We start from the raw sequence: 55743 nt of genomic DNA on the forward strand, positions 1-55743 counted from the left end.
GTGTTTTTCTTGCGGGCGGAGGCATTTGGCTGGCTCTGCTGGGTGGTTCCTGCTTTTACGTGGTGTGCGGCATCGCGCTGCTGGCCACGGCAGTGCTGCTGTGGCAGCGGCGGCGCGAGGCCCTGTGGCTTTACGCGGTACTGGTTGCGGCCACACTCGTGTGGTCTGTGGGGGAAGCCGGGTTTGATTTCTGGGCTTTGGCCCCGCGTGGTGATGTGTTGTTGCCGCTGGGCCTGTGGCTTGTGTTGCCTTTTGTTTCTTCTCGTCTGTTGCCGTCTTCCCGCTGGAACAGTGCGCCGTTGTTGGCCGGTGTTGTGGTTGGGGCAGGTGTGTATGGTTATGCTCTTACGCAAGATCCGCAGGATGTTGCCGGTGTGTTGCCCCGCGCGCGTGTGCAGGCTTCATCCTCCCCATTGCCGGGGGATAATGCGGTGGTGCCCGCAGCAGATTGGCCCGCTTATGGCCGCACGCAGGCGGGGGACAGATACTCCCCACTTGCGCAGATCAATGCCAGCAATGTGCATGATCTGAAGGTGGCATGGGTGTTCCGCCCCCATGATCTGAAGCGCGCGGATGATCCGCAAGAAATTACAGATGAAGCCACGCCCATAAAGGTGCGTGATACGTTGTATCTGTGCTCACCGCATCAAATCCTGTTTGCTATAGATGCCGCTACTGGGCATGAGCGCTGGCATTTTGACCCCAAAATTACCTACAACGCCTCTTATCAGCATATGACATGCCGCGGCGTGTCCTACGCAGAAACGCCCGTGGCGGAAGAACAGGCCCACGATGTGGCTGTGGCGGATGAGTGCGCGCACCGTATCTTCCTACCCACCAATGATGGTCGCCTGTTTGCCCTGAATGCTGATACCGGCGCCCTGTGCCGTGGTTTTGGGCATGATGGCGCACTGGATCTTAGAGCCCTTTTGGAAATTCACGGATGAGCGTTTCGGCGTAGCATGAGGCTTCCCATGGCGATGTGGATCATGGCCTCTGCGACGTCGATCCGCTGTTCGTAGTCCTTCACAAGGCGACGCCAGCGGATCATCCAACCGAAGGTCCGTTCCACAACCCACCGACGCGGCAGGATTTCAAACCCTTTTGCTGTCTCTGACCGCCGGATGATCTCGACTGTGAAGTCGAGAAAAGTGGCCTTATCCATCAACTGGAGGCGGTCATAGGCTCCATCGGCAAACAGGTGCTTCACCCAAGGCCAGCGTTTACGAATGGCATCAAGGATCATCTGTCCTCCTGCACTGTCCGAAATATCGGCTGTTGTCAGCTGGACCAGGAGAAGGCGGCCATCCGTATCAACTGCGATGTGACGTTTCCGACCGACGATCTTCTTGCCTGCGTCATAACCACGTGTCTTTGCGTGGGGTGCCTTGATACTCTGGCTATCAATGACACCACCCGATGGACTGGTTTCGCGTCCTGTCGCTTCACGATCGAGCATCAGACAGACATCATGAATGGTCTGGAACAGGAAACGGCGCATCAGCCTGCGGAACCACCAGTAAACCGTTTGCCATGGGCCAAAATGAACCGGAAGCATCTCCCAACCGCAGCCTGAGCGCACGAGATAGCGCAGAGCATTGATGATCTCACGGAAATCGGTTGTCCGTTTCCGACCACGCCGGTTCGCAGGGGGCATCAGAGGCGCTATGCGCTCCCATTCCTCATCTGTCAGATCAGACGGATAGCGTTTCGTCTTGCGTGTAATTCCGGCCATGCGGCCTCGTTGTGCTGGCGTCCACATCCTGCCTTTGAATCACGCTCAAAACCTCTTGAAAACCTATCATAGCGAATTTCCAAAAGGGCTCTTACATCTGGCATGCCCATGCGCACGCCGGGGTTTTATGAGCCCACATCTCCGCCGGTTATCACCTCCAAGGTGGCCATTATTTCTGGTGCGGTAACGGATAATTACTCCACGCACGAACCTTCAGGCGTTACGCGCGGGTATGATCTGTATAGCGGCAAGCTGGTATGGGTGTTTGATCCGGGCAACTCGAACCCGAACGAACTGCCCTCCGCCACACATCATTATGCAGCCAATTCTCCCAATTCATGGATCACGTCGGCCTATGATGCACGGCTGAACCAGATTTACATTCCCACAGGTGTGGCCACGCCGGATATCTGGGGCGGCCACCGCACGCCGGATCAGGAACGCTATGCCTCTGGCATTCTGGCGTTGGATGCAGATACCGGGCGCAAGGTGTGGTTTTACCAGACAGTGCATCATGATCTGTGGGATATGGATGTGCCATCTCAGCCCAGCCTTGTAGATATCAAGCAGGCTGATGGCTCCGTAGTGCCTGCGCTGTATGCGCCTGCCAAAACAGGCAACATCTTTGTGCTAGACCGGCGCAATGGCCATTTGCTGGTGCCCGCGCCAGAAATGCCCGTGCCACAGGGGCCTGCGCCGGGGGATCACCTTTCTCCCACTCAGCCGTTCTCCGCACTTACATTCCGCCCCAAAAACAACCTCACAGATGCGGATATGTGGGGCGCCACCATGTTTGACCAACTGGCTTGCCGCATTATGTTCAAACGCCTGCGGTATGAAGGGCCATTTACGCCGCCTTCCACGCAGGGCACGTTGGTATTCCCCGGTAATCTGGGCATGTTTGAATGGGGCGGCCTGGCGGTGGACCCTGTGCGTGAGGTGGCGTTTACCAACCCCATTGCCGTGCCGTTTGTTTCTCGCCTTGTGCCGCGTGGCCCGAACAATCCGGCAGAACCTCCGCAGAATGCTGGCCCTTCTGGCGGGGAGGCGGGTTTGCAACCACAATACGGCACACCGTTTGGGGTGGATTTGCACCCGTTCCTGTCTCCTATTGGTATTCCGTGTAAGCAGCCGGGCTGGGGCTATGTGGCGGGGCTGGATTTGCGCACCAACACGGTGTTGTGGAAGCACCGCAACGGCACCACGCGCGATAGTTCCCCTGTGCCGCTGGCCTTCCGTGTGGGTGTGCCTTCCTTGGGTGGGCCTATCATTACCGGTGGTGGTGTAGCGTTCCTGACATCCACGCTGGATATGTATATCCGCGCTTATGATGTCACGACAGGCCAGCAGCTCTGGCAGGACCGTCTGCCCGCAGGGGGGCAATCTACCCCCATGACGTATGAGCAAAACGGCCACCAATATGTGCTCTCGGTAGATGGTGGCCACGGTTCCTTTGGCACCAAGTTGGGGGATTACGTGGTGGCCTATGCCTTGCCGGATGCGCAGGTAAAACACTAACGCTACCCCAGTTTGGGCAGGCTTTGGCGGGCACACGTATCATGCGTGTGCCCGCTTTGCGTTTGGGGGGAGGCTTTGCATGAATCCTCTTGCCGCCGTGCGCAGGATGCGTGATCCTGCATCCATGTGGAACGAACCCTACCTTGAAACATGTTGCCGCGCCGCACTGCACAGGCTTTGCCTTGCGGGTGAAGTTGGCCGCCCAACGGGTATGAAGGATGACCCCTGCCTGACACGTCTGGCAGGCAAGGGCCTTGCGCGGCAGAACGGGCAGGGGCGTTTTTTTATTACCGATGAAGGCACCGCCCGCCACGCCAGCGAAGTGCTGAAGCAGGAAAAACGCCACACTAAAACGCCATGATACCGGCAGAGCGCATATGGCACGCGCTGGATACGCTGGCGCAGGAGCGAGGGCTTACGCCCTCTGGCTTGGCACGGGCGGCAGGGCTGGATGCGACCACTTTCAACCCCTCGCGCCGCTACACTGGCAATGGCGTGTGGCGCTGGCCTGCGCTGCCAAGCCTGCTGCGTGCGCTGGATGTGCTGCGTGTTTCCCTAGGGCAGTTTGAGGCTCATCTCTGGGGGCATGCACAACCAGAAGAGGCAGCACTTCAGGCGCCATGTTTTATGCGTAGCCTGCCGCTTTCATGGCTAGATCAGGAAGGTGTGCTGGACCGCGCAGGTCTGCCCGCCGGAGGGTTGTGGGAGCAGGAAGAAACATTTTTCAGCCTGCCGTCATCCTCGGCTTACATGTTGCAGGTGGATACGGAAGGCATGGAACCCACATTGCGGCTTGGGTGTTCCTTGGTGGTGCAACCTGCCTTGCACCCGCGTGGGGCAGACCGCGTGGTGCTGATACGCCCGGGCCAAGCCCCTGTTGTGGGCATTTTGCAAGAAAAACCCGTGCTGGCCATTCAGCCCTTTGGGCGCAGCGCCTTGCAGCCTGTGCCAACTGCCGCCGCTGGTGTATGGCTGCACCGTATTGTGCTGATATCGGGTTAAAAAAACAGGCTGCGGGCTGGTGCCAAATGCGGCAGTGTGCGCAATAGGGAAAAAATTTACCTGATAATGGCCCAAGCCCGTGCGGAAGCGGCTGACTTTTCTTTCCGTTTCGCTTAAAGGAGCAGCATGACCGATACACCCCTTTCGCTCATCCGCAATTTTTCCATCATCGCACATATCGATCATGGAAAATCCACTCTGGCTGACCGCCTGATTCAGGCGTGCGGTGCCCTAACCGCGCGTGAAATGACCAATCAGGTTCTGGACAACATGGATCTGGAGCGTGAGCGTGGCATTACCATTAAGGCGCAAACCGTCCGGCTGACTTATCCGGCCAAGGATGGCAACACCTATGTGCTGAACCTGATGGACACCCCCGGACACGTGGACTTCGCTTACGAAGTCAGCCGGTCTTTGGCGGCGTGTGAGGGATCTTTGCTGGTGGTGGATGCCTCTCAGGGGGTGGAAGCGCAAACACTGGCCAACGTGTATCAGGCTATTGATGCCAACCACGAAATTGTGCCCGTGCTCAACAAGGTAGATCTGCCCGCAGCAGAACCCGAGCGCGTAAAGGCCCAGATTGAAGAAGTTATTGGCATTCCGGCTGATGATGCAGTGGAAATTTCCGCCAAAACCGGCCTGAATATTGAAGGCGTGCTGGAAGCTGTTGTCACCCGCCTGCCACCCCCAACAGGTGATGCGGAAAAACCCCTGCAGGCTATGCTGATTGATAGCTGGTATGACCCGTATTTGGGTGTGATCGTGCTGGTGCGTATCAAGGAAGGGCGGCTCAAGCGCGGCATGAAGGTGCGCATGATGTCCTCCGGCGCTGTGCATCAGGTGGATCAGGTGGGTGTATTCGCCCCGCGCATGACCAGCGTTGAAAGCCTTGGACCGGGTGAAATGGGCTTTATCAACGCGGCTATCAAAACCGTGGCGGACTGTAATGTGGGTGACACCATTACGGATGATCGCCGCCCGGCAGAAAAGCCTTTGTCGGGGTTCAAACCCTCCATTCCCGTGGTGTGGTGTGGCTTGTACCCCGTTGTGGCAGATGACTTTGAAAAACTGCGCGATAGCCTTGCCAAGCTGCGCCTGAACGATGCCTCCTTCCACTATGAGGCCGAAACATCCGCAGCCCTTGGCTTTGGGTTCCGTTGCGGCTTTCTTGGTTTGCTGCACCTGGAAATCATTCAGGAACGCCTCTCGCGCGAGTTCGATCTGGATCTGATCGCAACCGCACCTTCCGTTGTGTACAAAATTACTCGCACCAATGGTGAGCGTGAGGAACTGCACAACCCGGCGGATATGCCCGATTCCTCTCTGATTGAAACCATTGAGGAACCGTGGATTAAAGCCACCATCATGGTGCCGGATGAATATCTGGGCGCGGTGCTAACGCTGTGCACAGAACGGCGCGGCGTGCAGGTGGATCTCACCTATGTGGGCAGCCGTGCCATGGCAGTGTATCGCCTACCGCTGAACGAAGTGGTGTTTGATTTCTATGACCGCCTGAAATCACTCACCCGTGGGTATGCCAGCTTTGATTACCAGATGGATGGGTATGAGGAGAGTGACCTTGTGCGTATTTCCATTCTGGTAAATCAGGAACCGGTGGATGCGCTCTCCTTCATTGCGCATCGCACGGCGGCGGAATCTCGTGGGCGTTCCATTTGCGCGCGGCTGAAGGACCTTATCCCCCGCCAGTTGTTCAAGATTGCCATTCAGGCGGCCATTGGCAGCAAGGTGATTGCGCGTGAAACCATTGGCGCACTTTCCAAGGATGTGACGGCCAAGTGTTATGGTGGTGATATCTCCCGTAAGCGCAAACTTCTGGAAAAGCAGAAGGAAGGTAAAAAGCGCATGCGGCAGTTTGGTAAGGTGGAAATTCCGCAAAGCGCCTTCCTGGCCGCGCTTAAAATGGAACACTGAAACGGGACCGGGCGGAACTTTCCAGCACATCGGGCGTAACAGGGCAGGGCCGTTGGAAACCGGACTTGCCTTGTCCTGTAAACGTCCGTATGCCGGAGGGGATTGTTTGGAGCATTCGGCGTTTTTATGAACAGCACAACACCCTTGGCTATTGGTGAACAGCAGCATGTCCAGTTTACCGAAGGGCTGGGGCTGGATTGCGGCGTTACCCTTGCCCCTGTTGATATTGCCTACCGCACCTATGGCACGCTTTCAGAAAAGCGGGATAACGCCATACTGATCTGCCACGCCTTTACGGGGGATCAGTACGTGGCGGAGGAGCACCCGCTTACGGGCAAGCCCGGTTGGTGGAGCCGTATGGTCGGGCCGGGAAAGCCCATTGATACCAACAGGTTTTTTGTTATCTGCTCCAACGTGCTGGGGGGCTGCATGGGCAGCACCGGCCCACGCTCCACCCGCACGGATGCAGAGGGTGATGGCACAGAGCTTTGGGGCACGGCGTTTCCGCCCATTACCATTCGAGATATGGTGCGCGCGCAGCACAAGCTTGTGCGGGCCTTGGGCATAGAAAAACTGTTTGCCGTTATTGGTGGCTCTATGGGCGGCATGCAGGTGCTGGAATGGACAGTCACTTACCCGCAGATGATGCTGGCAGCCATGCCCATTGCCACAGCACCCTTCCATTCTGCCCAGAATATTGCGTTTAACGAGGTTGGGCGGCAGGCTATTATTGCAGACCCGGACTGGCGCGGTGGCCGCTATTGGGCGGATGATGTTGTGCCTGCCCGTGGTTTGGCTGTGGCCCGTATGATGGGCCATATTACCTACCTTTCGGAAGAAGCCTTAACGCGCAAATTTGGCCGCCGTATGCGGCGCGGGCCTGTTGGCGGGCAGGGGCCAGAAGGCCCTGTTTCCATGTTCAGCGATATTTTTGAAGTGGAATCTTACCTGCGTTATCAGGGTTCCACCTTTGTGCGTCGGTTTGATGCTAACTCCTACCTGACCATTACCCGCGCGATGGATTGGTTTGATATTGCCGCAGACCATGATGGAGAACTCACACACGCTTTTGCCGGTACGCCGGTGCGGTTTTGTGTGGTGTCGTTCTCGTCCGACTGGTTGTTCCCCACATCGGCAGCCCGCACATTGGTGCGTGCGCTCAACCGGGCTGCGGCCAATGTCTCGTTTGTAGAAATCGAGACAGACAAAGGGCACGATGCTTTCTTGCTGGAAGAACCGGATTTTGACCGCACAGTGCGTGGCTTTTTGTGCGGTGTGGCCGAACATGCGGGGTTTGCCTGATGCGCCTTGACCAGCGGCTGATTGCCGAAATGATAGCCCCTGGCACCCGCGTGCTGGATATTGGCAGCGGAGATGGCGCACTTATTGACCATCTGTTCCGTTACCGTGGGTGTGATGCGCGTGGTATTGAGCTGAATATGGAGCTTGTTACCAAGTCCGTCGCGCATGGGCTGCCTGTGGTGCATGGTGATGCAGACCACGATCTGGCGCATTATCCGCACCATGCGTTTGATTACGTGGTGCTGCAACGCACCTTGCAGGCTGTGGCCCGCCCGCGGGAGGTGCTGCGGCAAATGCTGCGTATCGGGCGGCATGCCATTGTCTCATTCCCCAATTTTGGGCATTGGGAACTTCGGCTTAAGCTGCTGCTCAGCGGCCGCATGCCCATGACATCCGTCTGGCATACTCCGTGGTATGAAACCCCGAACATCCACCCCTGTACCATCCGCGATTTTTTGGAGCTGTGTAAGCAGGATGGCTACATTGTAGAGCAATGGATGGCCGTGGATGAGGAGGGGGAACGCGCCCCGTGGCGGCGCTCTATCCGGTTGGCTAACCTGTTTGGAGAGCAAGCACTTTTCCTGCTTCGGCGCCGTAATGGCTAGGGGTTGAAGGTTTGCCGCCAATAAGTTGCCTAAAAATTATGTTAGATTTATGCCTTTTTCGTGAAGAGCTTGCTGAATTTCCTAAATGGGAATATTTCAAAAATATCTTTAAGATATCAGCATAAACCTTTCAAAACAGGCAATGTTATAACGATTTTTTGCCCGATTTCTAAAAAATCCCCAACATTACACGAACATCATTTTAGGACTAATATGGTACGGAAGCCTTGCGGGGTTTGGGAAGTCCCCTTATATACACCTTTACAAGGTTTATGAGGAACGAACGCAGTTCAAAAACTTCCTTTGTAGATCTTGATGTGTTCAAAAATTTGTGGGTGCTCAGCTACAAGCTGGTGCAAAAATGTTCCGTGTGCGCCACAAAACATACAGTGCATAACTGAAAAGGGTGCGGTCTCTCGATCTCGTTTTCAGGCTGCACAAATAAGGTTGGCCCTGATGACCAAATTTTCCGATCTTGCTCTTGCTCCACCACTGCTGAAGGCATTGGCAGAGCAGGGTTATGATACACCCACTCCTATTCAGGAACGTTCCATCCCCTATCTGTTGCAGGGGCGTGATCTGCTGGGTTTAGCCCAGACAGGCACAGGCAAAACTGCATCTTTTGCGCTGCCTATTCTGGAACATCTGATTAAAACCCCCCGTGCAAACACGCCCAAACAGCCGCGCGTTCTGGTGCTGGCGCCTACGCGTGAGCTTGTGGCCCAGATTAGCGATAGCTTTAAGGCTTATGCGCGCCACATGAAGTTTACGCAGGCCGTTGTGTTTGGTGGTGTAGGGCAGGGCCGACAGGTTGAAGCCATGCGCCGTGGCGTAGATGTGCTGGTGGCTGCACCGGGCCGTCTGCTTGATCTGATGGGCCAAGGCTTTATTGATCTGTCCGGTCTGGAAATTCTGGTGCTGGATGAAGCCGACCGTATGCTGGACATGGGTTTTGTGCGCGATATCCGCCGCATTATGACCTTTGTGCCAGAACAGCGTCAGACGCTTCTGTTCTCTGCCACCATGCCGCGCAGCATTGAAGATCTGGCAGCATCTTTGCTGAATGATCCGGCGCGCGTTGAAGTGGCGCCGCCTTCCAGCACGGTGGATCGTATTCAGCAGGCTGTCATGTTTGTAAATGGCGCGGGCGATAAGCGCGATGCGCTGCTGAACATGGTAGAATCCCCCAAGGTTTCCCGCGCTGTTGTGTTCACGCTCATGAAGCATGAAGCCAACAAAGTTGCGGAATTCCTGAACAAGAACAACGTGGTGGCAGAGGCCATTCACGGCAACAAGTCTCAGGGTGCGCGTGAGCGGGCCATGAAGGGCTTCCGTTCTGGTTCCGTTAAAGTGCTGGTGGCAACGGATATTGCTGCTCGCGGTATTGATGTGGATGACGTAAGCCACGTGTTCAATTACGATCTGCCAAACGTGCCAGAAAGCTACGTGCACCGCATTGGTCGTACAGCACGTGCCGGGCGTGATGGCTGGGCTGTTTCCTTCTGCGATGCAGAACAGCGGGCTTGGCTGCGCGATATTGAACGCACCATTGGCAAAACCGTACCGGTGGTTCGGGATCATCCGTGGCATTCTGATGAGGCCGAAGCTTCCACCATGCGCCCGCCTGTTCTGGGTGGCGGTGGCCGGGGCCGTGGTGGCCCGCGCGGTGGTGGTGCTCCCGGTGGTGGCCGTGGTGGCCCGCGCCGTTCTGGTGGTGGTGCCCGCAGTGGTGGCCGTTCCGGTGCACCTGCTGGCCGCATGTAATATCTCAGGCTGATAGCTTGCAAAATAAGGCTGCTGCATCCTTTGGGTGCGGCAGCTTTTTTGTTTTGGGGCGTGCTATGGCTGCGGCCGTTCTTTGGTGGATGGCAGATGTAGTGAGACAGAAACAGGGCAGTGGTCAGAGAGGTTTTGCCCGGTTTTCTCGGCCAAAGGTATCACGCGTAAGGAATTGGGAATTTTCCATGCCCGTGCCGCGCCACCCAGAATAATGTGGTCTATAAAATAGCTGCCGCCTTGGCAGGGGCTTGCTGTGCCAGCGGTTACCAGATCCAGCGGAGCAATGCACAAAAGCGTAAGAAACAGTGGATCATGCACCGTAAGGTGACGGTTGAAATCCCCCATAATGGCGAAGGCTTCATGCTTTTGGGCACGAGCGGTCACCCAATCATCCAGCGCAGCAAATTGCTGCCAGAGTGTTGCGCAGGCGGGGCGGGAAGCATGGGGCAGATTATCCGGGCATCCGGCTTTAAGATGCACTACCAGAATACGTGGGGCCTGCCCGTTCTGGTGCACTGTAATATCCAACCCGCTGCGTAAGTGGTGGTGTGTGGCCGGGGCCGTTGCGTAGGCATCCAGCGCTGTAACATCTGGGTTTTGCTCAAACGGAATATCCGCACGCACAGCCAGCGCCGTATGTTGCAACACATGATCTTGGCTTATGGGAAGATGATAGCGCGCTAATGGAAAAAGCTGCCCGGCACTGGCGGGGCTTTCTATTTCCTGCAAGGCCACAATATCGCCCTGCAAATGGGCGGCATAGCTGGCAAGGCTGGAGATGTCGGTAGATGTGCGGTGTGGAATATCTGGCGGAGCCTGTGCGTAACCGGGGTGTGCCGGATCAAGCAGCCAATCTAAATTCCATGTGCTGAGTTTAAGAGTATCTGCTGCGGTTGCCGAAGTAAAAGTCAGGCAACACGCAGCCAGAACAAGTGCAGAAAAGAAGAACGAAGGGCCTTTAAGCGGATTTTTCTTCCATCTGTGTAATAACGGTTTTAATAGGCAGGCTTTTGCGTGTTTGTTCATCCAGCACCGTAATTTCACCGGAGCCGATATCATAAAACCACCCCTGCAGGAACAGCGTACCCTTTGCCAGCCCCGCGGCCACAGCAGGATGCGTACGCAAATGCGCCAACTGTAGCAGCACGTTTTGTTCCGCAACGCAGCGCACGGTGGCAGGGCCTACATCTTCCCCCGTAAAGGTGTGCAGGGTGGCCGCACGCGCGGCTTCTGCGTTGCGCAGCCATTTGCGCACGGTTGGCATTTTATCCAGCCCGTTTTTTTCTGGTTCCATCAGAGCCTTCATGGCACCGCAATCGGAATGGCCACACACAATAATGGTGGAAACTCCAAGGCCCAGAACGGCATATTCCACTGCGGAGGACACACCCCCCAGCATTTCACCATATGCTGGCACAAGGTTGCCAATGTTACGCAGAATAAACAGATCACCTGGCCCTGTCTGGGTAATCAGGTTAGGGTTAATGCGGCTATCTGCACATGCAATAAACAAAGCTTCCGGCGCTTGCCCTTTTGCCAAGCTAGCAAACAGTTCTTTCTTGGCAGGAAAAATTTCGGTGTTGAAGTGCTCAACGCCACGCAGCAGGGAAAGAAGGCTGCTTCTGGCTTCAGAACATGAGGGCATATAAAAAACTCCGGCAAATTACTATGTCGGTTCACCCTTAATAACAAAGGGCTTCAACAAAAGGTGACGGTCAAATAACGGCAAGACAACCTTAAGAGTTTTGCACGCAGATGAAAAAAAATGCCACCCTCTGTTGGAAGGTGGCATTTGCGTAGGGCGCTTTAGCTTAGCGGATCATCTTCATCAGGTTCGCTCATCTGGTCTGCCGGGTGGCGCACTGGTGGGGCATTGGTGCGCACGGGGCGGGGGTTTTCTGTTTGCCTGCGGGTAAAGTTACCTGCCAGAGCAGAAAGTTCCAGAAACTGGTCTGCCTGCCGGCGCAGATCATCTCCGATCAACGGTGGGGTGGAGCGCATGGAAGACACAACAGAAACCCGCGTGCCCTGCCGCTGCACAGCTTCTACCACACGGCGGAAATCGGAATCACCGCTGAACAGAATGGCGTGGTCGATATGCGGGGCCATTTCCAGCATGTCCACGGCAATTTCGATGTCCATATTGCCTTTTACGCGGCGCTTGCCGGTAGAATCGGTAAACTCCCGCGCGGGCTTGGTGACAAGAAAGTACCCATTATAGGAAAGCCAGTCCGTAAGGGGCTTAAGCGGAGAATAATCTTCAGTATCTAAAATGGCGGCATAGTAATAAGCGCGAATGATGTGTGTTTTGGCTGCAAAGAAATCCAACAGCTTTTTATAGTCCACATCAAAACCAAGACTACGGGATGTAGAGTACAGGCTGGAGCCATCAATGAAAAGGCAGGTCTTTTCGGTTTTCTGAAGGTTCATAGTTGGTTTCCTCTAAATACTTTGGGGTGTTGTTTTGGGCATTACTATTAAATGGTCTGAGGTCTTTTCAGATTTGATAGAAAGAATGGTAAGATCATCTGGTAACAGTATCCATCAAATGTGGCAGAATTAGCTGCTGGGGGACGGGTTTATAACGATGCCGGAAATTAATACCAGATCAGTGCTAATAGCGATAGGTGCGAATCTTCCGCATTTGCGATTGAGTGCCCGCCAAACGTGTGAGCAAGCCGTGCAGGCCCTGAAAAACCTACCCCAATTGGAGGTCGAGGCTGTTTCTCGCTGGTATGAAAGTGCGCCTGTGCCACCATCTGGGCAGCCTCCTTACGTCAATGGGGTTGTACGTTGCCGCACCACGCTGGAGCCTCTGGCTCTGCTTGATGTGCTTCAGGGGGTGGAAACGCGGTTGGGGCGCGTACGTTCCGTGCCAAATGCAGCGCGCACGCTTGATCTGGATATTATTTCAATAGACAATATGCAGCTCAATACGGATCGGCTTATATTGCCGCACCCCCGCGCAACCCAGCGCGCTTTTGTACTGCATCCGCTGCATGATGTTGCCCCGGAATGGAAAGACCCCACAACCGGTAAGGGGCTGGATACCCTGCTGGAAGGCGTTGCAGGGCAGGAAATACAGCCTGCAAAAGAATAAACTCTTCCGTAGGCGGAGCGGATGCGGTAATATACTCTTTCTGTTACTGTAAGCATCTATAAGCTGAAACTTGTCTGGAGGCTCTCCGCAATGGCCCGCGTCACCGTTGAAGACTGTGTGGAAAAGGTCCCGAACCGTTTTGAACTGGTGGTCTATGCCGCACAGCGTGCCCGCAATATCTCTCGCGGGGAAGAGCTGACAGTTGATCGGGATAACGATAAAAACCCCGTTGTCGCTCTGCGTGAAATTGCAGACGAAACCGTTTCTCTGCCCGCTCTGCGCAATGATCTGATCCGTTCTCAGGCCCGTGAACCCGAGCCCGAACCCGTGGAAGAAGAAGTGCAGGATCTGGTTCCGACCGAGCAGAACATCTTCGGCTTGCAGGAAGTTTCTGCAGAAGAAGAAGCCGCTGATGATGTGCGGGCTATTGAAGCTGCACTTACCGGTCGCGCACGTCGGTAATTCGGGTGGCGCATACGGGCGGCGATCATTCTCCTCCGGTTCCGGTTTCCGTTAAGGACTCGGGGGAGGGAATGATGCAGCCTGTTAAAACGGACGCTCCAGTGGAAGAAAGCACCGCTCCAGTTCCCGCCGCAGAAAATGGCGGGCGGAGCGAACTGAACTGCGAGCGTTTGGTCAATAGGGTGCTTACTTATGCACCCAAGGCGGATGTAGAAAGCATTCGCCGCGCTTTTGCCGTGGCCTACAAGGCGCACGAAAACCAAAAGCGCGATAATGGTGATCCGTACATAACCCATCCGCTAGCCGTGGCCATGATTCTGGCCCGCTTTCGGCTGGATGTGCAGTCTATCTGCACAGCTTTGCTGCACGACACCATAGAAGATACCGGCGTTACTTACGATACGCTCAAGGCGCAGTTCGGCCAGAATGTGGCTGATCTAGTAGATGGCGTTACCAAGCTTACACGGCTGGAGCTGCAATCAGACCGCACCAAGCAGGCGGAAAACTTCCGCAAGCTTGTGCTGGCTATGTCTAAGGACATTCGCGTTCTGCTGGTTAAGCTAGCAGACCGGCTTCACAACATGCGCACCCTGCATTTTGTGGAGCGACAGGACAGGCGGCAGCGTATTGCGCGTGAAACGCTGGATATCTATGCCCCGCTGGCCGAGCGCATTGGTATGGACCGCGTTAAGACAGAGTTGCAAAACCTGTCTTTTGCGCAGCTTGAGCCAGAAGCTGATGCCACTATCCGCACGCGCCTGAACTATCTGCGCGGGCAGGGTGCGGATGTTATTGAAGAAGTGCGGCGTGAATTGCTGCGCCTGTGTCATGAAGCCGGGCTGAAGAATGTTCAGGTTTCGGGGCGTGAGAAATCTCCTTATTCCATCTGGGAGAAAATGCAGCGCCGCAATGTGGCGTTTGAGCAGCTTTCAGACATCATGGCTTTCCGTGTGATCGTGGACACGCGTGAGGATTGCTACATGGCGCTGGGCGCCGTACATGCGGCCTACCCCATGATAGCCGGGCGTTTTAAGGATTATATCTCCACCCCCAAGGCCAACGGATACCAAAGCCTGCATACGGGGGTAACGCTCCGTTCCCCCCGTAACCAGAAGATTGAAGTGCAGATCCGCACACAGGATATGCACGATGTGGCAGAAAACGGTGTGGCCGCGCACTGGGCCTACAAGGAAGGCTCCGGCACGGAAGAAGGCGGCTATGGCGGCCTGCGTCGCCCACGCTGGGTGCAGGATTTGTTGGAAATTCTGGAAGCCTCATCCGCCCCGGATGAGTTTTTGGAAAACACCAAGCTTGAACTGTATCAGGATCAGGTTTTCTGCTTCACGCCCAAAGGCCAGCTTATTTCTCTGCCACGCGGGGCCACTCCGGTAGATTTTGCCTACGCCGTGCATAGCCATGTGGGTGATACCTGCGTGGGTGCAAAGATCAATGGTCGCCTGATGCCTTTGCGGCATGAGCTGGAAAACGGCGATCAGGTTGAAATCATGACGGCCCGTGGCGGCGCGCCTTCTCTTTCGTGGGAAAGGTTTGTTGTTACCGGCAAGGCGCGCGCGCGTATCCGCCGTTATGTGGCGCAGCAGCAGCGTCAAGTCTCGCTGGATGGCGGGCGTGCTGCACTGGCTAAAGCCTTCCGTCAGGAAGGTGTGGATGGGTCTGAAAAGATTCTGGAAACCACACTCAAGCCGCTTAAACAAAGCTCACTAACTGATCTGTATGTGGCCGTAGGTGCGGGTAATCTGCCCGCGCGGGATGTGGTGCATACAGCGTACCCCGAACTCAAGCGCGTGCAGCGTGTGCCGCGTATGCTTTCTGGCCTGCCGGGTGTGCTGGGTACGGCAGGGCCACGTGCGCGTGGGGCAGGTGGTGGTTCTGGCCGCCGGTCTTCCAACGCCGCCGTCCCACTGGTGGGGTTGGGTGCCGGTGTGGCCGTGCATTATGCCGCCTGCTGCCACCCCTTGCCGGGGGACAGAATTGTGGGCGTGGTGGCCACAGGCCGAGGTGTAACCATTCACACTCGTACCTGCCAGACGCTGGAAAGTTTTTCCGCAACGCCAGAACGCTTTTTGGATGTGGATTGGGATTACGATGCCATGGCCCGTTCTGGCGGGGCTGGGCAGATGCGGGTTGGCCGAATCAGTATTGTGGCGGAAAACGAGGCTGCCGTGCTGGCCAATATTACCAACTCCATTTCCAAATCTGATGCGGCAATGGTGAACCTTAAAATCGTGCATCGCCAGCTTGATTTCACGGAAATTCTTGTGGATGTAGAAGTGCGAGATCTGCGCCATCTCTCCTCGGTTATTGCCAGCCTGCGTGCTGCTCCCGGCATTACACAGGCAGACAGGGTGAAATCATGACACTGATTTCCGCCGGGGTGGATCTGTGCGATATGCGCCGGATTGCTCAGGCCCTAGAACGGTTTGGAGATCGCTTTACGCAGCGGGTGTTTACACAGCAGGAACGCGCAAAGGCAGAAAGCAGATCCGGCCAGGCGCGTATTGGGGCCTATGCCAAACGCTGGGCCGCGAAAGAGGCCTGTGCAAAGGCATTGGGCACAGGCTTTGCGCAAGGGGTGGCGCATAGCCAGATAGGCGTGCATAACCTGCCATCCGGCCAGCCAACATTGGTGCTTACCGGGGTGGCTGCGCAAAAACTGGAACAGCTTATGCCCCCCGGCACTGTGCCGCATATTGTGCTGAGCATGACGGATGAGCCCCCATACGCGCTGGCGCAGGTGCTGATATCAGCCCGCAAGGCATGAACACCTGCCTTGACATCCAGCGTCCTGCACGGCTTGATCCGCCGGATTTTTCTTTTTTACTGAACCGCAGGAACGGGCGAGACAGCGCATGAGCACACCGGAACATCCTCCCACCACCGGGGCAAGTCAGCCCGAAAAGGGCGGAAATACCGTGCTGGACTCCCTGCGCACCATCATAACGGTGGTGCTGGTGGTAACTGTGGTGCGCACCTTCCTGTTTGAATCTTTTGTGATCCCTTCAGGCTCCATGATCCCAACCTTGCAGGTAGGGGATTACATCTGGGTGTCCAAATTCAGCTATGGGTATTCCAAATATTCCTTCCCGTTCTCACCGAACCTGTTTGAAGGGCGTGTTTTTGGGGCAGAACCGCATCGGGGCGATGTGGCTGTTTTTCGCTACACCAAAGATACATCGGTTGATTACATCAAGCGCATTGTGGGCCTGCCGGGAGACCACATTCAGGTCACCAATGGTCATCTTATTCTGAACGGGCAGGAAGTGCCGTGCCTGAACCCCCATAACTACACCACGCGGGATGAAACGCAGGTGGATATGGAAGGTGAAGCCTGCACCGAACAACTGCCCGGTAGCGCTAATGGCATGGTGGTTAAGCACGATATTCTTAAGCTGACGGATGAAGGCCCGCAGAACAACACGCCCGAATATGTTGTGCCACCGGGTTACTTCTTTGCTATGGGTGATAATCGGGATGATAGCGCCGATAGCCGCTTTATGGGCGATGGCCCCAAGGATCTGGGCTTTGTGCCTATGGAAAATTTGGTAGGCCGGGCGCAGCGTATCTTCTTCTCAGTTCAGTCTTCCCACCCGTTCTGGCAGGTCTGGTACTGGCCAGTTGAAATCCGCTGGGCGCGTATTCTGCGGGGCGTATCGTGAGAAAACCAAGCAATATTTCAGATGCCGCACGCTTCCGGCTGGAAGAACTGGAAGTGCGCCTAGGTTATCGCTTTGTCAATCCTGATTTGTTGCAGGAGGCGCTGACACATCGTTCCGCCGCGCATCAAAAGGCAGGTGGGCGCAAGCGGCAGAAAGCCAAGGGCGCAGGCTCTAACGAGCGGCTGGAATTTATAGGGGACCGCGTTCTGGGCCTGCTGATGGCCGAATGGTTGCTAGAGCGCTTCCCGAACGAGCAGGAAGGTGCGCTGGGGTCTCGGCTGGCGCATCTGGTCTCTCGCGTGTTCTTGGCGGAAATTGCGGATAAGCTCGATCTGCCGCAGTCTCTTACCGTTGCCGCGCATGAAGCCCGCGCAGGTGTGCAAACTGCCGCCAATGTGGTGGCGGATGCGCTGGAAGCCGTGCTTGGTGCGGTTTTTCTGGATGGCGGGCTGGAACCTGCACGCCAGATGGTGCGGGATTGGTGGAAATCTGCACTGGATGCACAGGCCCATCCACCCAAGGATCCCAAAACCGCGTTGCAGGAATGGGTGCTTGGCCGCGGGCAAAGCTTGCCAGTGTACGAAACAATAGGGGCAGATGGCCCCTCTCACGCACCGCTGTTTGTGGTGCGCGTTACAGCGGGTGGCCTGTTTGGTGAAGGCCGGGCAGGCAGCAAACGTGCTGCGGAAAGTGCCGCCGCCGCTGATTTACTAGAAAAACTGGAGGGGTAGCCCAGCATGGCTGACGATACCACGCGCTGCGGTTTTGCTGCCCTTGTGGGGGCACCAAACGCAGGCAAATCAACACTTCTTAACCGTATGGCTGGTGCCAAGCTGTCCATTGTTTCTCCCAAGGCGCAAACCACGCGCTTTCGGGTTCTGGGCATTCTTATGCGCGGGCACAGCCAGATTCTGTTGGTGGATACACCGGGAATTTTCCGCCCCCGCCGTAAGCTGGACCGCGCCATGGTGGCAGCAGCGTGGACGGGTGCCGAAGATGCAGACATCACGCTGCTGCTGGTAGATGCCCGCAGCGGGCTAACAGAAGCCGTGCAGACCATTATTGAGCGTCTGGCAGAAACCAAGCGCAAGGTCTGGCTGGTGCTGAACAAGACCGATCTTGTGCCCGCCACCGCCCTGTTGCCGCTTACGGCGTCTATTACGGAAAAGCTGCCGGTTGAGCACGTGTTTATGGTGAGCGCACGCACTGGCAATGGTGTGGAAGACCTGCTGGACAAGCTGGCCGCAAGCCTGCCCGAAGGCCCGTATCTGTACCCCGAAGATGATCTGACAGACCTGCCAGACCGGCTTTTGGCTGCCGAACTGGTGCGTGAGCAGATTTTTATGCAAACGCATGAGGAAGTGCCCTACAGCGCCACGGTGGAAACAGAAAGCTATAAGGAACGGCCTGATGGATCTGTGCGCATAGATGCCACCATCTATGTGTCCCGCGCGGGGCACAAGGCCATCCTGATTGGCAATGGTGGCCAGAAAATCCGCCAGATTGGGGAGCGCGCGCGTAAGCAGCTTTCCAGCCTGCTGGAACGCCCCTGCCACCTGTTTCTGAACGTAAAGGAACGCGGTGGATGGGATGAAGAGCGCGCCCGCCTGCGCGCCATTGGTCTGGACGACGTGCCATAAACTACCGCATGGGCGCTTGTGGCCGTGGCCCATGAAGGATAAGAGGGGGCGATCTCGCCGTATCTGCATACGGTGTGGGATCTGTGTGGGACTTTCTGCAAGATCGAGGGCCAATGACTGCTTCTGTAGGCGAAAAGCCAAGCCGTAAACGCGTGTTGCTCAAGGTGTCGGGGGAAGCCTTGATGGGGAATGGCGCCTTCGGAGTGGATCAGCAGACGGTAGAACGCATTGCCCATGATATTGGCGAAGTGGTGCGTTCCGGCACGGAAGTGTGCCTTGTTGTGGGGGGTGGCAACATCTTCCGCGGGCTGGCGGCAGCCGCCAAGGGCATGGACCGTGCGCAGGGTGATTACGCCGGTATGCTGGCAACTGTTATTAACGCGCTGCTGCTGCAAAATGCGCTGGAGCGCGAGCAGATTGCAACACGGGTGATGTCCGCCATCCATATGTCTTCCATTGCGGAGCCATATATCCGCCGCCGCGCTGTGCGGCACATGGAAAAAGGGCGTGTGGTTATTTTTGCTGCGGGCACGGGCAACCCGTTCTTTACCACGGATACAGCCGCTGCCCTGCGCGCTGCGGAAATGGAATGCGACATGCTGCTGAAAGGCACGCAGGTAGATGGCGTTTATTCCGCAGACCCCAAAAAAGATCCCTCCGCCAAGCGCTATGAAGAACTGACATACATGGACGTGCTGGCCAACCAGCTAAACGTGATGGATGCCGCCGCCATTAGCCTTGCGCGTGAAAACCGTCTGCCTATCATTGTTTTCAATATTGGCGCGGAAGGGGCCTTCCCGCGTGTCATGCGCAATGAAGGGCCTTTCACACGGATTATCGAAGCCGCCTGAAAAGCGCCGCATCACTCTGGTAAGCACAAGCCGCCAGAATGACCGACAAACTGAACGGGGCATGTAAGGCCATGCCCTGCTGTAGGATGCAACGGGAGAAAACACCGTGTCTGACTTGAATGCTCTGCTGGATGACCTGAAGCGCCGTATGGATGGCGCGCTGGATAGCCTGCGCCGTGATTTTTCTGGCCTGCGCTCTGGCCGCGCAAGCCCGGCTTTGCTGGAACCTGTGCGGGTGGAAGCCTATGGCGGTGAAGTGCCGCTAACACAGGTTGGTTCCATTGCTGTGCCAGAAGCACGTATGATTACCGTACAGGTGTGGGACCGCGCCTTGGCTGGTGCCGTAGAACGCGCCATCCGTGATTCCGGCCTTGGCCTGAACCCGGCGGGGGAAGGCCAGACCATTCGTGTGCCCATTCCGCAGCTTACGGAAGAACGCCGTAACGAGCTGGCAAAAGCTGCTGCCCGTTATGCAGAGGGCGGTAAGGTAGCCGTGCGTGGCGTGCGCCGTGATGGCATGGACAAAGCCAAGGGTTTTGAAAAGAAAGGTGAAATCAGCCAGGACGACGTAAAAACCTGGTCTGACGCCATTCAGAAACTGACAGACCAGTATGTGAAAAAAATTGATGATATGCTGGCTGATAAAGATAAGGAAATCAAACAGGTCTGAGGCAGTATTGGTGCTTCTTCGGATGTGTTTGTGCACGTTAATGGGGTGGAACCCTGCCTGTTATGTCCACGCGGCTCGCTGATAAAAAACCGGCAATTCCAACCCATGTTGCTGTCATCATGGATGGAAACGGGCGCTGGGCGCGCGAACGCGGTCTGCCGCGCCTTGCCGGGCACAGGGCAGGGGCGGAAGCCGTGGCCCGTTGTGTGCGTGCAGCCATGCAGCGTGGCGTGGCGTATTTAACGCTGTATGCGTTTTCATCAGAAAACTGGGCACGCGGGCAGGAGGAGGTTTCAGACCTTACCGGCCTTTTGCGGTATTACCTGCGCCACAAGGTGCGGGAACTGCATAAGGAAGGCGTGCGCCTGCGCTTTATTGGTGATCTCGCCCGCTTTGATGACAGCTTGCGAGAGGAACTCGCGCAGGCCGAATCCTTAACGCGTGGCAATAGCAAGCTTACGCTTATTCTGGCGCTCTCTTACGGTGGGCGGTTGGATATTGTGCAGGCCGCGCAGCGTTTGGCGCAGGAGGTCAAGGATGGCCGCATTGCGCCAGAACAGATTACAGAAAGCGTATTCACCAACTTTTTGTGGACCAGCGGCGTGCCAGACCCCGATGTGGTGGTGCGTACCAGTGGTGAATGTCGGCTTTCCAACTTTCTGCTGTGGCAGAGCGCGTATGCTGAACTGGTGTTTTTAAACGTGTTCTGGCCCGATTTTAACGAACGACATTTTGCGATGGTGCTAGACCAGTACGCCCAACGAGAACGGCGTTTTGGCGCGCGCCCTCAAGGCCCGGCATGAGCGCGAACACGCAGGATACTTCGGCTTGGCGTGATTTGCGCCCGCGGCTGATGTCTGCCGCTGTGCTGGTGGCTGTAGCCGGTACGTGCATTGGCTTGGGCGGCTTGGCGTATGATGCTCTTATTCTGGGCATGATGGGCGGTATGGCGGTAGAGGCCGCAGCCCTGTTTGGGCTTTCCGTTAAAAGCTGGCGCGGCGTGTTGTATCTGCTGTGGGCTGTATGTGCGGGGCTTTCTGCCGCTACCGGGCATTGGGCTTATTTTGGTGTTTTCTGCATTAGCTCCTTAGTGTTTGGTGCCCCGCTTTGCGCCATTATGTGCGTGATTATTCTGGCAGGCACGGCGCTGCTATGGTTGCGGCAGGCTAGCTTTTGGCCCGTTCTGTTTGTGATTGCCGTTGTGGTGGCCAGTGATAGTTCGGCCTACGTGGCAGGGCGTATTTTTGGTGGCCCCAAGCTGGCTCCGCGTATCTCTCCGGGTAAAACACGTTCCGGCGCTGTTGGCGGCTTGGTCGGCGCTGTGGCTACCGGCGGTATTGTTGCCACACTTTCCGGTTTAGGTGGCGTGGGTTCCGCACTGGTGTGGGGGGGTATCTTAGGTATTTCCGCCCAAACGGGGGATCTGGCCGAAAGCGCGATGAAGCGCGCCTTGGGTGTGAAGGATTCGGGCAAGCTGCTGCCGGGGCATGGTGGGCTACTGGATCGGTTTGATGGGCTGGTGGTGGCTGCGCCTGTGGCGGCACTGGTTTCTGTATGTGCGGGGGCATCCATGCCGTTTTGGGCAGCGGGCGCACGCACTATTTTAAGGGCTCTGGCAGGCCATCTGCCGAGGTAGGGCCAATAGGTGGTGTGGCCGCCTGTTGGGGTGGTTTGCCGCCGTTTGTATTTTCAGGTTTGGAAAGACGTTAAGCATGAGAACCGTAACCGTTCTGGGCAGCACAGGCAGCATTGGCTGTTCAACCGTAGATCTGCTGGAGCAGGCGCGAGACCAGTTTCGGGTGCGGGCGCTTGTGGGGGGCAAAAACGCTGCCAAACTGGCAGAGCAGGCCCGTAGCCTAAAGGCAGAACTGGCCGTTCTGGCTGATGAAGGCGCGTTTGAAGAGCTAAAAACCCTGCTGGCAGGCAGCGGCACGAAAGTTGCCTGTGGCCGTCAGGCGGTTATTGATGCCGCAGCCCTTCCGGCAGATTGGACAATGGCCGCCATTACTGGTGCTGCGGGGCTGGAGCCTACGCTGGCAGCGGTAAAGAACGGAAAAAGCATTGCGCTGGCCAACAAGGAAGCCTTGGTATGCGCAGGTGATGTAATGCTGCGTGCCGTAAAGGAAGCAGGTGCCACACTGCTGCCGGTGGATTCTGAGCACAACGCTGTTTTTCAGGCTATGGCCGACCGGCAGATTGATCAGGTTGAAAAAATTATTCTTACCGCATCGGGTGGACCGTTCCGCACCTCTACGCTGGAAGAAATGCGTGTGGTCACCCGTGCGCAGGCGCTTAAGCACCCAACGTGGAGCATGGGGGCTAAAATCAGCATCGATTCTGCCAGCATGTTCAATAAGGGGCTGGAAGTTATTGAGGCTGCCCGTATCTTTAATCTGCCAGAAGATAAGATTGATGTGCTGGTGCACCCGCAATCTGTTGTGCATGGCATGGTGCAGTACACAGATGGCAGCCTGATTGCCCAGATGGGTTCTGCCGATATGCGTATCCCCATTGCACACACGCTCACATGGCCCAAGCGTATGGCCACCACGTCTCCGCGTCTGGATCTGGCGGCTTTTGGTAAGCTGGAATTCTATGCACCGGATGAAGTGCGCTTTCCCGCACTGCGCCTTGCGCGTGAGGCGCTGCGCAAGGGGGGGGCGGCTTCTGCTATCCTTTCCGCTGCCAATGAAATTGCGGTTGATGCCTTCTTGCATGAACAGATCGGCTTTTTGGATATTTCCCGCATTGTGGAAGAGGTGATGGTAGCCCTTGGCGCACCGTCAGCAGATACGCTGGATGCCGTGCTGCATTGGGATGCCGAGGCACGCCGTGCCGCACAGCGCCTGATTCCCGCCCACGCGGCTTGAGAAAACGCAGCCCCCAGCCGATATCGGAAGAATGATGATACACGATTACCTGCGTACACTGCTTTCCTTCGTTTTCGTGCTGGGTGTGTTGGTGAGCTTTCACGAACTTGGCCACTATCTGGCGGCCAAGTGGCGCGGCGTGCATGTTGAGGTGTTTTCGCTCGGGTTTGGCCCGGCCCTGTTCCGCTGGCGCGATAAATCCGGCACGGAATGGCGTATCTGCCCCATTCCCTTGGGCGGTTACGTACGCCCCCACGGGTTTGAAGACCCCGAAGACGCCACGCCAGAGCAAAAAGCTGCGTGGATTAAAGGCCGCACCTTTCACGATAAATCGGTTTTTTCCCGCGCTATTGTTATTCTGGCGGGGCCGATTTTTAACTTCATTCTGGCCTTTGCGCTGTTTGCGCTGTTGTTTGCCACAACGGGCCAGCCGCATGTGCGCGATCAGATTGCAACCGTTATGCCAAATGGCGCGGCGGCTGTGGCTGGCGTGCAACAGGGCGATGTCATTCAGCGTATCGGCAGCCATGACGTAACGGGTGTGGAGGATATTCAGGCCTCCATTTCCACGCAGGCTGGCGCACAAACCACGCTCACCGTCAAACGCGGTGAACAGAGCGTGACGTTGCCTATCACCATCGGCAAGGCCCCGGATTCGACTCCTCAAAAGCCGCACGGCCAGCTTGGCATTATTTTTGCCACGGAAGTGGGTAAACCATTGCCATTTCCGCAGGCTGTGGTGGCGGGCGTAAAAGCAACATGGAACGCTAGCGTGCAAACGCTGGATGGCGTGTGGCAGATTCTAACCGGGCAGCATACAGCCAAAGATTTGGGCGGTCCGCTCAAGATTGCGCAACTTTCCGGGCAGGTGGCGCAGTATGGGTTTGCCAGCCTGTTGTCCTTTATGGCGCTGCTTTCTGTTAACCTTGGGCTGATTAATCTCTTCCCCGTGCCGCTTCTTGATGGTGGACGTCTGGTTTTTTATGCCATAGAGGCAATAAGAGGCCGCCCGGTTTCCAAGCGGGTGCAAGAGATCAGTTTTCAGGTTGGTTTTGCATTGCTTGCAGGCCTGTTCCTGTTCTCCACGTTCAATGACCTTTCAGGTTTTGGCCTGTTCAGGTGGATTGCTTCGCTTGTAGGATGAATGACGGCGGGAACAGGAAGGGAAGTGCTTGCGTGACAGGGGTGATTTCGGATACCTCCCGTTGCGGGCGGAATGAGAACGGAAGATGGGCTTTCGTACGAAAAGCGACCCGGATGGAAGGAAGCAGATCTTGACGGGTAAGCGTTCAGCCCTGTTCGTTTCTGTCTGTGTGCTACCTTTTGTGATGGTGGATGGCAGACAGGCATCCGCCGCATCAACAGAAGGTACAAATGCTGCCGCACCAGCGGCAGTGGTGGCGCCCTCCCGCGCGATACATGCGCGTACGCCGCGCCTTTCCGAATCCACATCATCTGTTGCGCCTACGGGCGGATATATTGAAGATATCCGGGTATCGGGTAACACCCGTATCGAAACCAACACCGTATTGTCCTACATGGTTGCACGTGTGGGGGACCCGTTCAGCCAGGATGATCTGGACCGTTCGCTTAAGACCCTTTACGCCACCGGGCTATTTAAGGATGTGACGCTGCGCCGTGATGGCAACATCCTGCTGGTGCGCCTGAAGGAAAACCCCATCGTCAACCGTATCGTGTTCGAGGGGAACCACGCGGCCAAGGATGAAGACCTGCGTAAGGTGCTGGCTCTGCGCCCGCGTGCGGTGTTCTCGGCCGAAACCACGGCGGATGACCGCCAGCGTATTCTGGAAGTGTATGCCCAGAAGGCTCGCTTTGCTGCGGTGGTGACGCCCCAGATTATCAAGCTGGCCCATAACCGTGTGGATGTGGTTTTCCAGATTAACGAAGGGCCGCAGACACTCATCAGCAAGATCGCGTTTGTGGGCAACAAGGCTTACAGCGAATCCAGTCTGGCGGGTGTTGTTTCCTCCAAGGAAACAGCTTGGTACCACTTCCTGTCCTCATCCGATGAGTACAACCCCGAACGCATTAAATACGATGCGGAATTGCTGCGCCGGTTTTACCTGCGCAACGGGTTTGTGGATTTTCAGATCAAGGACGTAAAAGGCGAGCTCTCGCCGGATCGGAAGTCCTTCTACGTCACCTTCACCATGGATGAAGGTGTGCGCTACCGTTTGGGCAAGGTGGATATCCGCTCCAGCCTGCGCCATGTGCCAGCTAAATCTCTGCGTAAGTATGTCGAGCTGTTCCCGCACCAGTGGTACGATGGTAAGGCCGTGCAGGATAACGCCACGGATATGGAGGAAATCCTTCAGGCCGAAGGGCATCCGTTCGCGCAGGTACGTCCTACCATTGCCCGTAATCCAGAAAAGCGGATTGTAAACCTGCTGTTTGATGTGAGCGAAGGCCCACGCCATTACGTTGAGCGTATTGACGTCAACGGCAACACTATCACGCAGGATAATGTGGTGCGCCGCCAGTTGCCGTTTGCTGAGGGTGACCCCTACACAACCAGCTACAAGAAATACGCCAAGGAAGCAGTGCAGGATCTGGGCTTCTTTAAAAGCGTGGATGTTTCCACGGCCCAAGGCTCTGCGCCTGATCGCACCAACGTTGCAGTTAACGTGGTGGAAAAACCCACAGGGGAGTTCTCGCTTGGTGGCGGTTACTCAACCGACGTGGGCGTGATCGGTAACGTCGGGCTGAAGCAGCATAACCTGCTGGGCACCGGGGTTGATGCCGGGTTCTCGGGCACGGTTTCGCAGTGGCAGAAACAGGCAGATATCTCTATCACCAACCCTGCATTCATGGGGCGCAACCTTGTTGCCGGTGCGGATATCTTCTTTGTTGAAAACAATTACCAGACCTATCAGAACTATTCTGAAGGACGTTACGGTATTACTCTGCGCATGGGGTATTCATACAACCGCTATCTGTCCCAGTCCTGGAACTATAGCCTGATCCGCCGTTGGGTGGGTGATACGTGGGATCAGTCCTCCTACTACGTGCTGGATCAGAAGGGTAAGTCTCTGCTCTCACAGCTTAGCACCACCCTTATGTATGATACGCGTGATAACCGCATGGCACCGCATAGTGGGTACTATGTGTCTGTTGGTGGTGACTTTGCCGGTATTGGCGGCGATGAAAAATACGTCCGCGGTAAGGTTAACGGCGCGTACTATGTGCCGTTGGATGATATTACCAACAGCCATAGCTGGACGTTTATGGTGCGCGGTGGTGCCGGGTACATGGCCGACTGGGGCAATGGCCGCCACGATATTATCGATAACTTCTATCTGGGTGGTAACAACCTGCGCGGCTTCTTGGATGGTGGTGCCGGGCCGCGTAGTGTGGGTATCCTGAACCATTCATCTGAAGATCTGTTGGGTGGGCGCTTTATGTATAACGCTTCCGCCCAGCTTAACTTCCCTATTCCGTTCCTGTCTGACATGGGTATTGGCGGGCGTGCGTTTGTGGATACAGGGAGTGTCGCTGGTTTGCGTGTGAAGCGCCTTTATACAAGCAAGGCGAATGATGGCAGCTATTACACGCCTGTCAGCGGTGATACATTGCGCCCACGTGTAAGTGCTGGTGCTGGTTTTTCATGGAAAAGTCCGTTTGGTCTGCTGAACATCGATCTGGGTGTGCCCGTTATGCGGAGCCATAATGACCGCACGCAGCTCCTTCGCTTTGGCTTCGGCCAGCAATTCTGAGGTAATAATGCGTTTTTCCACCAGAACTGCCCTGCTGGGGGCTGTTGTCCTGTCTTTCTCTTCGGCTTTTGTGCCATCTGCACAGGCGCAGAATGGGGGCGGGTGGTTTGTGCCCAAAACCCAGCAGCCTGCCGCACAGGCTCCAGCGCAGCATCCGGCTGCGGCCCGTCGTGCCCCGGCTCCGGTGCAGTTGCCCGCACCGCCGGCTGATAGCCAAGAAGCAGATCAGGCTCCGCCCGTACTGCCGCTGCCGCCTATTCCGTCTGCGCCAGAAGTTGCCAAGGAAGCGCCGCCGCCCACAACAGTTATTGGTGTGATCAGCGTTGGCGGCGTTATGCGTCAGTCTTCTGCTGTTATGCAGGTTGAACGTACTCTGGGTGGCCGTCGTGATGAACTGGCGCAGGACCTCCAGAAGGAACAGGCTGGCTGGCGTGATGAGCAGCAGAAGTTACAGGCGCAGGCCAAATCTCTGACATCCGAACAGATTCAGACGCGTGAACGCAGCCTTCAGGCCCGCGTGATGAAAGCCCAGCGCGATTTCCGTAACCGTAACCGCATCATTCAGGAAGCGGCGCAGGTTTCTCTGGGGCAGATCGAACGTGAACTGGTGCAGGTTATCCAGAAAGTGGCTGCAGCCCATGGCATGAACCTTGTTCTGCACAGCGAACAGGTGGCCCTGCATGTTGATGGGCAGGATATCACTAACGAAGTGGCCGTGCAGTTGAACAAGATTCTGCCATCCGTGTTCATTCCGGAAGCCAATGTTGACCCTGAAGAGCTGGCCAAATCTGGCAAGATGCCCACAACGGCAGATGCAGATCAGGGCCCACGCACAGGTCCGGCTCCAGTAGTGGCACCGGCAGCCGGGCAGCAGTAAGCGTGGCTGAGGGTACAACATTTTCCGGGCCGGCAGACCCACGCTTTTTCACTCGTGCGGGGCCGTTTGATGCGGCCGCGCTGGCTGAAACCGCAGGGGCGGAACTGGTGCTGCCTAAAGCAGGCACCCTGCCAGCAGAAGGCTTTGTGGGTATTGCGCCCTTACAGGCCGCAGGCCCGCGTGATGTCAGCTTTCTGGATAACCGCCGGTATGCTCCTTTGCTGGAGCAAACCAAGGCCGGGCTGGTTATTGTTGCGCCCGCTTTTGCAGATAAAGTGCCTGCAGGGTGTGCCGCATTGGTAACGGGTACGCCGTATCTGGCGTGGTCTCGCGTTGCGCGGTTGTTCCACCCACGGGTGCCAGCGCGTGCGGGCGTGCATCCTTCTGCATGTATTGATCCTACTGCCAGCATAGATTCCACGGCAGAAATTGGGCCGTTTGTGGTGGTTGGGGCTAAGGCGGAAATTGGGCCGGGCTGCATTATTGGTTCCCACGCAGTGGTGGGCGATGGTGTGCAGCTTGCGCAGGATTGCCGTATTGGCAGCCATGTTACGCTTTCTCATGCGGTGTTGGGTGAGCGGGTGATTATTCTGCCCGGTTCACGCATTGGGCAGGATGGATTTGGTTTTGCGGTTGGCCCGCAAGGGTTTGAAACCGTGCCTCAGCTTGGCCGCGTGGTGCTGGAAAACGATGTAGAAATTGGCGCCAACAGCACAATTGACCGTGGTTCGGTGAATGATACGGTTATTGGTGCAGGATCACGTCTCGACAATTTGGTGCAGATCGGCCACAACGCCCGTCTGGGGCGGTGTTGTATTGTGGTTTCACAGGCCGGGATATCTGGCTCCACCGTGCTGGAAGACTATGTAACTATTGCCGCGCAGGCTGGCCTTATCGGGCATATTCGCATTGGTGCAAAAGCGCGTATTGGCGCGCAATGTGGCGTAATGTCGGATATAGAAGGCGGCGCGGATGTAATTGGCAGCCCGGCTATGCCGTTCAGGGAGTTTTTCCGGAACGTAGCGGTATTGCGCAAGCTGGCAAAAAAGGCGTCTGGATCGACCAAGACCGGTTCGGACAAGGGATAAACTAAGGTCGGTGCTTGATACCGGCGCAAAGGGTGGTTTCGGGGACGTGGAGACGAAACAAGAATCGCAGCAGGACGCTCAGACGATCGATAAAATTGACGTCAACCGTATTATGCAGGCGATTCCGCACAGATATCCTTTTCTTCTGATCGACCGGATGGAAGATATCGTCCAGGGAGAAGAGGCAACAGGTATCAAGAATGTTTCGGTCAATGAACCATTCTTTCAAGGGCACTTTCCTGCACGCCCTGTTATGCCGGGTGTGTTGCTGGTTGAAGCTATGGCGCAAACCGCCGCAACTTTGGTTGTGCTGACACTGGGCAAGGATTTTGAGGGCAAGCTGGTCTATTTCATGACTATTGAAGGTGCAAAGTTCCGCCGCCCGGTAGAGCCGGGGGATCAGGTGCGCATTCATGTTGCCAAGGAACGCCACCGCTCCAATGTGTGGAAATTTCGCGGTGAAGCCCGCGTAGAAGGCACTGTGGTGGCGGAAGCCACATTCAGCGCCATGATTATGGGCTGAAAACCCGGCCTGTTCACATCATTCTGTTAAGGCAAGTCAGGTTTGCCCCTAAACTGCCCAGATTTTTTGCAAAAGGGTAAGGGTAGGGCAAATCTGCCCGGCCAACGGTGAACGGAAATAAGGAACTGAATTGGTGCACGCTGCAGAGGAAGCCAGATCAACCGTTGTCCACCCAACGGCTCTTGTTGCTCTCGGTGCGCGGCTTGGGCAGGGGGTGGTTATCGGCCCTTGGTGTTCTGTCGGGCCAGATGTCACGATTGAAGACGGGGTTGAGCTGATCTCTCATGTGGTGGTCGATGGCCACACGCGCTTGGGGGCGGGTTCACGCTATTTTCCGTTTTGCACCGTGGGCATGGCCCCGCAGGATCTAAAGTATAAAGGTGAGCCAACCCGGTGCGAGATCGGGGCAGACACAGTGGTGCGTGAACACGTTACCATCCATCGTGGCACGGCCACGGGTTCTGGCCTTACCAAGGTGGGCCAGAATGTGCTGATCATGGCCAACGCCCATGTGGCGCATGATTGCGTGCTGGGTGACCGCGTTATTATCGTGAATAACGTGGTGATGGGCGGCCATGTTACCATTGAGGATGATGCCCGTATTATGGGCTCTGCTGCCATTCATCAATTTGTCCGCATCGGGCATGCGGCCCTTGTAGGCGGTGTGGCTGGGGTGGAGGCCGATGTTATCCCTTACGGCAGTGTGCTGGGCAACCGTGCGCGGCTGATTGGCCTGCATTGGATCTGGCTGCGCCGGAATGGCGTGCAGTCTGATGAAATCCATCGGATGCGTAAGGCATTTCTCACGCTGTACCCTAAAAATGGCTGTGCGGAAGATCCTTTCTCTGTGCGTCTGGAACGTGTGCGTGCAGAATTTGGTGATAACCCACGTGTGCGCGAAATTCTGGACTTTATAGATGCTCCGAGCCGGCGCGGCCTTGTGCGTCCCGCACGGCAAGATTTGGAGCGCGCAGAAACCGAGGGCGCGTGAGCACACCCTCTGCTGTTGGTATTCTTGCAGGCGGAGGCCCTCTGCCGGGCAAAGTAGCAGAAGCGGCCACAGCCGCCGGGCGGCCTGTTTTTATTCTCGGGTTTGAAGGTTTTGCCGAACCCGATGTGATAGGCCCTTGGCCGCACGAATTTGTCCGGCTGGGTGCAGCCGGGCGTATGCTCTCCCTTTTACGGCAACATAATTGTTCGGATCTGGTTCTTATCGGGCCAATCCGTCGGCCTTCCTTGCGTAATCTGCGGCCAGATGCCGAAGGTGCGCGTATTCTGGCGCGCTTGGGCCGCGCCCTGTTTGCTGGGGATGATGGCCTGTTGGGTGCCCTTGTGCGTATTCTGGGTGAGGAAGGCTTTCACATTCGTGGGGCGCATGAATTTCTCACGCAGGATGTGGCACAACCCGGCGTGTTGGGGTGTGTGCAACCAGATGCGCAGGCACAAGCAGATATTCAGCGCGGCATAACTGTGGTGCAGGCACTGGGCCGGTTGGACATAGGGCAGGGCTGCGTGGTGCAGAATGGCGTGGTGCTCACGGTGGAAGCCATGGAAGGCACAGACCGTATGCTGGCCCGCGCAGGAGAATGCAGGCAGCCGGGTGAAGGTGGCGTTCTGGTAAAAATGCTTAAGCCGGGGCAGGAAAAACGGGCTGATATGCCTACAATAGGGCCGGTAACGGTGCAGAATGCCCATGCGGCAGGCTTGCGCGGTATTGCGTTTGAGGCCGCCCACACACTGCTGACAGACAGGCAGCGCTGTATAGAGGAAGCGGACAGGCTTGGCCTGTTTCTTCTGGCCTTTCACCCTGTTGAAGGTGCAGGAATAAGCACACAGTCTGCCTGATACTTCAAAATAAGGAGCAAACAGATGGCAAGTTTTCTGCACACCATGGTGCGGGTTCGCAATCTGGAGAAAAGTCTGGCGTTTTATAAGCTGCTGGGCATGCATGAACTCCGTCGGCGCGAGGTGCCAGAAGGGCGTTATACGCTGGTGTTTATTGGCTATGCAGATAATGCCGCCGGACAGGCTGAAATTGAGCTGACCTATAACTGGGGCGAAGATGATGGCTATGAACTGGGCACCGGGTTTGGCCATTTTGCCGTAGGCGTGCCTAATGTGGCGGAAATGGTTGCGCGCGTGCGGGCCGGTGGTGGCAAGGTAACGCGAGAAGCTGGGCCAGTAAAATTTGGCACCACCGTGATTGCCTTTGTTGAAGACCCCGATGGCTACAAGGTGGAGCTGATCGAACGCGCTGAATAAAAGCTGCTCAGCTTTGTGGGCGCTGCTTTAGCCGTGCAGTCAGGCGGTCTAGCGAATCATTGATGGTTTTTGCGGCTTTCTGCACGGCTGGGTCGGAGGATGTATCAAGCTGTTCTGCCGCCAGCATGGCGGGGGAAACAATACCCCGAATATCATGCCGCAATTTGGAATCCGCTGTAGGGGCAGATGCTTGAGGTGCAGCTACCGGACTAGGCACCGCTGCATGAGGCTGAAGCTTTATGCCTAACCATGCGCCCAAAGCGGCGGCGCAAATAATAGGCCCTAACGCTGCGGGAAAAGGCAGCCCCAGCACTCCGGCCAGCACAGCGCCCGCTACAGGTAAGCAAAAAATAACGGCTGCGGCACGGATAGGAAAGGGCATGTTGTTCATGTTTTTCTCCATCTTGCGGGGGATTCTGCCGCAAGGCTGCATTCACGACTCTACGGTATAGATTGACGGTTCCTTATCTGAACTCTATAAGCCGCAGCTTCAAGAGGCGTGGTCTTTCACAGGCCACCGGATAACCGTATTCAAATAGTAAGGGAGTGCCGCCATGAAGCGCACTTATCAACCGTCCCGGCTGGTTCGCAAGCGTCGTCACGGGTTCCGCGCGCGTATGGCAACCGTTGGTGGCCGCAAGATCATCGGCAACCGTCGTTCCAAGGGCCGTAAGCGCCTTTCCGCGTAAGAACTGTCCGGCAGTCCGGCTTGATGGACGGGCCTGCAGCGCAGGAGCAGCCAGCGGCGGAGTCTGCACGATCTCTGCGGCTTAAAAAGAGGAAGCAATTCCTCTTTCTGGCTTCTCGCGGGCGTAAAGCGCCTGTGCCGGGGCTTGTTTTGCAGCTTTTCCGGCGTCCGGATACGGATGTCGCGCGTGTAGGCTTTACGGTTACCAAAAAGGTCGGCAACTCCGTGGTGCGTAACCGCGTGCGCCGCAGGTTGCGCGAAGTTGTGCGTATTGTAGAAGCCGATATGCCGCTAAACGGTCTGGACCTTGTTCTTATAGGCCGTGGTGCCACCATAAATCGCCCATTTGCGGCGCTGGTGGCTGATTTCCGTAAAGCATTAGCGTTGTGCCAGCGGGATTCCTGATATCCTGCCTTGCATTCGTGCTCGTCCTGCGCTGGAACCTGTATGCCGTTTAAGACTCCGGGTTTTTTACGGGTGTTAAGTTTTCCAATTTGTATGTGCAGGGGGCCGCAAGGCCGGAGCTTATGGATCCAAAACGTCTAATACTGGCAACAGCGCTGTCAGCTCTGGTACTTATCGGGTATGACTATCTTTTCCCGCAGCATCAGCCCGTGCCACCGCCGCAGCAGGGTGTGCATGCTGTAGCGCCCCCGGTACCTGCTTCTTCTGGTGCGGTCGCTCCGGCTGAAAATACGCAGGCAGAAGCCGCGGCCCCGGTAAAGGATGGCCCGGAAACCCGTGTGGCCATTAACGCCCCCGCCGTACAGGGCACGCTCAACCTGCGTGGCGCACGGTTGGATGATCTGGTGCTTAAGCATTATCGGGAAACCATAAAGCCAGATAGCCCGGATGTGCGTGTTCTTAATTCCGCTTCCACTCATGCAGATTATGTAGATTTCGGTTGGCGTGCGCCGTCCGATGTTTCTGTGCGTCTACCTGATGCCAACACATTGTGGAAAGCCTCTGGCACCCAGATGGATGCCGAACATCCGCTAACCCTTTCTTGGGATAACGGGCAGGGCCTGACCTTTGATATCCGCTTGTCGGTAGATCAGAACTACATGTTCACCATCAGCCAGCAGGTGCATAACAGCACCGGGCAGGCTGTGGCGCTGTATCCTTTCTACCGCGTGAACCGTGGCTACACGCCGGAAGAAACCGGTGGCATGTTGGTACATGAAGGCCCGATCTCGGTTATTGATGGCCGCCTGAACGAAGGTTCCTACAAAACGGTACGCACCGGTGGCGTGCCGCCAGACAACATTGCATGGAGCCATCAGGGCACCGGCGGTTGGGCTGGTATTACAGACAAATACTGGCTTATGGCCGTGCTGCCAGACCAGAACGCCAACGTGATTGGCACCTATGGTTTTCAGGCAGCTCAAGGCGCGTATCAAGTTGGCTTTACAGCTACGGCACCTGTGCAGGTGGCTGCGGGGCAAACCGCTTCTACCGAGGCCCACGTGTTTGCGGGCGCCAAGGAAGTACGCCTGCTTGAGCAGTATGAAAAAGATCTGCACGCACCTATGTTCTGGAAAGCCGTGGATTTTGGCTGGCTTTCCTTCCTGACCCGTCCTGTGTTGTTTGTGCTGGATTGGCTGAACGAACATTTGGGCAGCTTTGGTCTGGCCTTGCTGACGTTCACCGTGATTGTGAAAGTGGCCTTCCTGCCGCTCACCATCAAGCAGATGCGTATGACATGGAAAACAGCGCGCCTGAAGCCGCAAGTAGACCTCATCCGCTCCCGCCTGAAGGATGACCCGATGGCCATGCAGCAGCAGATTATGGCGCTGTATCGGCAGGAAAACGTCAATCTGTTCGGGGGCTTTCTGCCGCTGCTTATTCAGGCCCCTGTGTTCTGGTGCTTGTATAAAGATCTGTATGTCACCATCGAAATGCGGCACGCACCGTTTGTGGGCTGGGTGAAAGATCTTTCTGCGCCAGACCCCACCAACCTGTTCAATCTGTTTGGCCTTGTGCCGTTTGATCCTACCCACATCACGCCTTTCTTGGCGCTGGGTGCTTGGCCGATCATGTATGGGGCCACACTGTTCCTGATGCAGAAGGTGAGTTCCAGCTCTGCCAACATGGACCCAGCACAGCAGAAAATGATGATGTTCATTCCGCTGCTGTTCACGTTCTTTATGGCGCGGCAGCCGGTCGGGCTGGTGATTTACTACTGCTGGAGCAACATCCTTACGGCTGTGCAGCAGGTTGTCATCATCTCCCGTTTGAAAGCGGCAGATGCCAAACCCCAACTGGTTAAGCCCAAATGACAGATGATGCCGCATCCTCTTTCCGAGAATTAAAGGATGAAGCCCGTATTGCCGCCGCCCTGGAAGAAGGGCGGCGGCTTTTTGCGGGTTCATGCGAATTTGTGTTTGGCGCGCAAAAGCTGGGGCAACTGCCGCCGCAAACTCTGCCGGAAATTGCTTTTGCCGGGCGCTCCAATGTGGGTAAGTCCAGCTTGGTGAACGCGCTTACAGGCCGCAAAACGCTAGCGCGCGCTTCTTCCGAACCGGGGCGCACCAAGCAGCTCAACTTCTTCAATCTGGCAGACCGGCTGATGCTGGTGGATATGCCGGGTTATGGCTACGCAAAGGCTGCCAAATCCGTAAAGGAAGACTGGCAGGATATGATGTTTGATTACCTGCGTGGTCGGCCCAGTTTGCAGCGTGTTGTGCTGCTGCTTGATGCGCGGGTGGAAATGAAAGCGCATGATCTGGAAGTAATGGACCTGCTGGATAAAGCAGCCGTCAGCTTTCAGGTGGTGCTCACCAAGTGCGATAGCGTTAAACCCGGCCCGCTGGCACGCAAGCAGGCAGAAGTTGAAGTGGAAATTCGCCGCCACCCTGCGGCTTTTCCCTACCTGTCTTTAACAAGCAGCCAGACAGGTGAAGGTATTGAGGGCTTGCGGGCGGAACTGGCAGAATTTGCCCTGCCCAAGGCGCCATGATCTGATTGATGATAAGCAGGAAGTGCAGAGCATGACAGAACCACGGGTTCCTTCTTCCCATTCCCATCATGATGCGGCGCAGGAAGCCGCCATTCTGGCCGGAGCCCTGCCGTATCTGCGCCGCTATGCGGGGGATACCATTGTGGTCAAGTATGGTGGCCACGCTATGGGTAATGCAGATCTGGCCAAAACCTTTGGGCGGGATATTGCGCTGCTTAAGCTGGTGGGTATCAACCCGGTTGTGGTGCATGGCGGTGGCCCGCAGATTAACCAGATGCTCAAGCGGCTGGAAATTCCTTCTACCTTTGTGGATGGCCTGCGCGTAACAGACGCCAATATGGTGGATGTTATCGAGATGGTTCTGGCTGGTTCCGTGAACAAGGAAGTGGCGGAACTTATCAGCCGTGAAGGCGCGCTGGCCGTTGGTATTTCTGGCAAGGACGGTAAAATGATTACCGCCCGCAAATTGCAGCGTAAAGTGCGGGATACGGAAAGCCAGATTGAACGCGTGCTGGATCTGGGCTTTGTGGGTGAACCCATAAAGGTGGACCCGCGCGTGATTTATGCGCTTTCTGGTTCTGGCCTTATTCCGGTTATTGCGCCGGTGGGTTTTGGGGAAGATGGCGCCACCTACAACATCAATGCCGATACGGCTGCCGGTGCTGTAGCTGGTGCGGTGCATGCCACCCGCCTGCTGATGTTAACAGACGTGCCCGGCGTGCTGGATGCCGATGGCAAGCTGATACCAGAACTTACAGCCGCGCAGGCCATGCAGGCTATTGAGGATGGTGTGATTACCGGCGGTATGATCCCCAAGGTGGAAACCTGCATTCAGGCCGTGCAGGCCGGTGCACGTGCCGCCGTGATTATTGATGGCCGTATGCCCCATGCCTGCCTGCTGGAACTGTTTACGGCATCTGGCTCCGGCACCATGATCCGGGCGGAATAACGCCGCGGTTGCTAGCCATTTTCCGGGGTGCCATGCGTTGACACGCCGCGTGTGTGTCCGCATGGTCGCTCTGTATTTTTTTGCCGGGGCTGTGGTGCAGGCCCGGTGTTTGTCCATCCTGTCTGACGGTGTGTTATGACCAACGAAACTTTGCGCGCGCATATTGAAGCCCTGTGGGAAAAGCGGGATCAGATTTCCTCCGCTACAACGGGAGAAGACCGCAAAACCATTGAAACGGCTCTGGAAGCTCTGGATTCTGGCGCGCTGCGTGTGGCCGAACCCAAGGAAGATGGCTGGCAGGTGAACGAATGGCTGAAAAAAGCTGTTCTGCTTTCCTTCCGCCTGAACGATAGCGTGGCCATTCCCGGTGGCGCAGCCGGTGCCCCGGCATATGATAAAGTGCCGCTTAAGTTTGCTGGCTGGGATCAGGCCCGTTTTGATAAGGCAGGCTTCCGCGTGGTGCCGGGCGCTGTTGTGCGTCGCTCCGCCTTTATTGCTCCCGGCGCTGTGCTGATGCCCAGCTTCGTAAACGTGGGTGCACGCGTAGATAGCGGCACTATGGTGGACACATGGGCCACTGTTGGTAGCTGTGCCCAGATTGGCAAAAACTGCCATATCAGTGGTGGTGCAGGTATTGGCGGCGTTCTGGAACCGCTGCAGGCTGCTCCGGTGATTATTGAAGACAACTGCTTTATTGGCGCACGTTCCGAAGTGGCAGAGGGCGTGATTGTGGAACGCGGCTCCGTGCTTTCCATGGGTGTGTTCCTTGGTGCTTCCACCAAGATTGTGGATCGTGCAACGGGTGAAATCTACATGGGCCGCGTGCCGGCTTATTCCGTTGTTGTGCCGGGCACCATGCCATCTTCCAAGCCGGTTGGGCCAGATGGTCGCCCCAATCCTGCTCTGGCTTGCGCTGTTATTGTGAAGCGGGTGGACGAACGCACACGTTCCAAAACCTCCATTAACGATCTGCTGCGTGACTGATCAGGCAGACTAAAAAGCGAAAAAGAGGCAGAAAAGCATGGCGGACGCAGCGCAGGTGAATATTCCGGCCAATCTGGCACTGACAGATCCGGTTGGAGTGGCGCAGGCGCTTATCCGTCTGCCTTCTGTCTCGCCAGATCCGGGCGCATCACAGCATCTGCTTGCAGCCATGCTGGAGCGCTTGGGGTTTGAGGTCACGCACCTTCCGTTTGGTGAAGGTGCTGAGCGCACGCCCAATTTCTTTGCTCGTCTGGGCACGGGTAGCCCCCATATCTGCTACGCTGGCCATACCGATGTGGTGCCGCCGGGGAATGAGGCCGATTGGTCTCATCCCCCATATGCGGCGGATATTGTGGATGGTGTGCTGTATGGCCGTGGCGCATGTGACATGAAGGGCGGCATTGCGGCTTTTGTGTCTGCCGTAGCACGGCATGTAGCCACTGGGCTGGGCAAAGGCTCTATCAGTTTTCTGATAACCGGGGATGAAGAGGGCCCCGCCACCTACGGCACGGTAAAGGTGCTGGAATGGATGGCGGAGCACAATCAAATCCCGGATTATTGTCTGGTAGGTGAGCCCACCAACCCCAAAGTATTGGGCGAGATGGTGAAGGTTGGCCGCCGTGGCAGCTTAAACGCGCATATTGTGGTGGAAGGCACGCAAGGCCATGTGGCCTATCCCCACCGGGCAGATAACCCGGTGCATCGCCTATTGGCGGTGCTGGCAGCTTTACGCGGTACACCGCTAGATAACGGCACCGAGTATTTTGAACCCTCCAGCCTTCAGGTCACCAGTGTGGATGTGGGCAACGGGGCTACAAACGTTATTCCCGCACGGGCCGAAGCACGGCTGAACATTCGGTTTAATGATTTGCATACAGGTGCTGCGCTGAAGGGCTGGGTAGAAACCATTTGCCGCCAGCATGCCCCGCGTTCGCGCGTGGAGATCAAGATCAGCGGTGAATCTTTTCTGACGTCCCCCACGCAGGAAACCACGGCTCTTGTAGAGGCCATCAAGCAGATTACGGGCCGCACGCCCAAGTTGGATACCGGGGGCGGCACATCGGATGCACGCTTTATCAGCCGGTATTGTGCGGTTTCTGAATTCGGGCTGGTAGGCGCGAGTATTCACAAAGTTGATGAACACACGGATGTTGCGGATCTGGAAATGCTGACACGGATCTATCAGACTTTTCTGGAAGGAGCGCAGGCATGATTCCCGATACCAGCAAGCCCGGTGTTATCCGGCGTACATTGCAGGGCATGTTGCTGCTGGCCAGCGGGCGCCGGGATGGCATGGCGTGTTTTGATGGCACGCTAGATGCCTTTGGCGCAGCGCTTGCGCCGCAGTTGGCGTTTCTGGTGGTAGGGCTGATGCAGGTCTTCCTCCAGACTGACAAGATCATGGCGCTTATCAAGGTTCTGCTTTCCTTGTGCGTTACTTTGCTGCCTGCTGTTGTGTCTCATTTTTACGCCCAGCGTTGGGGCCGTGGGGCGCTATGGCTGCGCTATATTACGGCAGCCACATGGTGCAACTGGGTGGTGGTGCTGATTTCTCTGGCTGCCACGCTACTGGCTGCACTGCTGTTTCCCGCCATTGCACAACAGCCGGGCTTTATGGCCGCATTGGTGATGACAGCCGCTGTGTATGAACTCTGGCTGCAATGGTTTGTGGCCCGCGTGGGCTTAAGCATCAGCGGTGGGCGTGCCTTTGTGCTGTATGCCTCTGTGCTGCTGGCTACGCTGGCGCTGTATGGTTTGGCTGCGCTGCTACCGCCCCATTACAAGGTGCTGACAGATCTGCTTCAGCCCATGATTGTGATGAACAATTCCTGAAGAAAGTTTTGTGCCAGACCCGTTTTAGTCAAACGGGTCTGGATCATACCCCACGCCGTTCAGGTAAAGCCCCTCTGGCGGGGCAGTAGGGCCTGCGGCGCAGCGGTTGCGGGCCTCTAGGGCTTGGGCAACACGCTCTGGCTGCCAAGCCCCAATTCCTACAAGTTTAAGCGTGCCCACCATGTTCCGCACCTGATGGTGCAAGAAGGAGCGGGCCTTGGCAAAAACAATCACCTCATCCCCGTGGCGAGAAACTTCTAGTTGGTCCAGCGTGCGCATAGGGCTATGGGCTTGGCAGGCCACGGCGCGGAAAGACGTGAAATCATGCGGACCGACCAGAATATTGGCGGCTTCCTGCATTTTTTCCACATCCAGCGTGCTTTTAACGTGCCACACCTGCCCGGCCAGCAAGGTAGGGCGTGAGCGACGGTTGAGAATACGATACTGGTATGAGCGCCATATGGCGGAAAAGCGTGCGCTCCAGTCTGTATCAACCTGCGCAGCATCCAGCACCACCACGTTATGTGGTTTAAGGTGATAGCTCAGCCCCTCCCGCACAGAATGGCGGGAGAAACGCACATCAGCAGGAAAATCCAGATGTGCCACCTGTGCCAGCGCATGCACGCCGGAATCCGTGCGTCCGGCGGTAATGCTGCTTACGGGGCGGTTGTTGGCCAGCCGTGCGGCAGCTTCTTCCAGCAAAGACTGCACGGAGAGGTCGGATTTTTGGCGCTGCCAGCCTACAAGGCCAGTGCCATCATATTCCAGTTTAACGGCCCAACGCTGAACGGGGGCAAGTTCTTCTTCCATCATGCGGGGTCTGGCTGCTCGGCCCCTAAAAGCGCGCCAGTGGCCAATGGCTGACCACGCAAAAAGGCATCGGCATCCATCATGCCCCGGCCGGGCTTTTGCAAGCGGGTAAGCCGCACAGCACCGCTGCCACAGGCAATGGTGAGGGCATCATCCAGCACTGTGCCGGGTTGGGCGGTGTGTTTGGTATCGGGCAGTGGGGTGGCAGCGCCAATTTTCAGCACCGTGTCATCGGGTAGGGTGGTAAAAGTGCCGGGCCACGGGGTGAGTGCACGAATCTGGCGGTCTATTTCCGTGGCAGTTTTGGCCCAGTCTATGCGTCCATCTTCACGCGTCAGGCGCGGGGCGTAGGTGACGCCTTCTTCTGGCTGCGGCGTGGGTGTGGGCATATCGGCCAGCACACGCAGCGCCATATCTGCCCCCAATGCGCTGAGGGCATCGTGCAGGCTGGTGGCCGTTGTGGTGGCGGTAATGGGCACGGCTTCACGCAGCAGCATGGGGCCTGTATCCAGCCCGGCTTCCATCTGCATAATGGTGACGCCGCTTTGGGTATCTCCGGCCAGAATGGCGCTCTGGATGGGGGAGGCACCGCGCCAGCGTGGTAGCAGGCTGGCATGAATATTCAGGCAGCCAAGGCGCGGGGCATCCAGCATGGCTTGGGGCAGAATAAGCCCATAGGCGGCCACAATGGCGGCATCGGCCCGGAGTGCTGCAAAATCTGCCCATTCGGGCTCATTTTTGCGCAGTGAGAGGGGGTGGCGCACCAGTAGCCCCAGTTTTTCCGCCGCCTGTTGCACGGGGGAAGCCTGAAGCTTTTTGCCGCGTCCTGCGGGGCGCGGGGGCTGACAGTACACAGCAACAATTTCGTGCCCCGCAGCATGGAGCGCACGCAGCGCCGGAACTGAAAAGTCCGGCGTGCCCATAAAGACAAGACGCATGGTTGGCGGCCCCTTAGGCTTATTTACGCTTTAGTTCCTTGGCCAGACGGCGCAGGATCATGTTGCGGCGCAGGGCGGAAAGGTGATCCACAAACAGCACGCCTTCCAGATGGTCTATTTCGTGCTGGATGCAGGTGGCCAGCAGGCCCTCGGCTTCGCGCTCCACCACATCACCATTCACGTTGTTCCAGCGTACGCGAATCTTTTCCGGGCGCACAACTTCCGCATACTGGTTGGGCAGGGAAAGGCAGCCTTCTTCCCGCACGGCCATATCTTCGGTTTCTGCAATCACTTCGGGGTTGATCATGACAATCGGGTCCCGCGCGTCTTTTTCTCCCAGATCAACCAGAATAAAGCGCTGGCTCAGGCCTACCTGCGGTGCCGCAAGCCCAATGCCGGGGGCCTGATACATGGCCGAGAACATGTTGGGCAGAATCTTGCGAATTTCTGCCACGTCCTCTGGCTTCACCAGCCGCGCCTTCTGGCGCAGCACGGGGTGCGGCGGCGTAAGGATATGAAGGGGTGCTGCGCCATCCGATGCAGCAGAAAAAGAGATGTCTGTATTGGCTGCGTGTGTCATACTGCGGGATGTAGCGTTCCGCCGCGCCTGATGCCAGAGAAAAACACAGGGAAAATCTGCCTCTGGCCTTAAAACCTGTTGCTTGTGCGCCACAGTGTGTTGTCCAATACCCCCATATGGCCGGATACAGGCATGGGGGCGGGGTTGCGTGTCAGCGGGCCTATCCCATATCGTGATAAGATCAGATGCCGTAACGGGTCTGATTTTTCTGTCTCGCTCAAGGAAGGAGGAGGCTTGGATGTCTGGAAGACTGTTTGGCTCACCCATGTTTTTAGGGTTTGATCATCTTGAGCAGATGCTCGAACGCGCCAGCAAGGGATCGGGCGATGGATATCCGCCCTATAACATTGAGCAAATTGCCCCCAATGGCTTGCGGATCACTTTGGCCGTAGCAGGCTTTAAAATGGATGACTTGCAGATTACGCAGGAAGATAATCAGCTTGTTATTCGTGGTCGGCAGATGGAAGACGGAGAAGAACGCGTTTTTCTGCACCGGGGCATTGCCTCTCGCCAGTTTCAGAAAGCTTTTGTGCTGGCGGAAGGGATAGAAATTGGCGGGGCGTGGCTAGATAACGGTCTGTTGCATATAGACCTGTTTCGCCCCCAGCCGGAGGTGCGTGTGAAACGCATTGAAATTGTGCAGGGTGGGCAAAAAAATGGCCGCGCGCCTGCTGCCGGTAGCGGCAGTGTGCTGAAAGCCCGCTCATCGCGCATGCTGCGCCCAGTGATGGACGTGGATGAAAGCTGACCCAATAAGGAGGACGCCATGAAAAGTTCCATCTACAACGGTAGCGCCCCCGTTATGCCGCATGCGGCTGAACGCCCAGCAAAAGTTCGCCAGCTTTCAGAAAGCCAGTTCCGCTCCCTTGGGCTGCGGGAAGTTGCCTATACGCGCCCTGCGCTGATGGAAGATGATGAAATTGGTTGCGCCATTTACGCGGCTGACGGGTCTTTGCTGGCCGTAGTGGAAGATATTGAAACCGCATGGGGCGCAATTGTGCAGAATGATATGATCCCCGCCAGCTTGCAGTAACGGCGGCGGCCCAAGGGCCATTCAGCTTTGCCAGACAGAAAAAGGATCGGCCAGTGCCGATCCTTTTTTATGCGCATAACGCTATTGGCTTAGCGTGGGTTGGTGTCAATCCAGCCGATATTGCCGTCATTTCGCCGATAAACCAGGCTTACCTGCTCATTGGCCGCATTGCGGAACAGCAGGAAAGAAATGCCTGCCAGATCAAGCCGCATAACGGCTTCACCAACACTTAGTAGGGGAATATCCGTGGGCTGTTCAGCAATAATGGCGGCAAAGGTTTCTGTATCTGTGCCTTCCGGCTGTGTGGCAAGCACGGGTTTTTCCGTGTTGGCGCCCGAGGGTAGCGGATCTTCATTAAGCGGTTGCAGCACATAGGTGCGGCCACTTTGTGCTGCGGCCTGCCTTTGTGCGCCACGTGCATGAGATGTTACCCGGCGGTTATATCGGCGCAGGCGTTTGGCAATGTGTTCAGCGGCATCATCAAATGCACCATTGGCATCTGCGGCTTCGCCTTCACCCCGCAATACAAGGCCACTGCCTGTGCGCACATTGATATCGCAGGTAAAGAACGAACGCGCCTTGCTGAAGGTCACCTGTGCTTGCAGGGCTTTGTCAAAATATCGTTCCGCTAGGTTGCCAAGGTGGGAATTGACCCTGTGCTTCAGAGCATCGGACAGATCAATTTGTTTACCTGAAACCTGAATATGCATAGAACGTCGTTCCTTGCTGCTAAGTGGCAGAATCTCCAGATCTGAATAAACACCGGTGCCATACCAGAACCGGGTTTTTTCAGGTTCAACTGGCTAGCCTTGTTACGTTACGCGAAGTGTCTGTAACGCTTCTTTCATATTTGGGCATGGGTGACGGTTGGTGTCCATGCCTTTGTTTCAAATATAATGCAGGGCTGGGCTTCTCGGTTGCATGGCTAGGTAAAAAGCACCTAGCAGGCTTGCCGTGGGCAAACAGGCGTGCCTAACAATAAACAATACAGCCAGAATGGTACGGGGCAGCCTGTCTGCCGGAACGATGTTTTTTCTGACAGGAGAGTATATTTTCCATGCTGCTGCGCTCTGCTTCGCCGGTTGAAATGCCTAAAATGCCACGTGGGCAGATGGTGCGCGTTAAGCTGGGCTGCATGGCTGGGCTTGGCCTGCTGTACGGTGCGTTTGTATGGCATCTGGCGCATGAAAAAATAGCCCCACGGCCCAATCCGGCAGCACGCATTTCTATCCGGTTTATCAAGGTGCCAATGGTGCTTCCGCCTGCGCCACCATCTGTTGAACCTGTGCTTGTGCAGCCTACGCCGGTTTTGTTCCCGCCTCCAAAACTGGTGCTGCGCCATGTGGGACATCACCGTTAAAATAGAGTTCCGCTACCTGTAGGGAGTTTGCCGCATGACAGGCCTAAGCGTTGCCAGCGTGCATGTTTACCCTGTTAAGGGGTTACGGGGGCTTTCTCCCGCCCAGGCCAGGCTATGGCCTTGGGGGCTGGAGGCAGATCGGCGGTGGATGATTACAGACCCGCAAGGCCGGTTTATCACCCAAAGAACCTGCCGAAATATGGCGCTAATAAACGCTTTGCCCACGCCAGAAGGGCTGGAACTGGGCAAGGCCAATATGCCCCTGTGTTCCGTGAAATTTCCAGATGCCAGCGCGCCCATGCGCTCTGTGACCGTATGGAAAGATACAGTGCAGGCGCGGGATGCGGGGGAAGAAGCCGCCCTGTGGCTGACCGAGGCTTTGGCGCAACCGTGCAAGTTGGTGTGGATGGATACACCCCAGAAAGCACGCCTGCGCCACTTGGATCAGGCAGACGTTCCGGTTTCTTTTGCCGATGGATACCCGCTGCTGGTGGCCACTACGGCATCTTTGGCGGATTTAAACGCACGTTTGCCGGTGGGGCAGGCTGTGCCTATGGCGCGGTTTCGGCCCAATATTGTAGTGCAGGATGCCGCACCGTGGGCCGAGGATAGCTGGCTACGCATACGTGTTGGCACGGCCATTTTGCGTATTCTGGCCCCATGCTCACGCTGTGTGGTGACAACGATTGATCAGACCACAGCAGAAGTACCCAACCCCAAGGAGCCTCTGGCCACGCTGGCATCATTCCACCGCACGTCCAAAGGGGTGATGTTTGCGCAAAACGCAATGGTGGAGCAGCCCGGCATAATAGAGGTAGGCGCGCCTGTAACTGTATTGGACTCCGGGCCATCCAACCTGTTGGCGCAGATGACCAAAGCCTAGAGTGAGAAGCTTTCACCCAGATACACGCGGCGCACATCTTCATGGGCCACAATTTCTTCCGGCACGCCCTGCATCAGCACCTGGCCACTATGCATGATATAGGCGCGGTCAATCACTTCCAGCGTTTCACGCACGTTATGGTCTGTAATCAGCACGCCAATGCCGCGATCTTTGAGGTGAGACACCAGATCACGAATTTCCCCCACCGCAATGGGGTCAATCCCGGCCAGTGGTTCATCCAGCAGAATGTAATGGGGCTGGCTGGCCAGTGCGCGGGCAATTTCCAAACGACGACGTTCCCCCCCTGAAAGAGCAAGGGAGGGTGAGCGGCGCAGATGGCCGATACCAAATTCGCTCAACAGGCCATCCAGCATGACCTGCCGCTGGTCTGGGTCTGATTCCACCACTTCCAAGGCGGCCAGAATGTTTTGCTCCACATTCAGGCCACGGAAAATACTGGCTTCCTGCGGTAGATACCCAATGCCAAGCCGGGCGCGCCGATACATAGGCAACTGCGTAATATCCGCACCATCCAGCGTGATGGAGCCGGTATCGGGCTGCACAAGGCCCACAATCATATAAAAGCTGGTGGTTTTACCCGCACCGTTTGGCCCCAGTAGGCCAACCGCTTCCCCCCGATGCACTTCGATGGAAACATTTTTCACCACCTCGCGCTTTTTGTAGCTTTTGCCAATGCCACGTGCGTACAGGCCGTGGCCGGGGCGACGCGGGGCATGAATGTCTGTAGGTTCCGGCCCAACGCCTACAACTTCTTCACGAACCGTTTCTTCCGACGTCCAGGTGACTTCCTGATTCATGCTTATTTCCTGTCCGACGTATCGCCGTTATTGGGCACAACCAACCCACTTACCCGGCTGCCGGGGCGTTCTGTCATGGTGGCTATGCCTGTGTGCATGTTGATAATGGCGGCAGCGCCCTGAATCTGGTTTGGCCCACGGGTGATATGGACATTGCCAACAATGCGGGCAATGCCGGTATCAGGCACATACACCCCGCGTTCCCCCGTTACGATTTCTGTTTGCGTATGCACCCATACATGGCCAAAAGCGTTTACCTTTTCCAGCTTGCCCGAACCACTGCTAAGCGGATCTGAACTGCTGCTGTTAGTGGTGTTGGCCTGCTGCTGTGGCTGGGCGTTCTGATCTGGCGGGGCGCTGTAGCCCACCAGCACATCAGCCCGGATCTGGCGCTGATCATTGGTGGTGACAGTGGCGTTGCCACGCCCGATGGAAATACGCTGCTGCGAATAATATTCCATCGAATCCCGCGCCGTCAGCACATCCTGCGGGGTGGTCAGCTTCATGGCCTTGCCGGTCATGACAAGCACGGCCTGATCCATGTCGTACACGGCTTTATCACCCCATGCCTGATCGGTTTGGGTGAAGATATGCACGTGGCCTATGGCTTCAAGTCGGAAAATTTCGTTAGCGCCGGAATCCTGATCATCCCCTCCGGCGGCTTTCTGGCCACCTGCATCTGCACTGCCATTGGTGGCGGGTGCTGGTGGCGGCTGATCTGTGCTGGCCGGAGGTGTGGCCGGTGTGGTGCCGTTGGCTGCCGGAGCCTGCACGCTTGCTGGTTTTGTACCATCTGCCCCAGCCGGAGCATTGCCATCTGGCATGCCGGGGGCAGGGGCTTTTTTGCGGTAATAGGCAATCAGCTTGTCTGCCGTAACCGTAACATCCCCACGGATGGCTTTTGCCTGATCGTAGGCGGTGACTTTTTTCTGGTTCTGGTCCCAGTCAAATCCACCGGCGGCGGTAACGGTAATCTGCCCCCCGTGGGACATATCAATGGCCTGCGCCAGCGCTGTGCCAGAAAGGGCCAGCAGGGCACATGGCAGTGCCGCCATAACAGCAGAGGCAACACGCAGGGCAGGGCGAGGGCGAGAAAAAAGGCGGCGCATATCAGGAAGCCTTGCCTTTGGGGGCTGAATCACTGTGGCGGTCATCATTTAGGATCAACTGGCCGGGGCCACGGAACTGGGCAATACCCTCATGCTGGGCCAGCAGATAACCCTTGGCATCAAGCGAGCCAAAAGGCCCTTCTGCCCGCACCCATGAATCGGAGGCAATAATGCCGCGTTTAACATCAATATCGGCTACGGGGCTGTGCATCATCAGGCCATCATCGCGGTACAGGGTCACTTCTCCGGTCAGGTCGAGAATCTGTGCGTGCTGCATGTAAACGCCTTTTTCCGATTCAACCCAAAGCCAGCTTCCGCCTTGTGTCAGCAGGTCTGCCTTGGGGCGGATCAGATCCATACGGTTGTCATTAACCTGATGCGCACTGTCCGCCGTAATCATGAACGGGCGGTTGTGTTCATCCACCCCACGATACGTGGCGCCTATCAGGTTGCCGCTTTCAATCTTAACCTTGGCCAGTTCCTTGATGGTGGTCTGGTTGGCACTTAGCAACCGGTCTACTTCTGGCCATACGGCAATAGTGACCAATAACAGCAGGGCTGTTGCAGGCAGCCCCCACTTGGCCCAGCGCAGCATAGTGCGGCGGCGTGCCAGCTTGGCGGCATCCGGTAGTTTGCGCAACTGGGCAGAAGGTGCAAGCCGTTCGCGCTGGCGACGCGTGGTTTCTTCCGACCGGGCAAAATCGGCTCGTTGCGGGCGTTTGTCTTCCGGGCTGGTCATCCAACCCCGGCTCGGATCAGGTCATGCACATGCACAACGCCTATGGGTTTGCGTTCATCATCCAACACAAACAGGGATGTAATGGGCCTTTTGCGCTCGTTCATCAGCCGCAGGGCTTCAGAAGCAAAAATTCCCGGCCCTATGGTTAGCGGTGAATCGTTCATGACATCTTTCGCCAGCGTGGTCGTCAGGTCGTGATCAAGCGCGCGGCGCAGGTCACCATCTGTGATCAGCCCCGCCAAGGTACCATTCTCGCCCAGAATGGCCACGCATCCTAGCGCCTTGTGCGTCATTTCCACAATAACGTCCCGCATGGGGGTATTGGGGGTGGCCAATGGCATAGCGTTATCTGTGCGCATCAGTTCCCGCACGGTGCGCAGGCGCGCGCCAAGGCGACCGCCGGGGTGGTAGGTGCCAAAATCCGTGGCGGTAAAACCGCGCTGGCGTAGCAGGGCCACGGCCAAGGCATCACCAAATGCAAGCTGAGTAAGGGTGCTGGTGGTGGGGGCCAGCCCCATGGGGCAGGATTCCGGCAAGGATGGCAGCGTAAGCGCCACTGTGGCCGCAGATGCCAAAGTGGAATGGGCCCGGCTGGTAACGGCCAGCAGCGGCAGGCCCGTGCGGCGGGCATGGGCGGCAATGTCTCCCAGTTCTGTTGTTTCCCCAGAATTGGAAAAAGCCAGAACGGCATCCCCTTTCTGCACCATTCCCAGATCACCGTGCGAGGCTTCTGCCGGGTGCACAAATATGGCGGGCGTGCCGGTGCTGGCCAGCGTGGCCTGCACCTTGCGGGCAATATGGCCGGATTTGCCAATGCCGGTTACAACCACACGGCCCGGCAGCGCCAGAATAATTTCTACCGCCTCTGCAAAGGCACCGCCCAACCCTACGGGGTTTTCCAGTGCTTCTGCCAGTGCATCCAGCCCTGCACGTTCCGTGCGCACAACGTCAGCCGCCTCTACGCCGGGGGAAGAGGAAGCCTGCGAGCTGATATGGGTGGACATGTTCATGCCGAGCCGATCCGGTTGATCAGAAAAAGGATGCGAGGGCGCGTGTTTACGCGCGGTGAGAGAAAATATCCGGGTCTTCATACCCAAGCAGGTCCAACCGGGCGCGGGCGGGCAGGAAGTCATAACAGGCCTGTGCCAGTTCACGCCGGCCTTCACGGTCCAGCAGGGCGGACATTTTATCCCACAATGCGTGCAGATACAGCACATCAGATGCAGCATAAGCCAACTGTTCGGGCTTAAGTTCCAGCGCACCCCAGTCTGATGTCTGCTGCTGTTTGCTCAGTTCCACGCCCAGCATATCCCGGCACAGGGCGGCAAGGCCGTGGCGGTCTGTAAAGGTGCGCACAAGGCGGGCGGCAATTTTGGTGCACACCACCGGGCTTACGGTAATGCCCAGCGCGTGCTGCAGAATTGCCACGTCAAACCGTGCAAAGTGCATGATTTTAGTAATGGACGGGTCTGCCATAACACGCTTGAGGTTGGGGCAATCATACCCTTTGCCCCCCAGGGAGGTGGGGATGATCTGCACCAGATGTGCTGTGCCATCACCGGCAGAAAGCTGCACAAGGCATAGTCTGTCCCGGTGCGGGTTCAGGCCCATTGTTTCCGTATCCACGGCCACGGACCCACTAAAGGTCACGTTGTCTGGAAGATCGTTCCGGTGCAGTGTAATGGCACCTTCGGATGGGGCAGAGGTCATAACCCGCTCCTGCGTGTTTTGTTGCTGTATGCTGTTGTGTTTCAGACCGATACAGCCGGCGTGATGGAATGTCCATTCCTGCACGCTGTGTATGGCGCTGTTATGGCGGCGGCGCACATTTATATGCGGGATAGGCGCAGGCAGGCGGAATGCGCTAGAAGGGCCTCATCTGTTACACCCTTAATAACCCGGAACTGTGTGTTTATGCGTCAACCTCGTCATGGCCGTCCTGCGCGGCGCCCTCGTGTTTCTTCTGCTGGTGGGCGGGAAGGCGCGCCTTCGGCTCCGGCGGGTACATGCTGGCTGTTTGGCACGCACGCAGTGGCTGCGGCACTTAATAATCCGCGCCGCGTGTATGAACGCCTGCTGGTAACGGAAGAAAATCATCCCGCGCTGGAAGAGGCCACACGCTCTGGCCGCGCTGTGCGCGTGGCGCCAGAACTTGTGCAGCGTCAGCGGTTGGATGATCTGCTGGGGCCGGATGCGGTGCATCAGGGCGTGGCACTGCTGGCACGTGTATTGCCGCCCATGCCGCTGGATGAAGCGCTAGAACGCCCCGGCCCGGTGCTGGTGCTGGATCAGGTAACAGACCCACGTAATATTGGGGCTATTCTGCGTTCAGCAGCAGCGTTTGGTGCTGCCTGCCTTGTGGTGCAGGACCGCAACGCGCCGGAAGAAACCGCAGTGCTGGCCAAGGCGGCATCTGGCGCGCTGGAAACCGTGCCCATGGTGCGCGAAGTCAACCTTTCCCGCGCGATCGAGCAATTGCAGAAAAGCGGGTGCTGGACAGTAGGGCTAGATGCAGGCGGCACCACGCTGGATGGCGCAAGTTTTGATGGCCGCCGCGTAGCCCTTGTGCTGGGCGCAGAAGGCAAGGGCCTGCGCCGTCTAACGCGGGAAAGCTGTGATGAAATTGCCGGGCTTTACATGCCCGGAGAAATGGAAAGCCTGAACGTATCCGTGGCTGCTGCTGTTGGGCTTTATGAACTGGTGCGCCGAGGCATGCCCAGCGCATACCAAAAAGCAGCGGCAAAAAAGCCCACGTAATATCCAATATCGGCCCCGCCCAGCCAGCGCGCCACGGGGCCGGTATACAGGCTGCTGGTTGAAAACAGCGCAATGGTCAGCACGGATGTGACGGCAAAAATAGTGGCCCCACGTGTCCAGCCCGGTGGAATGGGGTGCACTGTGCGGTCTCCAAAATACCAGTCTGCCAGCACAATGCCGATCCACGGGGCAATCCAGTACATGGTAACCAGCAGGTAATCTGTATAAAGCGTGGTGTAACGGCCTGCACCAGCCACAGCCAGCACATAGCCAAGGCTGGCTGTAAGAATGGCCGCGGCAATGCGGGGCACATGCAGCCCAGCGGAAATAAGGCTGTAGCTGGCGGTATTATCGTTAAACGAATTGCTGGTAATGGATGAAAGCGCAATAGCCCCAAGGGCCACGGCCCCAAGCGGCCCCATAGCCTGCTGGAGCGAGGCAATAACCGCCGTGGGTGAGGCCTCTGCCACAGATCCGGCAGAAATAAGCCCCAGAATCTGGAACGGAATGGCCGAACCCAAAAGCCCCGCCAAAGCCAGCAACACCACCTTTTTAGGGCTGGTATTGGCAGGCAAATACCGCGTGTAATCTGAGGAATACGAGGCCCAGGATAAATTGAAGCTGACCAACACACCAGTTGCCAGCAAAAAGGTGGAAAAACTGACAGCATGATGCGCTGCCAGCGGGGCCTGCCCTTTTAGCGCAAACACAATGCCAATAAGCGTGAACACCACCAGCAGCACTGTGCCCAGATATTTCTGCAAGGCCTGCACCACATGGTGCCCGTAAATGGAAGCCACCATCTGAATACTGGCCAGTATGCCCAAAGCTAGCCAGAACGGCATGGAAAGTCCTGCCAAAAGCAGCAGCGCCATAAGGGCGGTAGCGGCGGGCACGTTATTTACGGCATCCCACCCTACGCAATAAATCCAGTTCAGAAACGCCGGAGGGCGCAGGCCTTTTTGCCCTAAGGCCCGGCGAGATGCCTCCATTTGCGTAAGCCCGGTTTTGGGGCCAATGGCGGCCGCAAGGGCTACGGGCAGCGCGCCTATTACGTTACCAATAATAATAGCGGCCACGCCTGTCCGAAAATCCAGCCCCATGCCCGTAAGCAATGCCCCCGTTACCCAGCCGCCGGGGCCAAGATTGGGGGAAAAGTGGCTCCAGAACACCCGGTCTGTTGGCATGGTTTTTAGCGTTGCCGGAACGGGTTCTCTTACAGATGCGGCGGAAAGATCCTCCATCAGGCCACCGGTTTGAGGGGCTGAAGGGGGTTTTTGTATCATGGATAGCGTGTTCCTGCGGCGTGGGGCGTGGTTGGGGTTAGCGCTACAGTATCATGAAAGATCGGGTTCGGGCATGGAACCTGCGGCCCCTGAGGGCTGATTGTTGTAATAGAACTCTGCCAGTCGGATGGGCAGCAGATCCATAAAGCGGGAACCAGCAACCAGCCATAGCGGAAAGATAATGCGCCGTTCGTTCCGGCTTAGCCCGCGCAAAATACGGCGGCAAGCGCTGTTCACATCTGTCAGCCCCGGCATGGGGAAGGCGTTTTTGGCCACCATGGGGGTATCTAAAAACCCGCACACAACAGAGCTTAATAAAATACCTACCTTTTTGGCATCTCCCCCAGTAGCCACCATAAATCTGTCCACCGCCGCCTTGGCTGCGGAATAAGAGGGCGTGCCGGGGTAAGACACCACGCCCGCAACGGAAGAAATGGCGCAGATACGCCCACGCACGCCATCTGCCCCACGTGGCTGATGCTGCATCATATCCAGCGCGGGCAGCACGGTGTTGAGCACGCCCATCATGTCTGTTTCAAAAATACGATAAATTTGTGCCGCCGGTTCATACGGTGCGCCATCGGGCGTTTGCGGCTTGCGGGTGCCGCCCGTTATGCCTGCGCATGCCAAAACCAGATCCAGCCCATGTGTGCTGCGGATCCATGTATCCATTTCTGCACGGTCTGCCACATCACCTACATGCAAATGTACAGATGCCCCTCGGCTAATGCAGGCTTTGGCAGTTTCTTCCAGACGCTGTACGTTGCGCCCGCCCAGATACAGGGTGCGCCCGGGCCGGGCCAGCGTTTGGGCCAATGTTTGCCCAAGGCCGGAGGATGCGCCAGTAATCAGAACGGTATCATGCTTCATATTACAGATCGGCCTTTGCTTATGGTGGTTATGGCATAGCATGGCGGCTTCTGGCATGAAGGCGCAAGACGGATAGATAGAACACGCAGGGAAGGCAGCATGGCGCACAACGCACAGGGTAACCATAACGGAGCAGAACGGCGGCGCGGTGTGTGCCTGGTTATTTCTGCGCCATCTGGGGCGGGTAAGTCTACCATTGCCAATGCACTGCGTGCTTCCGAGTCCGCGCTCAAACACTCGGTTTCTGTGACCACCCGCCAACCAAGGCCGGGGGAAAAGGAAGGCGTGCATTACCACTTCCGCACCATGGAAGATTTTGAGCACATGGCCGCAAATGGGGAGCTGCTGGAATGGGCCACCGTGTTTGGCCGTGGTTACGGCACGCCCCGCGCCCCGGTAGAGGCCGCACTGGCTGCTGGGCACGATATGGTGTTCGACATAGACTGGCAGGGCCACCAGCAAATCCGCCATGCATTGCCTGATGATGTGGTGAGCCTGTTTGTGCTGCCGCCATCATTGGAAGAGCTGGAACGCCGCCTGCGTGGCCGAGCATCAGACCATCCGGATGAAATTGCCCGCCGCATGGCCGCCGCGCGGGATGAAATCTCGCATTGGCGGGAATTTGACCACGTTATTATCAATACAGAGCTAGACCGTGCCATTACAGAAGCCCGCTCTGTGCTAACGGCGGCACGTTTGCAAACCCGTCGGCGCACGGGGTTGTTGGATTTTGTTGCCAGCTTTGGAGCCTGAACGGCATGGATTTTTCTGCCATTACCGTGCTGTGCTTGGGTGATGTGATGCTGGACCGTTTTTTATACGGCAGCATGGATCGTATCTCGCCCGAAGCACCGGTGCCTGTGTTGTTGCTCGATTCCCGGCGCGAAATGCCCGGAGGGGCCGGTAATGTGGCCAGCAACATTATCTCACTTGGGGGGCGTGCCGTTCTGGTGGGGCTGAGCGGTCAGGATGAGGCCGGTGCCTGTTTGCGCGCCACATTGGCAGAAAAAAAACGGCTGGTGGATGCTACGGTGCAAAGTGCGGCCCGGCCCACAATTTGCAAAACACGCTTTATTGCCGCGCATCAGCAGGTGGTGCGGGTGGATGAAGAAAGCCACGCTCCAATTGCAGAACCCGAGCAAGAGGCCCTGTGCCGCCAGATTGATGCGCATATTGGGGCTTGTCAGGCAGTTGTGGTGTCTGATTACGGGAAAGGTGTGTGCACTCCGGCTGTGCTGGCACATTTGTTCCGCGTGGCGCGGCAAGCTGGCGTGCCTGCTTTTGTAGACCCAAAATCTACCGATTACACGCGCTACAAAGGCGCTACCTGCATTACCCCCAATGCCAAGGAACTGGCCGCAGCTTCCGGTATGCCAGTGGATACTGCAGCCCATGTAGAAGCCGCCGCCAGCAAGGTGATGGCACAGGCCGATGCACAAGCCATTCTGGCTACCAGATCGGAAAAAGGCATGATGCTGGTGCAGCGTGAGGGCAAGGTGCTGGCAGTGCCTGCCCGTGCGCGGGAAGTGTTTGATGTATCTGGCGCGGGAGATACCGTTATTGCCACCATGGCGCTGGCCGTTGGGGCGGGGATGTCCTTCGAACAAGGCATGCGCGTTGCCAATGCGGCGGCTGGCGTGGTGGTGGGCAAGCTGGGCACGGCCACGGCTGATATTCAGGAAGTTCTGCACGAGTTGGAAGAACAATCCGGCCCGGATGAAGTGCCGCACCTGCTGCCTTTGTCTGCCGCATGTGCGCAGGTGGCACGTTGGCAGGCACGCGGCCTGCGTGTTGGCTTTACCAATGGGTGTTTTGATATCATCCACCCCGGCCATATCAGCCTGTTGGCAGAAGCCCGCAGCGCGTGTGACAGATTGGTGGTGGCGCTGAACACAGATGCCAGCGTGCGCCGCATGAAAGGTGACACACGGCCTGTAAATTCACTGGAATCTCGGGCTGCTGTTATGGCGGCCATCCGTTACGTAGATGCTGTGGTGGCGTTTGATGAAGATACGCCGCGGGAGCTTATTTGTGCCCTAATGCCAGATGTGCTGGTGAAAGGGGCAGATTACCGGCCCGAACAGGTTGTGGGGGCGGATGTTGTGCAGGCCGCCGGGGGCAGGCTGGTGCTGGCCAATTTGCAGCAGGGGCATTCCACCACGTCTACAATCGGGCGGATTCGGAATACATGACGGTGCATAATCTGCCTGGCGCAGAAAACCTGCCACTTATTGCCGTGCGCAACCGCTTTGCGCGCTGGTTGTTTGATGATGCCTTGCCATTTTGGGCCAGCACAGGGTGCGATGGTACAGCCCAAAATCCGGCCGCTTTGGGGGCGCAGGAGTGCCTGACCTTACAGGGCACGCCAGCCTTGCCACCATTTAAGCGCGTAAGGGTGCAGGCGCGGCAGCTTTTTGTGTTTTCTTGGGCGGCGTTAAAAGGCTGGCACCCAGCGGCGCAACGGGCGGAAAGTATATTCAAGTTTTTGCTGCACGCTCATAGGCCAGATGGCGGCTGGGTTAAGCTGCTAGCGCGTGATGGCGCCGTGTTGGATGACAGTGCAGATTTGTATGATATCGCGTTCGTGCTGTTTGCTCTGGCATGGTATGGCCGTGTGGAACGCACAGGCCAAGCGGTAGAACTGGCGCGGCAAACGCTTGCGTGGCTGGGGCAGGCAATGGCCCTGCCCAATGGTGGGTTTATGAACACTCTGCCAGCCAATAATGCGTGGCGGCAGCAAAACCCCCATATGCACTTGCTGGAAGCTGTTCTTGCCCTGCATGAAACAACGGGCGATGCAGCAGATATGGCGCAAGCTCATGCGTTATATGCACTATTCAGCCAACGCTTTATGGATGAACGCACCGGCACGTTGGGCGAATATTTTGGGCCAGACTGGCAACCCGCAGCAGGGCCAGAAGGCCAGTGGTGTGAGCCGGGGCATCATTTTGAATGGGTTTGGTTGTTGCAGGCTTATGCGCGCCAAAGCGGGGTGGATACCGCAGCCCAAGCTGCGCGCTTATACCATTTTGCACATCTGTATGGCGTAGATACCCAAACGGCATTGGTGCGCGATGCCGTTGCACGGAATGGGCAGGTGCTTAAACCCACTTTTCGCTTATGGGTGCAAGGTGAGGCTCTGCGTGGCGCGCTGTGTCATGATCCGCAAGATAAAGCAGGCTGGGCCACGCGCATGGCCACCAATCTGCTTGATCGGTATTTTACGGACTGCCCCACAGGCACATGGGTAGATCAACTGGATGCACAGGGCATACCCGCTGCTTCACAAATACCAAGTAGCTCGCTTTATCATATCGTAACGGCGTATGATGCGCTGGATCAGGCTGCGCGGGCCTGCGTGCCATCTGCATAAAAAACGCTGTGCGGAAATGTGCCTGTAAGCAGGACGTGGCAGCGCGAATCTGATACAAGCGGTGTTGTGAGCATGACAACAACAGATACCCCCAACCAGAAGGACGAAAGCCTTCTGGCCCTTACCCTTCGGCAGCCCCCAGCCAAT

General features: G+C 56.8%; 59 protein-coding genes and 2 pseudogenes (2 of these 61 only partly in view). 45 read left to right on the plus strand and 16 right to left on the minus strand.

Annotated features, from left to right (window positions below; genetic code table 11):
- Positions 1 to 920, plus strand: a pseudogene (locus tag A4S02_RS01170) (membrane-bound PQQ-dependent dehydrogenase, glucose/quinate/shikimate family); its annotated part reaches 70 nt to the left of the window's first position; the annotation flags it as partial.
- Between the two features lie 17 nt (positions 921 to 937).
- On the opposite strand, the gene A4S02_RS01175 reads toward A4S02_RS01170, so the two are convergent.
- Positions 938 to 1762, minus strand: a complete 825-nt coding sequence (locus tag A4S02_RS01175) for an IS5-like element IS12528 family transposase (RefSeq protein WP_082246712.1) — start codon at positions 1760 to 1762, stop codon at positions 938 to 940.
- A gap of 63 nt (positions 1763 to 1825) precedes the next feature.
- Here A4S02_RS01175 and A4S02_RS01180 point away from each other — a divergent pair.
- The 7 genes and pseudogenes from A4S02_RS01180 to A4S02_RS01210 form a co-directional block, all read left to right on the plus strand.
- Positions 1826 to 3253, plus strand: a pseudogene (locus A4S02_RS01180) (outer membrane protein assembly factor BamB family protein); the annotation flags it as partial.
- 106 nt (positions 3254 to 3359) lie between these two features.
- A complete protein-coding gene (locus A4S02_RS01185; RefSeq protein ID WP_082246853.1) occupies positions 3360 to 3614 on the plus strand; it encodes a hypothetical protein in 255 nt (84 codons plus the stop codon).
- Positions 3611 to 4255 carry a S24/S26 family peptidase gene (locus A4S02_RS01190; protein WP_070322707.1) on the plus strand — a complete coding sequence of 215 codons (645 nt, stop codon included), beginning with the start codon at positions 3611 to 3613 and terminating at the stop codon, positions 4253 to 4255. Before A4S02_RS01185 ends, A4S02_RS01190 begins: the two co-directional genes overlap by 4 nt.
- Before the next feature lie 126 nt (positions 4256 to 4381).
- Positions 4382 to 6187 (plus strand): translation elongation factor 4, encoded by a 1806-nt coding sequence (gene lepA / locus A4S02_RS01195; RefSeq protein ID WP_070322708.1) that lies wholly within the window; start codon positions 4382 to 4384, stop codon positions 6185 to 6187.
- 126 nt (positions 6188 to 6313) lie between these two features.
- A complete protein-coding gene (metX, locus tag A4S02_RS01200; protein ID WP_070322709.1) occupies positions 6314 to 7489 on the plus strand; it encodes a homoserine O-acetyltransferase MetX in 1176 nt (391 codons plus the stop codon).
- The gene (gene metW, locus A4S02_RS01205; RefSeq protein ID WP_019089810.1) at positions 7489 to 8094 is read left to right on the plus strand and encodes a methionine biosynthesis protein MetW; all 606 of its coding nucleotides are present in this window, start codon (positions 7489 to 7491) and stop codon (positions 8092 to 8094) included. Before metX ends, metW begins: the two co-directional genes overlap by 1 nt.
- A 456-nt stretch (positions 8095 to 8550) precedes the next feature.
- A complete protein-coding gene (locus tag A4S02_RS01210) occupies positions 8551 to 9858 on the plus strand; it encodes a DEAD/DEAH box helicase (RefSeq protein ID WP_070322710.1) in 1308 nt (435 codons plus the stop codon).
- A 75-nt stretch (positions 9859 to 9933) separates the two neighbouring features.
- Here the strand turns inward: A4S02_RS01210 and A4S02_RS01215 are convergent, their stop codons facing one another.
- From A4S02_RS01215 to A4S02_RS01225, 3 genes are all read right to left on the minus strand, one after another.
- The gene (locus A4S02_RS01215; protein WP_082246716.1) at positions 9934 to 10899 is read right to left on the minus strand and encodes an exonuclease/endonuclease/phosphatase family protein; all 966 of its coding nucleotides are present in this window, start codon (positions 10897 to 10899) and stop codon (positions 9934 to 9936) included.
- Positions 10832 to 11518, minus strand: a complete 687-nt coding sequence (locus tag A4S02_RS01220; RefSeq protein WP_070322711.1) for a carbonic anhydrase — start codon at positions 11516 to 11518, stop codon at positions 10832 to 10834. The genes A4S02_RS01215 and A4S02_RS01220 overlap by 68 nt, the downstream gene beginning before the upstream one ends.
- A 161-nt stretch (positions 11519 to 11679) precedes the next feature.
- Positions 11680 to 12303, minus strand: a complete 624-nt coding sequence (locus tag A4S02_RS01225; RefSeq protein WP_006116363.1) for a LabA-like NYN domain-containing protein — start codon at positions 12301 to 12303, stop codon at positions 11680 to 11682.
- A gap of 157 nt (positions 12304 to 12460) precedes the next feature.
- Here A4S02_RS01225 and folK point away from each other — a divergent pair, with 157 nt between their 5' ends.
- The 20 genes from folK to gloA all read left to right on the plus strand — a co-directional run bounded on the left by folK (position 12461) and on the right by gloA (position 31627).
- On the plus strand, positions 12461 to 12973 hold the full coding sequence (folK, locus tag A4S02_RS01230; protein WP_019089806.1) for a 2-amino-4-hydroxy-6-hydroxymethyldihydropteridine diphosphokinase: 513 nt from the start codon (positions 12461 to 12463) through the stop codon (positions 12971 to 12973).
- Positions 12974 to 13063: 90 nt separating this feature from the next.
- Positions 13064 to 13435, plus strand: a complete 372-nt coding sequence (gene rpoZ / locus A4S02_RS01235; RefSeq protein ID WP_003622533.1) for a DNA-directed RNA polymerase subunit omega — start codon at positions 13064 to 13066, stop codon at positions 13433 to 13435.
- Between the two features lie 5 nt (positions 13436 to 13440).
- A complete protein-coding gene (locus A4S02_RS01240; RefSeq protein ID WP_208858899.1) occupies positions 13441 to 15813 on the plus strand; it encodes a RelA/SpoT family protein in 2373 nt (790 codons plus the stop codon).
- Positions 15810 to 16217: a holo-ACP synthase gene (acpS, locus tag A4S02_RS01245; RefSeq protein WP_019089804.1), complete on the plus strand. Its 408-nt coding sequence runs from the start codon at positions 15810 to 15812 to the stop codon at positions 16215 to 16217. The genes A4S02_RS01240 and acpS overlap by 4 nt, the downstream gene beginning before the upstream one ends.
- Before the next feature lie 88 nt (positions 16218 to 16305).
- Positions 16306 to 17112: a signal peptidase I gene (lepB, locus tag A4S02_RS01250; protein WP_019089803.1), complete on the plus strand. Its 807-nt coding sequence runs from the start codon at positions 16306 to 16308 to the stop codon at positions 17110 to 17112.
- Between the two features lie 14 nt (positions 17113 to 17126).
- Positions 17127 to 17843 (plus strand): ribonuclease III, encoded by a 717-nt coding sequence (rnc, locus tag A4S02_RS01255; protein ID WP_070324127.1) that lies wholly within the window; start codon positions 17127 to 17129, stop codon positions 17841 to 17843.
- A 6-nt stretch (positions 17844 to 17849) separates the two neighbouring features.
- On the plus strand, positions 17850 to 18752 hold the full coding sequence (gene era / locus A4S02_RS01260) for a GTPase Era (RefSeq protein WP_003622545.1): 903 nt from the start codon (positions 17850 to 17852) through the stop codon (positions 18750 to 18752).
- A gap of 113 nt (positions 18753 to 18865) precedes the next feature.
- Positions 18866 to 19603 (plus strand): UMP kinase, encoded by a 738-nt coding sequence (gene pyrH, locus A4S02_RS01265; RefSeq protein WP_003622547.1) that lies wholly within the window; start codon positions 18866 to 18868, stop codon positions 19601 to 19603.
- A gap of 148 nt (positions 19604 to 19751) precedes the next feature.
- Positions 19752 to 20273 carry a ribosome recycling factor gene (gene frr / locus A4S02_RS01270; RefSeq protein ID WP_044583078.1) on the plus strand — a complete coding sequence of 174 codons (522 nt, stop codon included), beginning with the start codon at positions 19752 to 19754 and terminating at the stop codon, positions 20271 to 20273.
- Between the two features lie 62 nt (positions 20274 to 20335).
- Positions 20336 to 21076 (plus strand): polyprenyl diphosphate synthase, encoded by a 741-nt coding sequence (gene uppS, locus A4S02_RS01275; protein WP_019089801.1) that lies wholly within the window; start codon positions 20336 to 20338, stop codon positions 21074 to 21076.
- On the plus strand, positions 21073 to 21909 hold the full coding sequence (locus A4S02_RS01280; RefSeq protein ID WP_070322712.1) for a phosphatidate cytidylyltransferase: 837 nt from the start codon (positions 21073 to 21075) through the stop codon (positions 21907 to 21909). Before uppS ends, A4S02_RS01280 begins: the two co-directional genes overlap by 4 nt.
- Positions 21910 to 21985: 76 nt before the next feature.
- Complete coding sequence (dxr, locus tag A4S02_RS01285) at positions 21986 to 23143, plus strand: 1-deoxy-D-xylulose-5-phosphate reductoisomerase (RefSeq protein WP_070322713.1); 1158 nt, start codon at positions 21986 to 21988, stop codon at positions 23141 to 23143.
- Between the two features lie 31 nt (positions 23144 to 23174).
- Positions 23175 to 24287: an RIP metalloprotease RseP gene (rseP, locus tag A4S02_RS01290; protein WP_082246717.1), complete on the plus strand. Its 1113-nt coding sequence runs from the start codon at positions 23175 to 23177 to the stop codon at positions 24285 to 24287.
- An 85-nt stretch (positions 24288 to 24372) separates the two neighbouring features.
- The gene (bamA, locus tag A4S02_RS01295; RefSeq protein ID WP_070322714.1) at positions 24373 to 26877 is read left to right on the plus strand and encodes an outer membrane protein assembly factor BamA; all 2505 of its coding nucleotides are present in this window, start codon (positions 24373 to 24375) and stop codon (positions 26875 to 26877) included.
- Positions 26878 to 26881: 4 nt separating this feature from the next.
- Positions 26882 to 27754, plus strand: a complete 873-nt coding sequence (locus tag A4S02_RS01300) for an OmpH family outer membrane protein (protein ID WP_070324129.1) — start codon at positions 26882 to 26884, stop codon at positions 27752 to 27754.
- Between the two features lie 2 nt (positions 27755 to 27756).
- Positions 27757 to 28842, plus strand: coding sequence for a UDP-3-O-(3-hydroxymyristoyl)glucosamine N-acyltransferase (gene lpxD, locus A4S02_RS01305; protein ID WP_019089796.1), 1086 nt, complete (start codon positions 27757 to 27759; stop codon positions 28840 to 28842).
- A gap of 112 nt (positions 28843 to 28954) precedes the next feature.
- The gene (gene fabZ / locus A4S02_RS01310) at positions 28955 to 29365 is read left to right on the plus strand and encodes a 3-hydroxyacyl-ACP dehydratase FabZ (protein ID WP_070324130.1); all 411 of its coding nucleotides are present in this window, start codon (positions 28955 to 28957) and stop codon (positions 29363 to 29365) included.
- Positions 29366 to 29498: 133 nt separating this feature from the next.
- The gene (lpxA, locus tag A4S02_RS01315) at positions 29499 to 30356 is read left to right on the plus strand and encodes an acyl-ACP--UDP-N-acetylglucosamine O-acyltransferase (protein WP_070322715.1); all 858 of its coding nucleotides are present in this window, start codon (positions 29499 to 29501) and stop codon (positions 30354 to 30356) included.
- A complete protein-coding gene (locus tag A4S02_RS01320) occupies positions 30353 to 31210 on the plus strand; it encodes an LpxI family protein (RefSeq protein WP_019089793.1) in 858 nt (285 codons plus the stop codon). Before lpxA ends, A4S02_RS01320 begins: the two co-directional genes overlap by 4 nt.
- A 24-nt stretch (positions 31211 to 31234) precedes the next feature.
- Complete coding sequence (gloA, locus tag A4S02_RS01325) at positions 31235 to 31627, plus strand: lactoylglutathione lyase (RefSeq protein ID WP_003622570.1); 393 nt, start codon at positions 31235 to 31237, stop codon at positions 31625 to 31627.
- 7 nt (positions 31628 to 31634) lie between these two features.
- Here the strand turns inward: gloA and A4S02_RS01330 are convergent, their stop codons facing one another.
- Entirely contained in the window at positions 31635 to 32060 is a 426-nt protein-coding gene (locus A4S02_RS01330) for a hypothetical protein (RefSeq protein WP_204251344.1), read from the minus strand.
- Between the two features lie 121 nt (positions 32061 to 32181).
- Between A4S02_RS01330 and rpmH the strand changes: the two genes are divergently transcribed.
- The 8 genes from rpmH (at position 32182) to A4S02_RS01370 (ending at position 39040) form a co-directional block, all read left to right on the plus strand.
- A complete protein-coding gene (rpmH, locus tag A4S02_RS01335; protein WP_003622574.1) occupies positions 32182 to 32316 on the plus strand; it encodes a 50S ribosomal protein L34 in 135 nt (44 codons plus the stop codon).
- 23 nt (positions 32317 to 32339) lie between these two features.
- The gene (gene rnpA / locus A4S02_RS01340) at positions 32340 to 32720 is read left to right on the plus strand and encodes a ribonuclease P protein component (RefSeq protein ID WP_070322716.1); all 381 of its coding nucleotides are present in this window, start codon (positions 32340 to 32342) and stop codon (positions 32718 to 32720) included.
- Between the two features lie 122 nt (positions 32721 to 32842).
- A complete protein-coding gene (yidC, locus tag A4S02_RS01345; RefSeq protein ID WP_070322717.1) occupies positions 32843 to 34594 on the plus strand; it encodes a membrane protein insertase YidC in 1752 nt (583 codons plus the stop codon).
- Positions 34591 to 35274 (plus strand): ribosome biogenesis GTP-binding protein YihA/YsxC, encoded by a 684-nt coding sequence (gene yihA / locus A4S02_RS01350; protein WP_070322718.1) that lies wholly within the window; start codon positions 34591 to 34593, stop codon positions 35272 to 35274. Before yidC ends, yihA begins: the two co-directional genes overlap by 4 nt.
- 31 nt (positions 35275 to 35305) lie before the next feature.
- Positions 35306 to 36223: an acetylglutamate kinase gene (gene argB / locus A4S02_RS01355; protein WP_012812628.1), complete on the plus strand. Its 918-nt coding sequence runs from the start codon at positions 35306 to 35308 to the stop codon at positions 36221 to 36223.
- A gap of 135 nt (positions 36224 to 36358) precedes the next feature.
- A complete protein-coding gene (dapD, locus tag A4S02_RS01360) occupies positions 36359 to 37207 on the plus strand; it encodes a 2,3,4,5-tetrahydropyridine-2,6-dicarboxylate N-succinyltransferase (RefSeq protein ID WP_070322719.1) in 849 nt (282 codons plus the stop codon).
- 37 nt (positions 37208 to 37244) lie between these two features.
- Entirely contained in the window at positions 37245 to 38420 is a 1176-nt protein-coding gene (dapE, locus tag A4S02_RS01365; protein WP_070322720.1) for a succinyl-diaminopimelate desuccinylase, read from the plus strand.
- On the plus strand, positions 38417 to 39040 hold the full coding sequence (locus tag A4S02_RS01370) for a hypothetical protein (RefSeq protein WP_019089788.1): 624 nt from the start codon (positions 38417 to 38419) through the stop codon (positions 39038 to 39040). The genes dapE and A4S02_RS01370 overlap by 4 nt, the downstream gene beginning before the upstream one ends.
- A 24-nt stretch (positions 39041 to 39064) precedes the next feature.
- Here the strand turns inward: A4S02_RS01370 and truA are convergent, their stop codons facing one another.
- The 3 genes from truA to def are packed head-to-tail and all read right to left on the minus strand — an operon-like array spanning position 39065 to position 41368.
- Positions 39065 to 39853: a tRNA pseudouridine(38-40) synthase TruA gene (gene truA / locus A4S02_RS01375; protein ID WP_070322721.1), complete on the minus strand. Its 789-nt coding sequence runs from the start codon at positions 39851 to 39853 to the stop codon at positions 39065 to 39067.
- Positions 39850 to 40788, minus strand: coding sequence for a methionyl-tRNA formyltransferase (fmt, locus tag A4S02_RS01380; RefSeq protein WP_070322722.1), 939 nt, complete (start codon positions 40786 to 40788; stop codon positions 39850 to 39852). The genes truA and fmt overlap by 4 nt, the downstream gene beginning before the upstream one ends.
- A 19-nt stretch (positions 40789 to 40807) precedes the next feature.
- Positions 40808 to 41368, minus strand: coding sequence for a peptide deformylase (def, locus tag A4S02_RS01385; protein WP_070324132.1), 561 nt, complete (start codon positions 41366 to 41368; stop codon positions 40808 to 40810).
- Between the two features lie 238 nt (positions 41369 to 41606).
- Between def and A4S02_RS01390 the strand changes: the two genes are divergently transcribed.
- Both A4S02_RS01390 and A4S02_RS01395 read left to right on the plus strand, forming a co-directional pair.
- Positions 41607 to 42116: an Hsp20 family protein gene (locus tag A4S02_RS01390; protein WP_019089785.1), complete on the plus strand. Its 510-nt coding sequence runs from the start codon at positions 41607 to 41609 to the stop codon at positions 42114 to 42116.
- 18 nt (positions 42117 to 42134) lie between these two features.
- Positions 42135 to 42401, plus strand: a complete 267-nt coding sequence (locus A4S02_RS01395; protein ID WP_070322723.1) for a hypothetical protein — start codon at positions 42135 to 42137, stop codon at positions 42399 to 42401.
- Between the two features lie 89 nt (positions 42402 to 42490).
- On the opposite strand, the gene hpf is transcribed toward A4S02_RS01395, so the two are convergent.
- On the minus strand, positions 42491 to 43111 hold the full coding sequence (hpf, locus tag A4S02_RS01400; protein WP_019089784.1) for a ribosome hibernation-promoting factor, HPF/YfiA family: 621 nt from the start codon (positions 43109 to 43111) through the stop codon (positions 42491 to 42493).
- 347 nt (positions 43112 to 43458) lie between these two features.
- Between hpf and A4S02_RS01405 the strand changes: the two genes are divergently transcribed.
- The gene (locus A4S02_RS01405; protein WP_070322724.1) at positions 43459 to 43761 is read left to right on the plus strand and encodes a hypothetical protein; all 303 of its coding nucleotides are present in this window, start codon (positions 43459 to 43461) and stop codon (positions 43759 to 43761) included.
- A 34-nt stretch (positions 43762 to 43795) separates the two neighbouring features.
- Complete coding sequence (locus A4S02_RS01410; protein ID WP_070322725.1) at positions 43796 to 44644, plus strand: MOSC domain-containing protein; 849 nt, start codon at positions 43796 to 43798, stop codon at positions 44642 to 44644.
- Here the strand turns inward: A4S02_RS01410 and lptB are convergent.
- From lptB to A4S02_RS01435, 5 genes are read right to left on the minus strand one after another with little or no spacing between them, the layout of a single operon-like run.
- Positions 44641 to 45462 carry an LPS export ABC transporter ATP-binding protein gene (gene lptB / locus A4S02_RS01415; RefSeq protein WP_019089781.1) on the minus strand — a complete coding sequence of 274 codons (822 nt, stop codon included), beginning with the start codon at positions 45460 to 45462 and terminating at the stop codon, positions 44641 to 44643. The genes A4S02_RS01410 and lptB overlap by 4 nt on opposite strands.
- Before the next feature lie 2 nt (positions 45463 to 45464).
- Complete coding sequence (locus tag A4S02_RS01420; protein ID WP_070322726.1) at positions 45465 to 46571, minus strand: LptA/OstA family protein; 1107 nt, start codon at positions 46569 to 46571, stop codon at positions 45465 to 45467.
- Between the two features lies 1 nt (position 46572).
- The gene (gene lptC, locus A4S02_RS01425; RefSeq protein ID WP_070322727.1) at positions 46573 to 47310 is read right to left on the minus strand and encodes an LPS export ABC transporter periplasmic protein LptC; all 738 of its coding nucleotides are present in this window, start codon (positions 47308 to 47310) and stop codon (positions 46573 to 46575) included.
- Complete coding sequence (locus tag A4S02_RS01430; protein WP_070322728.1) at positions 47307 to 48320, minus strand: KpsF/GutQ family sugar-phosphate isomerase; 1014 nt, start codon at positions 48318 to 48320, stop codon at positions 47307 to 47309. Before A4S02_RS01430 ends, lptC begins: the two co-directional genes overlap by 4 nt.
- Before the next feature lie 46 nt (positions 48321 to 48366).
- Positions 48367 to 49020, minus strand: a complete 654-nt coding sequence (locus A4S02_RS01435) for a ribonuclease D (RefSeq protein WP_019089777.1) — start codon at positions 49018 to 49020, stop codon at positions 48367 to 48369.
- Positions 49021 to 49224: 204 nt separating this feature from the next.
- On the opposite strand from A4S02_RS01435, the gene rlmB reads away from it, so the two are divergent.
- A complete protein-coding gene (rlmB, locus tag A4S02_RS01440; RefSeq protein ID WP_026019451.1) occupies positions 49225 to 50067 on the plus strand; it encodes a 23S rRNA (guanosine(2251)-2'-O)-methyltransferase RlmB in 843 nt (280 codons plus the stop codon).
- Here rlmB and A4S02_RS01445 read toward each other — a convergent pair.
- Complete coding sequence (locus A4S02_RS01445; protein ID WP_070322729.1) at positions 50001 to 51353, minus strand: purine-cytosine permease family protein; 1353 nt, start codon at positions 51351 to 51353, stop codon at positions 50001 to 50003. The two genes, rlmB and A4S02_RS01445, sit on opposite strands and share 67 nt — an antisense overlap.
- 51 nt (positions 51354 to 51404) lie before the next feature.
- Positions 51405 to 52223 carry an SDR family NAD(P)-dependent oxidoreductase gene (locus A4S02_RS01450; RefSeq protein ID WP_167542408.1) on the minus strand — a complete coding sequence of 273 codons (819 nt, stop codon included), beginning with the start codon at positions 52221 to 52223 and terminating at the stop codon, positions 51405 to 51407.
- Between the two features lie 99 nt (positions 52224 to 52322).
- Here A4S02_RS01450 and gmk point away from each other — a divergent pair, with 99 nt between their 5' ends.
- The 4 genes from gmk to A4S02_RS01470 form a co-directional block, all read left to right on the plus strand.
- Positions 52323 to 52976 (plus strand): guanylate kinase, encoded by a 654-nt coding sequence (gene gmk / locus A4S02_RS01455; protein WP_070322730.1) that lies wholly within the window; start codon positions 52323 to 52325, stop codon positions 52974 to 52976.
- Between the two features lie 5 nt (positions 52977 to 52981).
- Complete coding sequence (gene rfaE1, locus A4S02_RS01460) at positions 52982 to 54415, plus strand: D-glycero-beta-D-manno-heptose-7-phosphate kinase (RefSeq protein WP_070322731.1); 1434 nt, start codon at positions 52982 to 52984, stop codon at positions 54413 to 54415.
- Positions 54412 to 55596: an AGE family epimerase/isomerase gene (locus tag A4S02_RS01465; protein WP_070322732.1), complete on the plus strand. Its 1185-nt coding sequence runs from the start codon at positions 54412 to 54414 to the stop codon at positions 55594 to 55596. The genes rfaE1 and A4S02_RS01465 overlap by 4 nt, the downstream gene beginning before the upstream one ends.
- Before the next feature lie 72 nt (positions 55597 to 55668).
- On the plus strand, positions 55669 to 55743 hold the start of the coding sequence (locus tag A4S02_RS01470) for a replicative DNA helicase (RefSeq protein ID WP_070324134.1). 1428 nt of this gene lie beyond the right edge of the window; the window shows 75 of its 1503 coding nt (coding positions 1–75); the start codon lies at positions 55669 to 55671; the stop codon falls past the right edge of the window.

Source organism: Acetobacter ascendens (assembly GCF_001766235.1).
GTDB lineage: Bacteria > Pseudomonadota > Alphaproteobacteria > Acetobacterales > Acetobacteraceae > Acetobacter > Acetobacter ascendens.

Excerpts from the sequence above, each read along its gene's own strand:
- gmk (WP_070322730.1), top strand. The coding sequence starts at position 52,323 with ATGGCGCACAACGCACAGGGTAACCATAACGGAGCAGAACGGCGGCGC.
- pyrH (WP_003622547.1), top strand. The coding sequence starts at position 18,866 with ATGACTGCTTCTGTAGGCGAAAAGCCAAGCCGTAAACGCGTGTTGCTC.
- A4S02_RS01225 (WP_006116363.1), bottom strand. The coding sequence starts at position 12,303 with ATGAACCTTCAGAAAACCGAAAAGACCTGCCTTTTCATTGATGGCTCC.
- A4S02_RS01215 (WP_082246716.1), bottom strand. The coding sequence starts at position 10,899 with ATGAACAAACACGCAAAAGCCTGCCTATTAAAACCGTTATTACACAGA.
- rpoZ (WP_003622533.1), top strand. The coding sequence starts at position 13,064 with ATGGCCCGCGTCACCGTTGAAGACTGTGTGGAAAAGGTCCCGAACCGT.
- dapD (WP_070322719.1), top strand. The coding sequence starts at position 36,359 with ATGACCAACGAAACTTTGCGCGCGCATATTGAAGCCCTGTGGGAAAAG.
- folK (WP_019089806.1), top strand. The coding sequence starts at position 12,461 with ATGCCGGAAATTAATACCAGATCAGTGCTAATAGCGATAGGTGCGAAT.
- A4S02_RS01435 (WP_019089777.1), bottom strand. The coding sequence starts at position 49,020 with ATGACCTCTGCCCCATCCGAAGGTGCCATTACACTGCACCGGAACGAT.
- lepB (WP_019089803.1), top strand. The coding sequence starts at position 16,306 with ATGAGCACACCGGAACATCCTCCCACCACCGGGGCAAGTCAGCCCGAA.
- yihA (WP_070322718.1), top strand. The coding sequence starts at position 34,591 with ATGACAGATGATGCCGCATCCTCTTTCCGAGAATTAAAGGATGAAGCC.
- A4S02_RS01210 (WP_070322710.1), top strand. The coding sequence starts at position 8,551 with ATGACCAAATTTTCCGATCTTGCTCTTGCTCCACCACTGCTGAAGGCA.
- gloA (WP_003622570.1), top strand. The coding sequence starts at position 31,235 with ATGGCAAGTTTTCTGCACACCATGGTGCGGGTTCGCAATCTGGAGAAA.
- rfaE1 (WP_070322731.1), top strand. The coding sequence starts at position 52,982 with ATGGATTTTTCTGCCATTACCGTGCTGTGCTTGGGTGATGTGATGCTG.
- A4S02_RS01390 (WP_019089785.1), top strand. The coding sequence starts at position 41,607 with ATGTCTGGAAGACTGTTTGGCTCACCCATGTTTTTAGGGTTTGATCAT.
- uppS (WP_019089801.1), top strand. The coding sequence starts at position 20,336 with ATGTCCACGCGGCTCGCTGATAAAAAACCGGCAATTCCAACCCATGTT.
- frr (WP_044583078.1), top strand. The coding sequence starts at position 19,752 with ATGGATGGCGCGCTGGATAGCCTGCGCCGTGATTTTTCTGGCCTGCGC.
- dapE (WP_070322720.1), top strand. The coding sequence starts at position 37,245 with ATGGCGGACGCAGCGCAGGTGAATATTCCGGCCAATCTGGCACTGACA.
- era (WP_003622545.1), top strand. The coding sequence starts at position 17,850 with ATGGCTGACGATACCACGCGCTGCGGTTTTGCTGCCCTTGTGGGGGCA.
- A4S02_RS01370 (WP_019089788.1), top strand. The coding sequence starts at position 38,417 with ATGATTCCCGATACCAGCAAGCCCGGTGTTATCCGGCGTACATTGCAG.
- A4S02_RS01395 (WP_070322723.1), top strand. The coding sequence starts at position 42,135 with ATGAAAAGTTCCATCTACAACGGTAGCGCCCCCGTTATGCCGCATGCG.
- acpS (WP_019089804.1), top strand. The coding sequence starts at position 15,810 with ATGACACTGATTTCCGCCGGGGTGGATCTGTGCGATATGCGCCGGATT.
- lptC (WP_070322727.1), bottom strand. The coding sequence starts at position 47,310 with ATGACCAGCCCGGAAGACAAACGCCCGCAACGAGCCGATTTTGCCCGG.
- def (WP_070324132.1), bottom strand. The coding sequence starts at position 41,368 with ATGACACACGCAGCCAATACAGACATCTCTTTTTCTGCTGCATCGGAT.
- argB (WP_012812628.1), top strand. The coding sequence starts at position 35,306 with ATGACAGAACCACGGGTTCCTTCTTCCCATTCCCATCATGATGCGGCG.
- rlmB (WP_026019451.1), top strand. The coding sequence starts at position 49,225 with ATGCGTCAACCTCGTCATGGCCGTCCTGCGCGGCGCCCTCGTGTTTCT.
- A4S02_RS01190 (WP_070322707.1), top strand. The coding sequence starts at position 3,611 with ATGATACCGGCAGAGCGCATATGGCACGCGCTGGATACGCTGGCGCAG.
- A4S02_RS01465 (WP_070322732.1), top strand. The coding sequence starts at position 54,412 with ATGACGGTGCATAATCTGCCTGGCGCAGAAAACCTGCCACTTATTGCC.
- A4S02_RS01450 (WP_167542408.1), bottom strand. The coding sequence starts at position 52,223 with ATGAAGCATGATACCGTTCTGATTACTGGCGCATCCTCCGGCCTTGGG.
- metX (WP_070322709.1), top strand. The coding sequence starts at position 6,314 with ATGAACAGCACAACACCCTTGGCTATTGGTGAACAGCAGCATGTCCAG.
- truA (WP_070322721.1), bottom strand. The coding sequence starts at position 39,853 with ATGATGGAAGAAGAACTTGCCCCCGTTCAGCGTTGGGCCGTTAAACTG.
- A4S02_RS01175 (WP_082246712.1), bottom strand. The coding sequence starts at position 1,762 with ATGTGGACGCCAGCACAACGAGGCCGCATGGCCGGAATTACACGCAAG.
- dxr (WP_070322713.1), top strand. The coding sequence starts at position 21,986 with ATGAGAACCGTAACCGTTCTGGGCAGCACAGGCAGCATTGGCTGTTCA.
- A4S02_RS01280 (WP_070322712.1), top strand. The coding sequence starts at position 21,073 with ATGAGCGCGAACACGCAGGATACTTCGGCTTGGCGTGATTTGCGCCCG.
- A4S02_RS01405 (WP_070322724.1), top strand. The coding sequence starts at position 43,459 with ATGCTGCTGCGCTCTGCTTCGCCGGTTGAAATGCCTAAAATGCCACGT.
- A4S02_RS01410 (WP_070322725.1), top strand. The coding sequence starts at position 43,796 with ATGACAGGCCTAAGCGTTGCCAGCGTGCATGTTTACCCTGTTAAGGGG.
- yidC (WP_070322717.1), top strand. The coding sequence starts at position 32,843 with ATGGATCCAAAACGTCTAATACTGGCAACAGCGCTGTCAGCTCTGGTA.
- fabZ (WP_070324130.1), top strand. The coding sequence starts at position 28,955 with ATGCAGGCGATTCCGCACAGATATCCTTTTCTTCTGATCGACCGGATG.
- A4S02_RS01185 (WP_082246853.1), top strand. The coding sequence starts at position 3,360 with ATGCGTGATCCTGCATCCATGTGGAACGAACCCTACCTTGAAACATGT.
- hpf (WP_019089784.1), bottom strand. The coding sequence starts at position 43,111 with ATGCATATTCAGGTTTCAGGTAAACAAATTGATCTGTCCGATGCTCTG.
- A4S02_RS01445 (WP_070322729.1), bottom strand. The coding sequence starts at position 51,353 with ATGATACAAAAACCCCCTTCAGCCCCTCAAACCGGTGGCCTGATGGAG.
- metW (WP_019089810.1), top strand. The coding sequence starts at position 7,489 with ATGCGCCTTGACCAGCGGCTGATTGCCGAAATGATAGCCCCTGGCACC.
- lepA (WP_070322708.1), top strand. The coding sequence starts at position 4,382 with ATGACCGATACACCCCTTTCGCTCATCCGCAATTTTTCCATCATCGCA.
- rnpA (WP_070322716.1), top strand. The coding sequence starts at position 32,340 with ATGGACGGGCCTGCAGCGCAGGAGCAGCCAGCGGCGGAGTCTGCACGA.
- A4S02_RS01330 (WP_204251344.1), bottom strand. The coding sequence starts at position 32,060 with ATGCAGCCTTGCGGCAGAATCCCCCGCAAGATGGAGAAAAACATGAAC.
- fmt (WP_070322722.1), bottom strand. The coding sequence starts at position 40,788 with ATGCGTCTTGTCTTTATGGGCACGCCGGACTTTTCAGTTCCGGCGCTG.
- rseP (WP_082246717.1), top strand. The coding sequence starts at position 23,175 with ATGATGATACACGATTACCTGCGTACACTGCTTTCCTTCGTTTTCGTG.
- lptB (WP_019089781.1), bottom strand. The coding sequence starts at position 45,462 with ATGAATCAGGAAGTCACCTGGACGTCGGAAGAAACGGTTCGTGAAGAA.
- rpmH (WP_003622574.1), top strand. The coding sequence starts at position 32,182 with ATGAAGCGCACTTATCAACCGTCCCGGCTGGTTCGCAAGCGTCGTCAC.
- bamA (WP_070322714.1), top strand. The coding sequence starts at position 24,373 with ATGGGCTTTCGTACGAAAAGCGACCCGGATGGAAGGAAGCAGATCTTG.
- A4S02_RS01420 (WP_070322726.1), bottom strand. The coding sequence starts at position 46,571 with ATGCGCCGCCTTTTTTCTCGCCCTCGCCCTGCCCTGCGTGTTGCCTCT.
- A4S02_RS01220 (WP_070322711.1), bottom strand. The coding sequence starts at position 11,518 with ATGCCCTCATGTTCTGAAGCCAGAAGCAGCCTTCTTTCCCTGCTGCGT.
- A4S02_RS01430 (WP_070322728.1), bottom strand. The coding sequence starts at position 48,320 with ATGAACATGTCCACCCATATCAGCTCGCAGGCTTCCTCTTCCCCCGGC.